This window comes from Shewanella denitrificans OS217 (assembly GCF_000013765.1).
GTDB lineage: Bacteria > Pseudomonadota > Gammaproteobacteria > Enterobacterales > Shewanellaceae > Shewanella > Shewanella denitrificans.
The window spans coordinates 4,323,678-4,380,670 of sequence record NC_007954.1 but is presented as its reverse complement, the minus strand read 5'-3'; the positions used below and the strand labels follow the sequence as shown (position 1 = coordinate 4,380,670).

Annotated in this window: 60 protein-coding genes (2 of these 60 cut by a window edge); 37 read left to right on the top strand and 23 right to left on the bottom strand. The window is 46.1% G+C overall.

Annotation, left to right across the window (positions count from 1 at the left end):
• The 3 genes in view from fliP to SDEN_RS19025 are tightly spaced (each overlapping or abutting the next) and all read right to left on the bottom strand, a layout consistent with a single transcriptional unit that may run on beyond the window.
• Window positions 1-140, bottom strand: partial view of a flagellar type III secretion system pore protein FliP gene (gene fliP / locus SDEN_RS19035; RefSeq protein ID WP_011498078.1) — the 5' portion only. It extends 592 nt beyond the left edge of the window; only the first 140 of its 732 coding nucleotides appear in the window; its start codon is at window positions 138-140; its stop codon lies off the left edge, out of view.
• The gene (locus SDEN_RS19030; RefSeq protein ID WP_041405909.1) at window positions 140-493 is read right to left on the bottom strand and encodes a FliM/FliN family flagellar motor switch protein; all 354 of its coding nucleotides are present in this window, start codon (window positions 491-493) and stop codon (window positions 140-142) included. The genes fliP and SDEN_RS19030 overlap by 1 nt, the downstream gene beginning before the upstream one ends.
• Window positions 486-1,367, bottom strand: coding sequence for a FliM/FliN family flagellar motor C-terminal domain-containing protein (locus SDEN_RS19025; RefSeq protein WP_011498076.1), 882 nt, complete (start codon window positions 1,365-1,367; stop codon window positions 486-488). Before SDEN_RS19025 ends, SDEN_RS19030 begins: the two co-directional genes overlap by 8 nt.
• 851 nt (window positions 1,368-2,218) lie before the next feature.
• On the opposite strand from SDEN_RS19025, the gene SDEN_RS19020 reads away from it, so the two are divergent.
• Genes SDEN_RS19020 through SDEN_RS18990 form a run of 7 tightly spaced genes read left to right on the top strand, consistent with a single transcriptional unit; the run spans window position 2,219 to window position 9,060 of the window.
• Window positions 2,219-3,523, top strand: coding sequence for a sigma-54 dependent transcriptional regulator (locus SDEN_RS19020; protein WP_011498075.1), 1,305 nt, complete (start codon window positions 2,219-2,221; stop codon window positions 3,521-3,523).
• A 48-nt stretch (window positions 3,524-3,571) separates the two neighbouring features.
• Window positions 3,572-3,910, top strand: a complete 339-nt coding sequence (gene fliE, locus SDEN_RS19015; RefSeq protein ID WP_011498074.1) for a flagellar hook-basal body complex protein FliE — start codon at window positions 3,572-3,574, stop codon at window positions 3,908-3,910.
• A gap of 12 nt (window positions 3,911-3,922) precedes the next feature.
• Entirely contained in the window at window positions 3,923-5,620 is a 1,698-nt protein-coding gene (gene fliF, locus SDEN_RS19010) for a flagellar basal-body MS-ring/collar protein FliF (RefSeq protein WP_011498073.1), read from the top strand.
• Between the two features lie 19 nt (window positions 5,621-5,639).
• Window positions 5,640-6,626, top strand: coding sequence for a flagellar motor switch protein FliG (locus SDEN_RS19005; RefSeq protein WP_041405908.1), 987 nt, complete (start codon window positions 5,640-5,642; stop codon window positions 6,624-6,626).
• On the top strand, window positions 6,626-7,333 hold the full coding sequence (fliH, locus tag SDEN_RS19000) for a flagellar assembly protein FliH (protein WP_011498071.1): 708 nt from the start codon (window positions 6,626-6,628) through the stop codon (window positions 7,331-7,333). The genes SDEN_RS19005 and fliH overlap by 1 nt, the downstream gene beginning before the upstream one ends.
• The gene (locus SDEN_RS18995; protein WP_011498070.1) at window positions 7,323-8,660 is read left to right on the top strand and encodes a FliI/YscN family ATPase; all 1,338 of its coding nucleotides are present in this window, start codon (window positions 7,323-7,325) and stop codon (window positions 8,658-8,660) included. The genes fliH and SDEN_RS18995 overlap by 11 nt, the downstream gene beginning before the upstream one ends.
• The gene (locus tag SDEN_RS18990) at window positions 8,638-9,060 is read left to right on the top strand and encodes a flagellar FliJ family protein (RefSeq protein ID WP_011498069.1); all 423 of its coding nucleotides are present in this window, start codon (window positions 8,638-8,640) and stop codon (window positions 9,058-9,060) included. Before SDEN_RS18995 ends, SDEN_RS18990 begins: the two co-directional genes overlap by 23 nt.
• A 164-nt stretch (window positions 9,061-9,224) precedes the next feature.
• Here SDEN_RS18990 and SDEN_RS18985 read toward each other — a convergent pair whose 3' ends face one another.
• The 3 genes from SDEN_RS18985 to flgA form a co-directional block, all read right to left on the bottom strand.
• Window positions 9,225-9,689 carry a flagellar protein FlgN gene (locus SDEN_RS18985; protein WP_011498068.1) on the bottom strand — a complete coding sequence of 155 codons (465 nt, stop codon included), beginning with the start codon at window positions 9,687-9,689 and terminating at the stop codon, window positions 9,225-9,227.
• Entirely contained in the window at window positions 9,682-9,963 is a 282-nt protein-coding gene (gene flgM / locus SDEN_RS18980) for a flagellar biosynthesis anti-sigma factor FlgM (protein WP_011498067.1), read from the bottom strand. Before flgM ends, SDEN_RS18985 begins: the two co-directional genes overlap by 8 nt.
• Window positions 9,964-10,078: 115 nt before the next feature.
• Complete coding sequence (flgA, locus tag SDEN_RS18975; protein ID WP_408640229.1) at window positions 10,079-10,849, bottom strand: flagellar basal body P-ring formation chaperone FlgA; 771 nt, start codon at window positions 10,847-10,849, stop codon at window positions 10,079-10,081.
• A gap of 102 nt (window positions 10,850-10,951) precedes the next feature.
• On the opposite strand from flgA, the gene flgB reads away from it, so the two are divergent.
• The 23 genes from flgB to SDEN_RS18860 all read left to right on the top strand — a co-directional run bounded on the left by flgB (window position 10,952) and on the right by SDEN_RS18860 (window position 29,547).
• The gene (gene flgB / locus SDEN_RS18970) at window positions 10,952-11,302 is read left to right on the top strand and encodes a flagellar basal body rod protein FlgB (RefSeq protein WP_011498065.1); all 351 of its coding nucleotides are present in this window, start codon (window positions 10,952-10,954) and stop codon (window positions 11,300-11,302) included.
• A gap of 8 nt (window positions 11,303-11,310) precedes the next feature.
• The gene (gene flgC / locus SDEN_RS18965) at window positions 11,311-11,730 is read left to right on the top strand and encodes a flagellar basal body rod protein FlgC (protein WP_011498064.1); all 420 of its coding nucleotides are present in this window, start codon (window positions 11,311-11,313) and stop codon (window positions 11,728-11,730) included.
• A gap of 2 nt (window positions 11,731-11,732) precedes the next feature.
• Window positions 11,733-12,395 carry a flagellar hook capping FlgD N-terminal domain-containing protein gene (locus SDEN_RS18960; RefSeq protein ID WP_011498063.1) on the top strand — a complete coding sequence of 221 codons (663 nt, stop codon included), beginning with the start codon at window positions 11,733-11,735 and terminating at the stop codon, window positions 12,393-12,395.
• 21 nt (window positions 12,396-12,416) lie between these two features.
• Window positions 12,417-13,625, top strand: coding sequence for a flagellar hook protein FlgE (gene flgE / locus SDEN_RS18955; protein ID WP_011498062.1), 1,209 nt, complete (start codon window positions 12,417-12,419; stop codon window positions 13,623-13,625).
• A gap of 11 nt (window positions 13,626-13,636) precedes the next feature.
• The gene (locus SDEN_RS18950; RefSeq protein ID WP_011498061.1) at window positions 13,637-14,371 is read left to right on the top strand and encodes a flagellar basal body rod protein FlgF; all 735 of its coding nucleotides are present in this window, start codon (window positions 13,637-13,639) and stop codon (window positions 14,369-14,371) included.
• 11 nt (window positions 14,372-14,382) lie between these two features.
• Window positions 14,383-15,168, top strand: a complete 786-nt coding sequence (flgG, locus tag SDEN_RS18945) for a flagellar basal-body rod protein FlgG (protein WP_011498060.1) — start codon at window positions 14,383-14,385, stop codon at window positions 15,166-15,168.
• Window positions 15,169-15,179: 11 nt separating this feature from the next.
• Window positions 15,180-15,839 carry a flagellar basal body L-ring protein FlgH gene (gene flgH / locus SDEN_RS18940; protein ID WP_011498059.1) on the top strand — a complete coding sequence of 220 codons (660 nt, stop codon included), beginning with the start codon at window positions 15,180-15,182 and terminating at the stop codon, window positions 15,837-15,839.
• A 14-nt stretch (window positions 15,840-15,853) separates the two neighbouring features.
• Window positions 15,854-16,969 carry a flagellar basal body P-ring protein FlgI gene (locus SDEN_RS18935; protein ID WP_011498058.1) on the top strand — a complete coding sequence of 372 codons (1,116 nt, stop codon included), beginning with the start codon at window positions 15,854-15,856 and terminating at the stop codon, window positions 16,967-16,969.
• On the top strand, window positions 16,969-17,388 hold the full coding sequence (locus SDEN_RS18930; protein WP_011498057.1) for a rod-binding protein: 420 nt from the start codon (window positions 16,969-16,971) through the stop codon (window positions 17,386-17,388). The genes SDEN_RS18935 and SDEN_RS18930 overlap by 1 nt, the downstream gene beginning before the upstream one ends.
• Window positions 17,385-18,758 carry a flagellar hook-associated protein FlgK gene (gene flgK / locus SDEN_RS18925; protein WP_011498056.1) on the top strand — a complete coding sequence of 458 codons (1,374 nt, stop codon included), beginning with the start codon at window positions 17,385-17,387 and terminating at the stop codon, window positions 18,756-18,758. Before SDEN_RS18930 ends, flgK begins: the two co-directional genes overlap by 4 nt.
• Window positions 18,759-18,785: 27 nt before the next feature.
• Window positions 18,786-19,703 carry a flagellar hook-associated protein FlgL gene (flgL, locus tag SDEN_RS18920; RefSeq protein WP_011498055.1) on the top strand — a complete coding sequence of 306 codons (918 nt, stop codon included), beginning with the start codon at window positions 18,786-18,788 and terminating at the stop codon, window positions 19,701-19,703.
• A gap of 44 nt (window positions 19,704-19,747) precedes the next feature.
• Window positions 19,748-20,767, top strand: coding sequence for a hypothetical protein (locus SDEN_RS18915; protein WP_011498054.1), 1,020 nt, complete (start codon window positions 19,748-19,750; stop codon window positions 20,765-20,767).
• Between the two features lie 233 nt (window positions 20,768-21,000).
• On the top strand, window positions 21,001-21,801 hold the full coding sequence (locus SDEN_RS18910; RefSeq protein WP_011498053.1) for a flagellin: 801 nt from the start codon (window positions 21,001-21,003) through the stop codon (window positions 21,799-21,801).
• Between the two features lie 467 nt (window positions 21,802-22,268).
• Window positions 22,269-23,615, top strand: coding sequence for a flagellar filament capping protein FliD (fliD, locus tag SDEN_RS18905; protein ID WP_011498052.1), 1,347 nt, complete (start codon window positions 22,269-22,271; stop codon window positions 23,613-23,615).
• Between the two features lie 22 nt (window positions 23,616-23,637).
• On the top strand, window positions 23,638-24,018 hold the full coding sequence (gene fliS / locus SDEN_RS18900) for a flagellar export chaperone FliS (RefSeq protein ID WP_011498051.1): 381 nt from the start codon (window positions 23,638-23,640) through the stop codon (window positions 24,016-24,018).
• Window positions 24,019-24,064: 46 nt separating this feature from the next.
• Complete coding sequence (locus SDEN_RS18895) at window positions 24,065-24,403, top strand: hypothetical protein (RefSeq protein WP_011498050.1); 339 nt, start codon at window positions 24,065-24,067, stop codon at window positions 24,401-24,403.
• Window positions 24,393-25,709 (top strand): flagellar hook-length control protein FliK, encoded by a 1,317-nt coding sequence (locus SDEN_RS19970; RefSeq protein WP_011498049.1) that lies wholly within the window; start codon window positions 24,393-24,395, stop codon window positions 25,707-25,709. Before SDEN_RS18895 ends, SDEN_RS19970 begins: the two co-directional genes overlap by 11 nt.
• Window positions 25,710-25,724: 15 nt before the next feature.
• Window positions 25,725-26,180, top strand: a complete 456-nt coding sequence (gene fliL / locus SDEN_RS18885) for a flagellar basal body-associated FliL family protein (protein ID WP_011498048.1) — start codon at window positions 25,725-25,727, stop codon at window positions 26,178-26,180.
• A 10-nt stretch (window positions 26,181-26,190) separates the two neighbouring features.
• Entirely contained in the window at window positions 26,191-26,901 is a 711-nt protein-coding gene (locus tag SDEN_RS18880) for an RNA polymerase sigma factor FliA (protein WP_011498047.1), read from the top strand.
• Window positions 26,902-26,934: 33 nt separating this feature from the next.
• Window positions 26,935-27,792 (top strand): flagellar motor stator protein MotA, encoded by an 858-nt coding sequence (motA, locus tag SDEN_RS18875; protein ID WP_011498046.1) that lies wholly within the window; start codon window positions 26,935-26,937, stop codon window positions 27,790-27,792.
• On the top strand, window positions 27,792-28,784 hold the full coding sequence (locus tag SDEN_RS18870; RefSeq protein WP_011498045.1) for a flagellar motor protein MotB: 993 nt from the start codon (window positions 27,792-27,794) through the stop codon (window positions 28,782-28,784). The genes motA and SDEN_RS18870 overlap by 1 nt, the downstream gene beginning before the upstream one ends.
• A gap of 17 nt (window positions 28,785-28,801) precedes the next feature.
• A complete protein-coding gene (locus SDEN_RS18865) occupies window positions 28,802-29,248 on the top strand; it encodes a PilZ domain-containing protein (protein ID WP_011498044.1) in 447 nt (148 codons plus the stop codon).
• An 11-nt stretch (window positions 29,249-29,259) separates the two neighbouring features.
• Window positions 29,260-29,547, top strand: coding sequence for a hypothetical protein (locus SDEN_RS18860; protein WP_011498043.1), 288 nt, complete (start codon window positions 29,260-29,262; stop codon window positions 29,545-29,547).
• On the opposite strand, the gene SDEN_RS18855 is transcribed toward SDEN_RS18860, so the two are convergent.
• Window positions 29,526-31,325: a DUF885 domain-containing protein gene (locus SDEN_RS18855; RefSeq protein ID WP_011498042.1), complete on the bottom strand. Its 1,800-nt coding sequence runs from the start codon at window positions 31,323-31,325 to the stop codon at window positions 29,526-29,528. The genes SDEN_RS18860 and SDEN_RS18855 overlap by 22 nt on opposite strands.
• Window positions 31,326-31,521: 196 nt before the next feature.
• Between SDEN_RS18855 and add the strand changes: the two genes are divergently transcribed.
• A complete protein-coding gene (gene add, locus SDEN_RS18850; RefSeq protein ID WP_011498041.1) occupies window positions 31,522-32,517 on the top strand; it encodes an adenosine deaminase in 996 nt (331 codons plus the stop codon).
• Window positions 32,518-32,604: 87 nt separating this feature from the next.
• On the opposite strand, the gene hemN is transcribed toward add, so the two are convergent.
• From hemN to SDEN_RS18825, 5 genes are all read right to left on the bottom strand, one after another.
• Window positions 32,605-33,978 carry an oxygen-independent coproporphyrinogen III oxidase gene (gene hemN / locus SDEN_RS18845; protein WP_083759670.1) on the bottom strand — a complete coding sequence of 458 codons (1,374 nt, stop codon included), beginning with the start codon at window positions 33,976-33,978 and terminating at the stop codon, window positions 32,605-32,607.
• 164 nt (window positions 33,979-34,142) lie between these two features.
• On the bottom strand, window positions 34,143-34,610 hold the full coding sequence (locus SDEN_RS18840; RefSeq protein WP_011498039.1) for a DUF2489 domain-containing protein: 468 nt from the start codon (window positions 34,608-34,610) through the stop codon (window positions 34,143-34,145).
• A 73-nt stretch (window positions 34,611-34,683) separates the two neighbouring features.
• Window positions 34,684-35,232, bottom strand: coding sequence for a Der GTPase-activating protein YihI (gene yihI, locus SDEN_RS18835; protein WP_011498038.1), 549 nt, complete (start codon window positions 35,230-35,232; stop codon window positions 34,684-34,686).
• 55 nt (window positions 35,233-35,287) lie between these two features.
• Entirely contained in the window at window positions 35,288-35,959 is a 672-nt protein-coding gene (locus SDEN_RS18830) for a methyltransferase domain-containing protein (RefSeq protein ID WP_011498037.1), read from the bottom strand.
• A gap of 786 nt (window positions 35,960-36,745) precedes the next feature.
• Entirely contained in the window at window positions 36,746-37,366 is a 621-nt protein-coding gene (locus tag SDEN_RS18825) for a c-type cytochrome (protein ID WP_011498036.1), read from the bottom strand.
• A gap of 254 nt (window positions 37,367-37,620) precedes the next feature.
• Here SDEN_RS18825 and yihA point away from each other — a divergent pair, with 254 nt between their 5' ends.
• On the top strand, window positions 37,621-38,280 hold the full coding sequence (gene yihA, locus SDEN_RS18820; protein ID WP_011498035.1) for a ribosome biogenesis GTP-binding protein YihA/YsxC: 660 nt from the start codon (window positions 37,621-37,623) through the stop codon (window positions 38,278-38,280).
• Between the two features lie 571 nt (window positions 38,281-38,851).
• Here yihA and polA read toward each other — a convergent pair.
• Window positions 38,852-41,617: a DNA polymerase I gene (gene polA / locus SDEN_RS18815; RefSeq protein WP_011498034.1), complete on the bottom strand. Its 2,766-nt coding sequence runs from the start codon at window positions 41,615-41,617 to the stop codon at window positions 38,852-38,854.
• A gap of 386 nt (window positions 41,618-42,003) precedes the next feature.
• Here polA and elbB point away from each other — a divergent pair, with 386 nt between their 5' ends.
• Complete coding sequence (gene elbB, locus SDEN_RS18810; protein WP_011498033.1) at window positions 42,004-42,669, top strand: isoprenoid biosynthesis glyoxalase ElbB; 666 nt, start codon at window positions 42,004-42,006, stop codon at window positions 42,667-42,669.
• Between the two features lie 27 nt (window positions 42,670-42,696).
• Here elbB and glpG read toward each other — a convergent pair whose 3' ends face one another.
• The 5 genes from glpG to SDEN_RS18785 all read right to left on the bottom strand — a co-directional run bounded on the left by glpG (window position 42,697) and on the right by SDEN_RS18785 (window position 47,007).
• Window positions 42,697-43,539 (bottom strand): rhomboid family intramembrane serine protease GlpG, encoded by an 843-nt coding sequence (gene glpG / locus SDEN_RS18805; RefSeq protein WP_011498032.1) that lies wholly within the window; start codon window positions 43,537-43,539, stop codon window positions 42,697-42,699.
• Entirely contained in the window at window positions 43,536-43,844 is a 309-nt protein-coding gene (gene glpE / locus SDEN_RS18800; RefSeq protein WP_011498031.1) for a thiosulfate sulfurtransferase GlpE, read from the bottom strand. Before glpE ends, glpG begins: the two co-directional genes overlap by 4 nt.
• Window positions 43,845-43,935: 91 nt before the next feature.
• A complete protein-coding gene (gene tdh, locus SDEN_RS18795) occupies window positions 43,936-44,961 on the bottom strand; it encodes an L-threonine 3-dehydrogenase (RefSeq protein WP_041405905.1) in 1,026 nt (341 codons plus the stop codon).
• A gap of 27 nt (window positions 44,962-44,988) precedes the next feature.
• On the bottom strand, window positions 44,989-46,182 hold the full coding sequence (locus SDEN_RS18790; RefSeq protein ID WP_011498029.1) for a glycine C-acetyltransferase: 1,194 nt from the start codon (window positions 46,180-46,182) through the stop codon (window positions 44,989-44,991).
• Window positions 46,183-46,359: 177 nt separating this feature from the next.
• Window positions 46,360-47,007, bottom strand: coding sequence for a TetR/AcrR family transcriptional regulator (locus SDEN_RS18785; RefSeq protein WP_011498028.1), 648 nt, complete (start codon window positions 47,005-47,007; stop codon window positions 46,360-46,362).
• Between the two features lie 327 nt (window positions 47,008-47,334).
• Between SDEN_RS18785 and waaA the strand changes: the two genes are divergently transcribed.
• Window positions 47,335-48,609 carry a lipid IV(A) 3-deoxy-D-manno-octulosonic acid transferase gene (waaA, locus tag SDEN_RS18780; protein WP_041405904.1) on the top strand — a complete coding sequence of 425 codons (1,275 nt, stop codon included), beginning with the start codon at window positions 47,335-47,337 and terminating at the stop codon, window positions 48,607-48,609.
• Window positions 48,610-48,627: 18 nt separating this feature from the next.
• Here the strand turns inward: waaA and SDEN_RS18775 are convergent, their stop codons facing one another.
• The gene (locus SDEN_RS18775; RefSeq protein WP_011498026.1) at window positions 48,628-49,377 is read right to left on the bottom strand and encodes a 3-deoxy-D-manno-octulosonic acid kinase; all 750 of its coding nucleotides are present in this window, start codon (window positions 49,375-49,377) and stop codon (window positions 48,628-48,630) included.
• Between the two features lie 108 nt (window positions 49,378-49,485).
• Between SDEN_RS18775 and SDEN_RS18770 the strand changes: the two genes are divergently transcribed.
• Window positions 49,486-50,532, top strand: coding sequence for a glycosyltransferase family 9 protein (locus SDEN_RS18770; protein ID WP_011498025.1), 1,047 nt, complete (start codon window positions 49,486-49,488; stop codon window positions 50,530-50,532).
• 301 nt (window positions 50,533-50,833) lie between these two features.
• Here the strand turns inward: SDEN_RS18770 and SDEN_RS18765 are convergent, their stop codons facing one another.
• Window positions 50,834-51,580, bottom strand: coding sequence for a class I SAM-dependent methyltransferase (locus SDEN_RS18765; RefSeq protein WP_011498024.1), 747 nt, complete (start codon window positions 51,578-51,580; stop codon window positions 50,834-50,836).
• 182 nt (window positions 51,581-51,762) lie between these two features.
• Here SDEN_RS18765 and SDEN_RS18760 point away from each other — a divergent pair, with 182 nt between their 5' ends.
• Entirely contained in the window at window positions 51,763-52,605 is an 843-nt protein-coding gene (locus tag SDEN_RS18760; protein WP_041405903.1) for a 23S rRNA (adenine(2030)-N(6))-methyltransferase RlmJ, read from the top strand.
• Window positions 52,606-52,696: 91 nt separating this feature from the next.
• On the opposite strand, the gene SDEN_RS18755 is transcribed toward SDEN_RS18760, so the two are convergent.
• The 3 genes from SDEN_RS18755 to SDEN_RS18745 form a co-directional block, all read right to left on the bottom strand.
• Window positions 52,697-54,082 (bottom strand): M28 family metallopeptidase, encoded by a 1,386-nt coding sequence (locus SDEN_RS18755; protein ID WP_049763109.1) that lies wholly within the window; start codon window positions 54,080-54,082, stop codon window positions 52,697-52,699.
• Between the two features lie 16 nt (window positions 54,083-54,098).
• A complete protein-coding gene (locus SDEN_RS18750; protein ID WP_408640241.1) occupies window positions 54,099-54,785 on the bottom strand; it encodes a lytic transglycosylase domain-containing protein in 687 nt (228 codons plus the stop codon).
• A 340-nt stretch (window positions 54,786-55,125) separates the two neighbouring features.
• Window positions 55,126-55,656, bottom strand: coding sequence for a LemA family protein (locus SDEN_RS18745; RefSeq protein WP_011498020.1), 531 nt, complete (start codon window positions 55,654-55,656; stop codon window positions 55,126-55,128).
• Window positions 55,657-56,119: 463 nt separating this feature from the next.
• Here SDEN_RS18745 and SDEN_RS19965 point away from each other — a divergent pair, with 463 nt between their 5' ends.
• On the top strand, window positions 56,120-56,993 hold the 5' end (the start) of the coding sequence (locus SDEN_RS19965; RefSeq protein ID WP_011498019.1) for an ATP-binding protein. It continues 1,748 nt past the right edge of the window; only the first 874 of its 2,622 coding nucleotides appear in the window; it begins with the start codon at window positions 56,120-56,122; its stop codon lies off the right edge, out of view.

The window sequence follows — 56,993 nt, the reverse complement described above, 5'->3', positions numbered from 1 at the left end:
ATCAAGGCTAAGATTTCTAGCTTAATATTCACAGCTTGGCTTTCTTGGCCAGAATCTAGCGTGAGTAGCGTGAAGCCATCAGCGCCTAAGGCTTGTGGCGATAGCAATAACCAACCAAGAATAAAGGCTCTTAACATCATTAGTTACTGGCTTCACCTAAATTAATATCTTCAACTTCCAACAAGCGCACACCGTAGCGGCCGCCGACCTCAACGACTTCGCCTTTTCCTAACAAGGCGCCGTTAACACGAATATCTAAGGCCTCACCCACCATTCTATCTAAGGCAATCACATCGCCTTCACCCATGCGAGTCAAATCACCTAATGGCAGTTCAACGCTGGCCAGTTCAAGGCTAACTTTGACCGGTAACTGCTGGAAGAAAGACAAGTGCTTCAGTGGCTTCCTTATGGCAGGGGGTTCAGAGAAAGCATCATCTCTGAATAAGTCATCATCGAGCAGGAAGTCATCTGCTAAGGTATGTTGTTCAGCCAATGTTATTGTCCTCATAGTGGTTGGTATCTTGGGTCAATTTGGCCAACATTTGGCCATCATGACTGTGAACTGTGGCACTGAATAATGCTTTCGTTCCAACGGCGAGCACGCTCTTGGGATAAAGATTAATCGGTAATATGTCGCCGGCTTTCATCTGGTCTATAGAGTCAACCGGAATATCTTGATGACCTAAAGTGAGTCGTAGCTTTACTGGCATCTGCGTGAGCCAATTGGCGAGCTTTGTTGGCAAATCAGTGCTGATTGGTTTTTGGTTTGGCATATCCTGAACAAGACCGAGTAGGGATGACGCCATATAAATGTGTAATGCAGGTGCTAGCGAGCCTTGAGTAAATTCTAAGGCCCACACCGCATCTGCTTCGATAGTTGCATGATTTTTTACCAGCTCTATCTCTAATTCCTCTAGATCTAGTTCTTCAAAGGGTAACACCTCAAAGACATTAATAAATAGCCGCTTGATTAGGCGAAATTCTGATTGACTCGGTTGCCTTAATGGCGAACTCAATGGGTTTTTTTGGCTGCCATAATAACCACTCGCCAGTTGTTCTAATGTGCATCTGTCTACGCGCCACCAGGCTAAGGTTTTTTGTTGATGACGACAGGCAAACCAACCAAGATGGGTTTCAGCCTGAACAGGGGAGTCGATTTCACTCAAGGTGATAGTGCTTAGGCTAGGGTATCCTTGACGAGTTATTGGCATAAATATTCGGTTAACTGCATCAATGACTGGGCGTTTAAAATGCGATAAACGTTTTACAATACGAGAGCGAGCAAGGGTTTCCTGTACTAAACGTACATTTTTTATTTTGTGATGAGTGTCTGACTTTAATAAAGTTGCTTTTGCTGTAACTCTCATTCCATCCCCGAATAAAAACAAATGTAAACACAATAAATAAAAGTAAGGTTAAATTGACGTTTTATAGTGAGCTTTTAAACTTACTAGCTAAGTGCTTTTTCTCTTGATCTTCTTAATATCAATTATAAACATCAATCCATTAGCAAATGGTCGCCAATAAATTGTCGAACTTGAATAATGTCAATATTTTGTCTGGCAATTAATAGTGTCATTTAAACGGCACCGTCAAAAATACTGATATAAAACCTTTATATTCAATGGTATTGGCTTGTGGTGCTAAACATACCAGCCTGATGATGATGTGACAACAAAATAAACTTAGAGAATAATTATATTTTTTAGTTATCTATTTTAAAAATAAGTTATCTGGCATATTATCCTCGGGTAGGCAGTTTTTATGATGGGTTTTGTTATTAAAATATAACTTTACACTTTCTCTTTTAGGTTGTTTTTTCAGCACGTAGTTATTTGAGTTTGTTTGTTTAAACAGCGGTCGATAACCTTTGTTGTTATAAGTTTACGCTTAAAGAATGAACTTGAGTTATAGCAGTGCTTATTATTAATGCGTAATAGAACACTGGGTGAAATGTTTTGCCGCTGTATTTTTGAGCATTAAGTTTTTAAAATTTGTTTTTTCACTTATATTCATATCGGTGAATGTTTATTCAGTTTTCATCATTGAGGTTGTAGGTGTGTGCTGAAGGGCCTAGCAAGATTGAAATTCGCAATTGGGTGAGACAGATAGTCAAAAATACTCATGTTTAGAGTTTGGGTAGGCATGAATACAAGCTATGGAACTCGTTTGGTTATGGAGACCTAAGTTTTATATTTCAATTGGTTAAGCAGGGATTATGGATAACCTTAAAATACGTTTGGTTGATTTTACGCTTTCAGTAGCAACCTTAGAACGACTAAAATCCCAAGGATTTACACTGTGGCAACAAGGAAATACGGTACCTTGGTTGACCATAATAAACCTTTCTCAATTTAAGCCGTCTCAATTGGCGGGGCATTTGAGTGGTTTCTCAAGTAAAAACTTCTTGGCATTACTCGCTCCCGAACAAGGGGAGTTGGCTGCGGCTGCCATGCAGTCAGGCGTACAAGACTATTTACTGCTTCCTGTTGAAGATGAGCAGCTCATTGCTTCAATTTCACGTCTACATCGCTTGGAGCAACCGGACCCTAAACTCATTGTTGCCGCTCCCGTTAGCCGACAGTTGCTTATGTTAGCTCATAGAGCAGCCACCACTGAGGCCACTGTACTACTCACGGGTGAAAGTGGTACAGGTAAAGAGCCGCTGGCCAATTATATTCATCGTCATTCAAGTCGCGCCCACAAGCCTTTTATCGCCATCAATTGCGCTGCTATTCCCGAAACCATGCTCGAATCTATTCTCTTTGGTCACACTAAGGGGGCGTTTACGGGGGCGAGTAGCGATAAAGCCGGTAAATTTGAGCAAGCCAACGGCGGCTCGCTGTTGCTGGATGAAATTGCTGAAATGCCGCTGGCTCTGCAAGCTAAATTACTGCGGGTGCTACAAGAGAGAGAAGTTGAACGTTTAGGTGGCAGTCAGGCTATTCCCCTCGATATTAGAGTGATAGCGGCAACCAATAAAGATTTACGTCAAGCGGTTGAAAACGGCACTTTTAGAGAGGACCTTTTCTATCGTTTGGATGTGCTGCCACTAAAAATCTTTCCCCTTAGGGACAGAAAAACCGACATTTTGCCCTTAGCCGAGCATTTTTTACATCGCTTTGATACCCAAGGTGTGGAGTGTTACTTCAGCCGTCAGGCGCGCGAAGCTTTACTGGCTTACGATTGGCCGGGGAATGTCCGTGAGCTGGAAAATTGCATTCAACGAGCCTTGGTTATGCGCCGTGGCCAAGCTATCCAAGCGGCCGAACTCGGTTTGTCAGTGGGCTGTGAAATTCAATTACCAGAATCTCATAGCCCTATTTCTGGGCTGAAAGAATCTAAACGCCAAGCCGAATTTCAATTCATTGTCGATATTTTAAGGCGTGTGCAAGGAAACCGCAGTCAGACTGCTGCGGAACTTGGCATGACCACAAGAGCGCTAAGATACAAGTTGGCTCAAATGCGAGATGCGGGGATTGATGTCGATCAGCTACTGCAGCGTGCGGGTAATGCAGCTTGAATCAATAGTTTGCTTAATAGAGAGAACAATCAATAACAAGGATTAACTATGGTAAATGGCCCAACGATAAGTTCAACGTCATTGATGGAAACCTTAAACCTGCAGCGTGAAATGGCTAAAGGGGCGATCAGTATCAAGCCCAATTTTGCCGATAACGAGATGGCCATAGGCTCATTTTCAGATTTAATGAAGCAGAAAGTGGCATCGGTGAATGAGGCTCAAAACCATTCATCAAATTTAATGAAAGCAGTGGATTCAGGTAAAAGTGATGATCTTGTTGGTGCCATGGTGGCGTCACAAAAGGCCAGTTTATCATTTTCTGCCATGATCCAAATTCGCAATCGCTTAGTACAAGCGTTTGATGATGTTATAAAAATGCCTGTGTAAGGAAGCGTTTGAATGTCGACTAATGTGATCCAGTCTGAGCAAGAAATTCAAGGTGAAATACAGTCACCGAGCCTGTTTTCCAGTGCCGCTCAAGGTTGGCGTAGGTTTACCCAAGGCGACAAGCAGGTCATGGTGTTGGCGCTGTTGGCAACCGTCGTCGCCAGTGTGATAGTGATCATGCTGTGGACGGCAAGCCAAGGATATCGCCCCCTCTATGGCAGCCAAGAAAACGTCGAAACATCTCAAGTTATTGAGGTGCTGGAAGCCGAAGGTATTTATTATCGAATTGAGTCGCATACTGGCCTAGTTTTAGTGGCTGACGATCAGTTGGGTAAGGCGCGTATGTTGCTCGCTGCTCGCGGCGTTAAGGCGAAAGTGCCATCAGGGATGGACGAACTCGACAGCTCAAGTTTAGGTACTAGCCAGTTTATGGAGCAGGCTAAATATCGCCACGGGTTAGAAGGTGAGCTTGCCAGAAGCATAATGTCACTTAAAAATGTGCGTTCAGCTCGGGTGCACTTGGCTATTCCTAAGCGCAGTTTGTTTATTCGTCAAACTCCTGAGTTACCTACCGCTTCTGTGATGTTGCAGCTAAGCCCTGGGGCAGAGTTAAGCCAATCTCAAGTGGAAGCAGTGGTCAATTTGGTCGCCGGTAGCGTCACTGGTATGGAGACGTCTGGGGTTAAGATTGTCGATCAAGAGGGGCGTTTTCTTAGCGCCAATATTAATGAAGATCAGGACATGACCCAGGCTAGGGATAGGCAAATAACCTATACCCGAGAGCTTGAGCAAAACCTGATGCATAACGCCAGTTCTATGTTAGAGGCTATTTTAGGGCCGAATAACTTTCAAGTGAAAATTGCCGCTAAGGTTAACTTTAATCAAATAGAAGAAACCAAGGAAGCCTTAGATCCTCAGTCTGTACTGGTACAAGAGCGTACCAGCTCAGATGATAAAAATGCCGCCTTAGCCCAAGGGATCCCCGGGGCTTTGAGTAACCAGCCTCCACAAGCGGCAGAAGGTGATAAAAAAGACAACACTCGCAATCTGCGTCAGGAAGCCAATCGCCAATTCGATGTCGGCCGTAGCGTGCGTCATATTCGCTATCAGCAGATGCAGCTAGAGAATATATCTGTATCGGTATTGGTCAATAATACCGTCGCGACTGGGTTAACAACCGATGATGCCGAGCTTACCAAGTTAGGCTCCATGGTGAAGGACGCCATAGGTTTTTCCAGCGAACGTGGTGACAGCTTCAGCATTAATGCTTTTGCCTTTAGCGTGCCAACGGTAGCGGAGTTTGAGCCGCTACCTTGGTGGCAAGTCGAAGATTATCAGGCGTATTTACGTTATCTCATCGGTGGCCTGCTGGGGCTTGGATTGATTCTGTTTGTGCTGCGTCCTTTAGTGTCACACCTTACCTTCACCGCTAAACATGTCGACAATGAAACCCGTGAGCCTGAAACCATTAACTTAGCCAAAAGTGCAGAGTCCACCACGGCAGAAAGTAATACCACGACGCGGGCTGCAATTAGCCAAGGGCATAGTGCAGAGAAGAGCACTGCCGAATGGCTGGGCGGCTTGAATCTACCGGAGCCTGGCTCGCCGCTGACAGTGCAAATGGAGCATTTAGGCATGCTTGCAAATCAAGAACCCGCACGAGTTGCTGAAGTACTCGCTCATTGGATTGGTGATAAAGATGCAGACTAAGAATACATTGGATATCAAGATGGATAACTACTCTCAAGCGGCCATGTTATTACTCAGCATGGGAGAAGAAGGTGCGGCCAGAGTCATGTCCTATTTAGATAAGAGCGATGTGCAGTTGCTCAGCCATAAAATGGCCCGTTTATCGAGCATCACTCAGCAAGAAGCCGAAGCCGTGTTGAGTCGTTTTTTCGAGCGTTACAAGGAGCAGTCGGGTATTGCTAGGGCTTCACGCTCTTACTTGCAAAAAACCTTAGATATAGCCTTAGGTGACAGGGTTGCCAAGAGTTTAATTGATAGCATCTATGGTGATGAAATCAAAATTCTAGTTAAGCGATTAGAATGGGTTGAACCGCAATTACTTGCACGTGAAATCGCCTTTGAACATTGTCAGTTACAAGCGGTTTTACTGGGGTTACTGCCAGCGGACAGCGCTGCGCAAATTCTTAAGATGCTGCCACAAGCCAGTCAAGATGATGTGCTAGTGCGTATTGCCCAGTTGGGCGATCTTGACCGTCATGTGGTTGAAGAGCTCAGGTTATTGGTTGAACGTTGCATGCTGATGGCGATGGAAAAAAGCCACACCCAAGTTGCCGGAGTGAAACAAGTTGCCGACATACTGAATCGCTTCGAAGGGGACCGTGAGCAGTTGATGGAGATGATTAAGCTCTATGACAATAAGCTTGCCGATGATGTCACAGATAATATGTTCGATTTCATTATCTTGGGCCGTCAGAAACAAGAAACTCTGCAAACCTTGATGGGTATGGTGCCGGCCGAAACTTTAGCCATAGCGCTGAAAGGGATAGATGCAGAGCTTAAGACAAGCTTACTTAAGGCACTGCCTAAGCGGATGTCATCGGCGATTGAAACTCAAATAGAAGCCTTAGGTGGGGTGCCCTTCAGCCGTGCTCAGGGGGCACGTAAAGACATCATGACCTTGGCCAAGCAGATGATGCAGGACGGGGATATTGAGCTGCAACTATTTGAAGAGCAGGTCGTAGTCTAATGAACAATAAACATAATCCTTGGCGTTTAGATCCAAAACTCGCCCGTCGTTACCGCTTTCCAGCCTTGATTGGTGAAGCTGTCAGTAGCAATGACAGTAGCGAGTGGCAAAATTATCAACAGGCTTTTGAGCAAGGTTACCAGGAAGGAAGCCGTCAAGGGCAAGAGCAAGGCTTAGCCGCAGGTACTGAAGAAGGCTTGCAACGGGGCCATGCACAAGGTGTTAAGCAGGGCTTGCTTGAAGGTCAGCAGCAAGGCAAGCAAAGTATTGATGAGCAATTCAATCAGCTTATCGTACCACTGGCAGCACTTAAGTCTTTGCTCGAAGAGGGTCATGCCGAACAAGTGCGCAATCAACAAGACTTGATCTTAGATTTAGTGCGCCGCGTCTCCCAGCAAGTGATCCGCTGTGAGCTTACGTTACAACCGCAGCAAATCCTCAAATTAGTAGAAGAAACCTTAAGTGCCTTACCTAACGATAAAGGTGAGATCAAAATTCACCTTGAGCCAAGTGCTGTCACTAAGCTCAAAGAACTGGGTGAAGATAAGTTGCGTGGTTGGCAGCTGGTGTCTGATGCCAGTATTTCTGCAGGGAGTTGCCGTATTGTCAGCGATAAGTCCGATGCAGATGCGTCTATTGAGACGCGTTTAGAGGCCTGCATGGAGCAAGTTGAAGCCAAACTGAATGAGGTAGAGATTGAGGGCTAAGCTATTACAGCCAGATTGGCCCACCGTACCCGTCGCTCGGGTCTATGGCAGATTGACTCGGGTCAATGGCTTAGTGCTTGAGGCGGTAGGTTGCCAGTTAGGCATGGGTGACCGTTGCCAGATTGAAGGCCGAGAAGGACGACTCATTGAGGCCGAAGTGGTGGGCTTTAATAAAGACGTGCTGTGCTTAATGCCCATAGAATCAACCCATGGGGTGATGCCAGGCGCCAGAGTTATTCCTATTACCGAGCCCCAGAAGCTGATGATAGGTGATGGTTTGTTAGGCCGAGTACTGGACGGCCTAGGCCAACCTTTGGATTTACTCGGTAAGCTGACAGGGGTTCAGCAACAGACACCCAGTAACAGCAGTTATAACCCTTTATTAAGACAACCCATTAGCCAAGCTTTGGATGTAGGCATTCGTGCCATTAATAGCTTATTACCTATAGGCAGAGGCCAAAGACTTGGCTTGTTTGCAGGCTCTGGGGTGGGTAAGAGTATGTTGCTTGGGATGATGACCCGTTTTACCGAAGCCGATGTGGTGGTGGTGGGTTTGATTGGTGAACGTGGCCGTGAAGTACGCGAATTTATCGAGCAAACCTTAGGGGAAGAAGGCCGCAAACGGGCAGTAGTGATAGCCGCACCGGCAGATACCACTCCCTTGATGCGCCTGCGGGCAATGGTATTGAGTCACGAGATAGCCTGTGGTTTTCGCGATCAAGGTAAACAAGTATTGCTGCTGGTGGACTCATTAACCCGTTATGCCCAGGCGCAGCGAGAAATTGCCCTCAGTTTAGGTGAGCCGCCTGCAACCAAAGGTTATCCACCTTCAGCATTTGCTAAATTACCACATTTGGTTGAAATGGCGGGTAACGGCCAGCATCCACAAGGGACGCTAACCGCATTTTATACCGTGTTAACCGAAGGCGATGACCAGCAAGATCCGGTTGCCGATGCCGCCAGAGCCATCTTAGATGGTCATGTGGTGCTCAGTCGTAAGCTTGCTGAACAAGGCCACTTTCCTGCCATAGATATTAATGCCTCTGTCAGTCGTCTAGCGACCCAGATAGCGAGCCAAGACAACTTAAGCCAGAGTCATGTGGTGCGTCATTTATTAAGTCGTTATAACGAAGTGCGTGAGCTACTGCCCTTAGGTGGCTATCAAGCGGGTCATGATCAAGAGATGGATCTTGCAGTGCGTCATTACCGTGATATTGCCGCATTCTTGCGCCAGCACATGAATGAAAACATTAGTCGTGAGGCCAGCTTGACTCAGTTAGCGCAATTGATGGAGGTGATGGGATATGAGCCACAAGCGGTTAACTAACCTGTGTGATATTGAGCAAAAAAAACTCCTAAGGCTGGGTGAGCAAAAGCAAACAGCCCATCAAAGACTAAATACCAATCAAGCTCAATGTCAGCAATTGACTCAGATGATAGCCCAATATCGCAGTTGCGATGCTCATGGGCAGCACCCACTGCTGTGGCAAAATGCCAACAATATGGCTCAGGTATTAGTGCCTATGACGGCTAAATTGCAACAAACTCAAAGCCTATTGCAACAAGAGCAGTTACGACTGGATCATCTTTGGCGTCGTCAACTCGGGCGGCAACAAGGGATGAAATGGCTTCAAGGGCAAAGACAGGCACAGGCCTTAACCGTGGCCGCACAGCGAGAACAAAAAAGTGCTGATGATCTCGCCAGTTTTTATACTGGTTCAAGATGAGTTATACAAGCTAACACTTTATTAATATATAAAAACAATCAATTAACTTGTGTATACATGGTTAATGGGGAGTGTGGACTAACCTATTGTTTAGGTTCTACTCACAGTGAAATCTTGTATGAACTGACACTTATAGGGTGAGAATGCCCTCATGAGAACAAGGCCTAAGCGGAATAACCTGCACTGATGCCGTAATCGATAGCTTCTTGGTTATCTTGTCCTAGTACGCGTTTAATACTGGTTTGCTGCATCACTAACAATTTGCCGTTAGCTTCATTTTGCTGCTGACTGTCTTGCACGCGAGTTTGTAGGTTTTGCCACAAGAGCTTGATTTGTGGCCTGATATGTTCAGGCAATATCGAGATAAGCTTAGTCATCCCCCCTGGACTATTATCAAACCCAAGTTGGCTTAAGTGCTGGCTGCGAACGCTGGCGCGCTGAGCAAGTTTATCGCAAAGTAAAGTTTGCTGAGTATTGTGAGCCAGCAAGGATTCATTATCTCTGCGCCGCATTAATTCCCGCTGCTGCTCAAGCATATCTTTGAGTTGCGCGTAATCGTCAAGATCGCTGCGTACATCTCGGATCAGCTGCTGTACCAGTTCACGCTTAAGGGCCAAAGAATTATCCATGTTGGTTCAGCATTTGCTCAGCTATTTTTTCAAGATCGAGTTCGAAACTGCCATTTTTCAATGACTCACGCAGGGCGCTTACTTTATCTGTATCGATATCATCGAGTGCGTGCAATGCATTTTGCGATTTTTCCAGTAGTTGCCAATCTTTGCTGATAGTTGCTTGTTTAGGTGCAGTTGTGACAACAGCGGCTCCAGCTTGAGTTGGAGCTTGCTGGCCTTTATTGGTACTAATTTCAGCGCTAAGCGCACTGGGTATCTTCTGAATTTCCATAATAAACCTGCCGGACTATTGGATTGATTAATATGCTAAGGCGGCAAGAAAAACGAAAACTTAAACAATGTTTTCACTTTTTTCCGCAATGGTAGCCAAAGTATTTCCGCTAGCGCTAAAACTGTGTTTGTACTCTTCCTTTAGATATCGGGTAGGCCGTAATAACCTTGCCTGAGCGGCTATTTTTCACCCTAATAGGCTCGCCCTGCTTGCCTGAATCCATAGCGACGCCTGTCATTTTTGCATGAAACCCTTGGCTATTAGCCTCGATAATCACCGGCTCACCGAGTTTCACCAGTACAGGAGCATCAAGATAACTGGCTTTTATTATACTGTTTTTTCTAAGTTTTCTAACCACTTGCTGACCAACGATGTCGACCTCTCGACTGAGAATATCCTTATCCGCCGGCTTCAATGTTAGTGTGCGCCAGTTTAAATCGGTTGCGCTGACGGTCTCGCTGCGCATCAAGGTGCGATTCACAACCGGCAAACGCGCGGTCACAGTCACTATAGCTCGGACATACAAACTCCAACTAGGATTGCTGCAGGTTAACTTTCGCTGCACCCGACCATAGGGCAGGCCTTTACTGGGCTCAATGCTAAGACCTTGCACACAGGGAGGCAGTGATTTAGCTGAGGACGGAATTCTTAATTCACTCTTGTGGTTAAGCTCATTGATATCTTGTTGTTTTTGCCATGTTTTAAGATCTGCTGCAATTTCAGCTGTTAGCTTATTGCTGATCTGTTGCTGAGTGCTCGCAGTGGTAAAGGACAGCGCCATCATACTGAGTTGCCCTGAAGGACTCGCCTGCAAGGTAAGCGGAAGTAAAATAAAGGCAAGGAGAATAACATGGGAAATGCGTGTTCCGACTGGCAATGGACTCACCTTGTAAGTTGTTGTTTATATTTGAGTTACCGTGTTGGCATGACTATTGAATAGTCAGGTTCCATTAAGGCGCCCGCTGGGCATACATTACTAGGAGTTGGCATGGCTATCAACCTTGATACCGCATTAGGTGTACATCCATTGGCTTTAGATTTTAGGGTGGAGCGCAGTAAGATTTTAGCGGGAAACTTGGTGAATGCTGAAACTCCAGGTTATCAGGCTAAAGATCTCGATTTTAGTGTCTTAATGGCGCAGCTCGATGCGGGTATCAAACCAGGCAATGGTTATGAGCCGTCTTATCGTATTCCTTATCAAAACACTGCCGATGGCAATACGGTTGAGATGGGTAAAGAGCAGGCAAGATATTCTGAAAATGCCATGGACTATCAAACCAGCTTAACTTTTTTAAACATGAAGATAGCCGGACTTAAGTCTGCTATCGAAGGTCGCTAGGAGCGCTTATGTCATTCGGTGAAATCTATCAAATTGCGGGTGCGGGCATGAATGCGCAAACCATTCGCCTCAATACTGTTGCCAGTAACATAGCTAACGCAGGTACCGCGGCAGAAACCCCTGAAGAGGCCTATCGTGCCCTTAAGCCTGTGTTCGCCACGGTATATGAGCAATTTCAACAAAATGCCACCTCAGGAGCCTCAGTTGAGGTAATGGATATAGTGCAGACCAGTGCGCCGCTGGATTTACGTTATGAGCCTAACCATCCCTACGCCGATGAGCAAGGTTATGTGGCTTACTCAAACGTCAACACAGTTGATGAAATGGCCGACATGATGGCCGCCAGTCGCTCCTTTGAAACCAGTGTAGAAATCATGAACCGTGCGCGCTCTATGCAGCAAGGTTTGTTGCAACTGGGGGGTAATTAATCATGCAAGTGACTAATGCGAAGGAAAGCCAAGGGAGTCACACTGCCAATGTATTGCAGTCCCCTGGCAATGATGCTGCTTCGTTAAAAAATGAATTTATGACCTTGATGATTGCCCAAATCAAGAATCAAGATCCCACCAAACCTATTGAAAGCGCTGAGTATGTGTCGCAGTTAGCTCAATTTTCTCAGGTAGAAAGTTTGGAGTACATGCGTAAAAACCAATCATCGCAAATGGTGATGATGGAAAACTTAGGCATAGTGCAGTCGGCTTCACTCATTGGTAAGAGCGCCACTGTGCCAGCGTCCAATCTACAGCTCGGTACTGAGCCTATAGAAGGTAAAGTCTTTTTAGACAATGCCGTAGAAGACTTAACCATTGAGGTGGTTAATCAGCAGGGGCAAGTGGTCCACAGTTTAAAAATGGGTGCTCAAGGTAAGGGAGATATTCAATTTGCTTTTGATCCGACCGCCGCTGGCTTGGCTGAGGGCAAATATGAGCTTAAGGCTAAGGCGACTGTCGGTGAATCCGTGCTAATCGCCCCGACGTATGTGAAAGCTGAGATAGAGAAAATCCATTTTTCTAGCGCTTCAGGAATGATGATGGCCGAAATGAGTAACGGCTTAGGCATAGTTCCTGTGCTAAACATTTCTGAAGTTTCTTAATCATTTTAATAGGATATAAAAATGTCGTTCAATATTGCTTTAAGTGGCCTGCAATCAACCACCCAAGACTTAAATACCATAAGTAACAACATTGCTAACTCATCCACCGTAGGTTTTCGCGGTGGTCGTAGTGAATTTGCCGCCATCTACAATGGTGGCCAAGCCGGTGGTGTGAGTGTGATGTCTACCACGCAAAACTTCACTAAAGGCGGCAGCTTAACCTACACAGGTCGTCAATTAGACATGGGCATTCAAGGTGATGGCTTTTTCGTGCTTAAAGGTACAGATGGCGCCAACATGTATGCCCGTGCAGGTATGTTTCATCAAGATTCTCAAGGTTTTGTGGTTGACCCTGTGGGTAACCGTTTGCAAGGTTATGGCGCCAGTGCCACTGGCCGTATTCAAACTGGTAACGCTATCGACTTGCAAATTCAAACCGCCTCTTTAGCGGCTAAAGCCACCACTGATGTGGCGCTAGTCTCTAACCTAGATGCTCGTGTTGCTGTGATAGACCCTTTAGTAACACCATTTGATGCCACTAAATCAGACACTTTTCATTCATCTAACACTGTAAGCGTGTATGACTCCTTAGGGACTGAACACGCGATGATCCAATATTATGTCAAAACTGGCCCTAATGACTGGAACGTACATTTTATGATGGACGGTAAGGATGTGACCCCTGCAGCGGGTCATAAAATGACGTTCGACAGCAATGGTGTGTTGCAAACGGGCAAGACACTTAACTTAGCCATTGCCGATCCGACCTTGCTTAAAGGTGCATCAGCATTGAGCTTTGATATCGCTTACGACAAGAGCACTCAGTACGCGGCTAACTATAACAACTCTAGTCTGCGCCAAGATGGCTTTACTTCAGGTGAATTAAAGGGCGTGCGTCTAGATGATAACGGCTTGGTTTATGGTACTTACACTAACGGCCAAGAGTTACTTCAAGGTCAAGTGGCGCTAGCTAACTTTAGCAACCCCAATGGTCTTAAGCCTGTGAGCAATAATGCTTGGATAGCGTCAAATGAAGCGGGTCAAGCGATCATGGGCGCACCTTCAACGGGCACCATGGGGACTGTCACTGGCGGTTATTTGGAAGGCTCAAACGTAGATACCACAGCTGAAATGGTGAACTTGATGTCGGCGCAACGCAATTATCAATCCAATGCCAAGGTATTAGATGTTAATTCGACCATGCAGCAAGCGCTACTGAACTCCATTTAAGGGATTAACTCATGGATAAGATGCTGTACACGGCGGCCAGCGGTGCGAGTCGCATTATGGAAGCGCAAAGCATAAGGGCTAACAACTTAGCCAATGCGGAAACCACAGGTTTTAAGGCTGACTTAGAACGAGTTAAATCCATGGCTTTACCTGGGGTGGAAGCTTCGCTGAGCACTCGCGTACTGGTGCAAACCCAGAGCAATGGCTTTAGCCAGCAAAGCGGTGAGATGAATCACACCGGCCGTAACCTTGATATGGCAATTCGTGATCGCGGCCTATTTACTGTGATGGTGGATGGCGGCGAAGCTTATACCCGCGCAGGGGCCATGATAGCAGACGCCGAAGGGCAGCTTACCGTTAATGGTCGTCCGGTTCTGGGTATCGATGGCCCTATGGTGCTGCCTGAGCATAAGGATTTATTCGTCGGTGAAGATGGCACCATCAGTGTGCTGCCGGCAGAAGGCGGGGTTATTCAAGAAGTGGGCCGCCTGAAAATGGTTAATCCTGAACTTAATGAGTTAACTAAAGGCGCCGATGGCCTGCTTTATCCTATCGCTGCAGGCGTGTTAGCCGCCGATGATGGCGTACAGGTGGATAGCGGTTATTTAGAGTCTAGTAATGTGCAGGCGGTGTCAGAGCTTATTGCATCCATGGATTTGAGCCGTCAATTTGAAATCCAAGTGAAACTGATGAAAAGCGCCGAAAAACTCGCAGAAGCGGGTAATCGCCTGATAAGAAATGCTTAAGGAATAGACTCATGCAATCAGCATTATGGGTAAGTAAAACCGGCCTAGCCGCGCAAGACACCAAAATGACCACCATAGCCAACAACTTGGCAAACGTGAATACCACTGGCTTTAAGCGTGACCGGGTTGCCTTTAATGACTTGTTCTATCAAGTCCAGCGTCAGCCTGGCGGCCAAGTCGATGAGCTAAACCAGTTACCTTCAGGGTTACAGTTAGGTACGGGAACTCGAGTTGCCGGTACGCAAAAAGTATTTACCACAGGTGATGTGCACAACACTAGCCAGCAACTTGATCTTGCCATTGAAGGCAATGGTTTTTTCCAAGTGGAAGAGCCAAATGGTGATTTAGCTTACACTCGCGATGGTCAGTTTTATCGCAGCAGTGAAGGCATGATGGTGACCTCCCAAGGCTTGCCGTTAGTGCCCAATATCGTTATTCCAGAAGACTCGACCAATATCACCATAGCCACAGACGGCATAGTGATGGCAACCATTGCAGGCGACGCCGAGCCACAAGAGTTAGGTCAAATTACCCTGATTAACTTTACTAACCCTGCCGGTTTAGAAGCTCGTGGCAATAACTTGTACCGTGAAACCGCCGCATCAGGTGTTGCGGTGGAAGGGGTGGCTGGCGATCAAGCGTTAGGCGGCCTGCGCCAAGGTTCATTGGAAGGCTCAAACGTCAATGTGGTGGAAGAAATGGTGGAGATGATTTCGACCCAGCGAGCTTATGAAATGAATGCTAAGGTCGTTTCAGCTTCCGATGACATGCTTAAGTTTCTTAATCAGTCAGTATAAGGGGTTATTTGATGCGTTGGTTATTGCTGTTAGCTTTCTTATTGTCAGGTTGTGCAGCACATCTTCCTGAAGCTGAAACTAAGCCTGATACTAAAGATTGGGCACCACCAGAAGTGGATTACAGTCTACCGGACGCTAAAGATGGCAGCTTATATCGCCCAGGGTATATGTTAACCCTGTTTAAAGATAAGCGTGCTTATCGTGAGGGCGACATACTCACGGTAGCCTTGGATGAAAAAACTTATTCAAGTAAAAAAGCCGATACCAAGACCAACAAACAGCAAGGCATGTCATTAGGTTTAAGTGGCTCAGCGGGCAGTGAAGATGTCAAAACCAATGGCAATGCTTCGCTTAATCGCGGCTTTTCAGGCATGGGCTCAAGCACCCAGCAAAACCAGTTGTCAGGTTCAATTACCGTGACGGTTTCCAAAGTGTTGCCGAACGGCACCTTGCTTATTCGCGGCGAAAAATGGTTAAGGCTCAATCAAGGGGATGAATACCTGCGTTTGTTAGGGCTTATTCGCGCCGACGATATTGACAACACTAATACTATTTCTTCCCAACGTATCGCCGATGCACGGATTATCTATGGTGGCCAAGGCGCCATCGCCGACAGCAATGCTATGGGTTGGGCTTCTCGTTATTTTAATAGCCCTTGGTTCCCGCTTTAATGAAGGATTTTACTATGTTGCGCCTGCTTCTTATTCTGCCTTTGCTGGTGGCTTTGCCCTTAAAAGCGGCGGAGCAAACCCGTGTGTTAATGGATATTGTCGATATACAAGGCTTACGTGAAAACCAGTTGGTGGGTTACGGTTTAGTGGTGGGCTTAAGTGGCTCTGGAGATCGCTCTCAAGTGCGCTTTACCAGCCAATCTGTGGTGAATATGTTGAAACAGTTTGGGGTACAGGTGGATGATAATACCGATCCTAAACTTAAAAACGTCGCCGCCGTTGCCGTTCATGCCACAGTGCCTTCACTGGCCAGTCCGGGGCAGAGTATCGACGTTACCGTCTCATCAATAGGTGATGCCAAAAGCTTACAGGGCGGCACGCTATTGATGACGCCACTAAGGGCCATCGATGGCGAAGTTTATGCCATAGCCCAGGGTAACTTGGTGGTGGGCGGCGTATCAGCTTCCGGTCGTAACGGCTCTTCAATTACAGTGAACGTGCCAACCGTTGGCACTATTCCTAATGGCGCTTTATTGGAGGCGTCGATTAGCAGCAATTTTAATGACAATCCTGACATCATTTTAAATTTGCGCAGCCCAAGCTTTAAGACTGCGCGCAATATCGAGCGCAGCATCAATGACATGTTTGGCCCAGGAGTTGCCCGCGCCGATAGTCATGCCAAAGTGCTGGTTCATGCACCCAAAACCCCCAGTGAGCGAGTGACGTTTGTATCCATGCTTGAAGAGCTAGATATAGTGCAGGGCCGCAAGGTGCCGCGCATTGTGTTCAATAGCCGTACAGGCACAGTGGTGATGGGCGGTGATGTGGTGGTGCGTAAAGCTGCCGTGAGTCATGGCAATCTGACTGTTACCATAGTCGAGAGCGAAAATGTCAGCCAGCCCAATGGGGCTTATTTCGGCAATGCCGCCGGTGAAACTGTGGTGACCAAGGACAGTCAAGTCACGGTCGAGCAAGCGAACAAGCGCATGTTTGTCTGGGAAGAAGGCGTAGCATTGGAAGAAATTGTAAAAGCGGTTAATAGCCTTGGCGCAGCGCCTATGGATTTAATGGCGATACTCGAAGCCTTAAACGAAGCGGGTGCTTTAGAAGCTGAATTGGTGGTGATCTAATGAAACTTGAGAATGCAGGCGGTTACCTAGCAGGCCTTAATGCCAGCGACTTGATTAAAACTAATGGTGAGCAAGGCGCATTAAGGGTGGTAAGCCAACAGTTTGAAGCGCAATTTTTGCAAACCGTGCTCAAACAGATGCGCTCAGCTTCAGATGCTATGGCGGATGAAGACAGTCCGTTCTCATCTAAAAATGATGGGCTATATCGTGACCTTCACGACGCCGAGTTGGCGATGCAGTTGAGTAAATTGCAGACCATGGGCTTGTCTGAGGTGATGACTAAACAATTATCCGGTGCACTTAAGTCAAACCATGAAGTGGTCGCCTTGCAGATAGATAAGCCACACCAAGCAATGACCACTACCGCGATGCAACCTGCGTTAATCATGCCTAAGCTCGCCAAGGATACTCCAGAATGAATATGCTCAACATTGGTAAATCTGGGCTGCTTGCCAGCGCAGCGTCACTGAATGCCACCTCGAACAACGTCGCCAATGCTATGGTGGCGGGTTATTCTCGCCAACAAGTGATGACAAGCTCAGTGGGCGGCGGGGCTTATGGCGGCGGTGCTGGCGTCTATGTGGATGGCGTGCGCCGAATTTCTGACCAATACGAAGTGGCGCAGCTGTGGAAAACCAATAGTGATGTGGGCTTCTCTAAAATTCAAACCAGTTATTTAGGCCAAGCCGAACAAGTGTTTGGTGCCGATGGTAATGATATTTCTAAAGGCTTAGGTCTGGTCTTCGCGGCGATGAATTCCGCCATGGAGCAACCAAACCTGATTGCTCATCGTCAAGGTATCATCAATGAAACCAAAGCCTTGGTGCAAAGGGTTCATTCAATTAACGAAAGCCTAAGCTCACAACGTGAACAAATTAATGGTCAGTTAGGCTCATCGGTCAAGCTGGTGAACACTCAGCTGGATATCATCAGCAAGTTCAATAAAGACATACGGGCGGCGAGTGCGATTGGCACAGTACCAGCAGCACTGCAAGATGGCCGTGATGCCGCCATTAATGAGCTGGCATCATTAATTGATATTCGAGTGGTCGAAGATGCCCAAGGATTAGTGAATATTTCCTTGGAAAAAGGCGAACCCCTGATTGCGGGCAATACCAAAGCCACATTAAGCACAGTGCCTGATCCATTAAATCCAGCTAACAGTAATATCAGCATCCAATTTGGCAAAAGCCAGTTTGTGTTTGAAAACTCAGTGGGCGGTAGCATGGGGTCGTTAATGACCTACAGAGACACTCAGCTGGCCAATTCTCAGACCTATATTGATGAATTAGCCCAGCATCTGGCCAATGAATTTAATAATACCTTAGCCTTAGGTACGGATTTATCCGGCGCGGCGCCAGTTAAGAATTTTTTAAGCGTTAATAGCGTGAATCCAGCAGGGAGTTTAGCCATCAGCAGTGGCTTTACTCCAGAAGATCTCGCCCTCGGCTTAGATGGTACTCAAGGCGACAACAGTAACTTGAAGGCGTTAGCGGCATTAGCGAGTAAATCGTTGGGGTTTACCAGCCTTGGCGGGGCGGTGAGCTTAGGTGAATCCTTCTCCAGCATAGTCGGCGCCCTAGGCTCAGCCTCTAGGCAGGCCAAAGCCGATGCTAAGACCAATACTGATTTACACACGGAAGCAAAATCTCAGTGGGCCAGCACTAGTGGCGTCAACCCCGATGAAGAAGGGGTTAACCTTATTGTTTATCAACAGGCTTATCAGGCTAATGCCAAGGTGATCACCACGGCAGAGCGTCTATTTCAGACGGTACTCAACAGCTTTTAAGGCTAAATAGCCGCTAAGGAATCACTCATGCGCGTAACCATGCAAAATTTGTATACCAATAACTTAACGAGTCTGCAAAACACCACCGCCGATGTGGCACGGTTAAACCAGATGATGTCTCAAGGCCTGTCTATTCTTGCGCCTTCTGATGATCCCATTGGCGCCGTGCGTGTGATGGCGAGTGAGCGTGACTTAGCCGCCGTTGGGCAATACATTAAGAATATCGATGCCGTAAGCACCAGCTTAGGCCGCGCTGAAACACATTTAAGTAGCATGGTTGAAGTGCAATTACGGATGCGTGAAATTGGCGTATTGGCCAGTAATGGCACGCTTTCGGTGAGCGATCGCAGCGCTTATGCGGCAGAAATTGATGAGTTGCTTAAGTCTTTGGTCAGCAGTATTAACGCCAAAGATGATGGCGGCAATTCGGTTTTTGCGGGTAATCTGGTCGATAAGGCGACGGTAGTATTAGATGCTAGCGGCAAGTATGTTTATCAGGGTGATAATAATACACGCCAAGTGCAAACATCGCCCTCGTCTTGGATTGAGTCTAATGCCACGGCCCAGGAGGTATTATTCGGTAATGGCAGTCAAGACATACTCAATGCCGCCGTCGATTTTGTTACTGCCTTAAAAGATCCCAGCTTAAGTCCAGGCTTACCTGCATTTACTGCTGCCACCTTAAGCTTTCAAAGCTCATTAGATGATACCTTGAACAGCATCAATGCCGTGATCACAGACTTTGGTGGTAAGCAGAATAGCTTGTCTTTGATGAAAGCATCCCACGAGGAGATGACCTTGTTTAATCGACAAGTCATTGGTGAAACCCAAGAATTAGATTATGCCGCCGCCACTGCTGAATTTAATGTGAAGTTAACTGCACTTAAGGTCACTCAACAAACGTTTGTGCAGGTGAGCCGCTTAAGTTTGTTTGATCACATGTAATGATGAACAACAGAATCGTTAATGAGTATTAAGGGTTGGGTGAGATGATCAAAGGTGTTGGGGAATCGCTGAATGTGATGCGGCAAAGCCAAAGCTTGGCTCCCGCTGCAGCAGCGACAGGGGGGGTGAGCTCACAATTTGATACTCCAGCGCAGCATGCTATTCCTAAGCACAGGCTCGACAGTTATCAACGCTGGGCTAAAGCTACCGCAGAGCAGCACAGTATTAGCGCATCACAGGTGACCTTGCAGGCGTTAACCCAAGCAAAACAGCTACTGCAACAGCTGGCTAAATTATTGCAAAGTGCGGTGCAAGATGAGCTGCAAGCCCGCCAAAATGAAAAGCTTTGGGATACCGCTGAAACCTTACGGCAGCAATTGCTAGGGCTAAAGCCGCAGTATCAAGGCATTCAATTATTAGATCATCACTTTAATCTACTCTCAACTCCTGCCAATGCTGCCATGCATGCCTTCGTGTTTAAGTCGGTAGACTTGTGTGCGCCTAAGGATCGTGATGAGAAAATCACCATACAACTGGGCAAAAAGACAGTGGTGCTGACCTTAGCCGCCGGCTTAAGCCGCCAGCAATTATTGCAACAGATGGCCCCCATATTCGAGCGTCTTGGGATAAGCCTAGAATTAGTGGCTGACGAGCTAGTGTGTAAGACCCATTCAGCGGTATGGCAGTTGGTGTGTGAGGGCGTGTTGATGATGGGCGAAGGCCAAAGATTACCTGCAGGTGAATTAAGGCAAATCCGCATAGAAGCCAGATATCACTGGCAAGACCCAAGAGAGTGGGGCTTAAGCGCTATAGAGCAAGCAAGACCAACCTTAGCCAAAATTGCCAAAACACAGCAAAAAATAGCCCAACAAGCCAATGAAATAAACACCATTCATCAAGTGCTATTGGCAAGAATTAACGCCAATAGTCAAGCTAAAGACACTCAAGTGGCCCTTAACTACCTCGATAAATACATGCGACCACAACCCTTCAGCTATCAAGTCACCTCCCTGATGGCCCAGAGCAATACCAACAGAGATCAAGTTGGTGCGCTACTGGGTTAAAATTTTAATTGTGAATAAGCAATATTCATGGGTTCATAAATTCAGATATAAAAACCGCCTTTTGGCGGTTTTTTTATATCTGAATCATTCAGGAAATTGATGTTATTGGTATCAGGGAAAGTGTGGTTTTTATCCATGAATGAAATTTTTTACAGATTTTTTCAGTTTCTCTTATCTGTGTCGTTTTATTAGTTTGGATAACAACAACAGCTTATTTTCTTGGAGTAACAATTATGCTTTCAGTTCACACTAACTATGCGTCGCTAGTTTCACAGGGTGCAGTTTCTAAAAGTAACAGCTTATTAACTAACGCTATGGAGCGTTTATCTACCGGTCTTCGTATCAACAGTTCAGCTGATGATGCCGCAGGTTTACAGATTGCTAACCGCATGAATGCCAACATCAAGGGCATGCAAGCCGCTAGCCGTAATATCTCTGATGCGACTTCTATGCTACAAACTGGTGATGGCGCGTTAGAAGAATTAACTACGATAGCTAACCGTCAAAAAGAATTGGCCACACAAGCGGCTAACGGTGTGAATTCACAAGACGATTTAGATGCGTTGGATGCAGAGTTCCAAGCACTTATTCTTGAGTCTGCACGTATTACAGACAAAACCACTTATGCGGGTAATAACTTATTCACTAAATTAACCGGTAGTGTGACCTTTCAAATTGGTGCTGATAAAACTGAAACTTTGGACGTTGCCATTACCGCACCGACAGCTGTAGCTGGAGATTTGAAAAGCGCAGCTAATGCTCGTACTGCTATGGATGCTGTTGATACCAATATCAAAGAAGTGGGCACAGCTCGTTCAGTATTGGGTGCTAGCCTTAACCGTCTTGGCCACACAGCCTCAAACCTTGCCAGCGTACTTGAAAACACTCAAACTGCAGCTGGTCGCATCATGGATGCCGATTTCGCAGTGGAATCAGCCAACATGACCAGAAACCAGATGCTAGTTCAAGCGGGTACTACAGTATTGTCTTCTGCTAACCAGAACACAGGTCTAGTAATGGGTCTATTGCGTTAATAAACAAGCTTAACTAGCACGTTAATCAACAAACTTAATTAACGTGCTAGATAACAAAAGGACCTTAGGGTCCTTTTTTATTGGCCGTTATTTAGGTTTTTTAAGTCAGCCTGAACCTGTCTTTATCCATTCAGTAGATTTATTTCAGTTGTCGGCCTCATGGGTCGACTTTAGTCTTTGCTAGAACCTAGAACCTAGAACCTAGAACCTAGAACCTAGAACCTAGAACCTAGAACCTAGAACCTAGAACCTAGAACCTAGAACCTAGAACCTAGAACCTAGAACCTAGAACGGAAGCAAATTTTCCTACAGTATTGCAGAAACGGAAGTGAGTTTTTCGTTTTATCCTAAGCTTTTAAATTAAGTTTATAAAAAACAATTAGATAAATCTTGGTACAACACTTGCTCTAGCATTATCAATGCGGCTTAGGGCGCTTGAGTGGCTAAGCCGAATTAAAGGAGTTTCCATGATAGGTAATATGAGTGCGGCGCAATTTTCACAGCAGTTAATTTCTGCCGACCGTGCAGGTAAAGATAACCTGTATAAGGGCAAGTTATCGACCCAGAAGACTCAGCTAGATGCCTATAAGTTGTTGGAAACCAGCATGAAGCTGCTGTCCACCAAGCTTAAAAGTATCGACACCGAGGCCTTTAGCAATAAGAAGGCCGATATCAATAACGATTTTGCCAAGGTAACGGTAAAAGCGGGTGCCCCTAAGGGTAATTATGACTTAAATGTGACTCAGTTAGCTCAGTCGCACCAGTTGACCAAGACCTATGCCAGTGAAGACACGCTACTGCCTGCAAGCGGACTGTTTACTGTGCAGTTGGGCAGTGACCCTACCAAAAAGCTCAGCATAGATTTAGCCACAGTCAATGGTGGCGCTGGCATTACAGTCACTCAGCTTAGGGATTTAATTAATAAAGATGCGGCTAACCCTGGCATGCAGGCATCACTGGTGCGCACTGGCGGCCAGGTCGAATTGATGTTGTCTGCTAATAATGGTGGTGCTAGCAATAACCTGACGGTCAATCTAGATGGGGCAGACTGGGGCATGACGCAGAGGCGCGCCGCTCAAGATGCGCAGTTAACCTTAAACGGTATTAGCATCACCAGTAGCAATAATTACTTAGAAAATGTGATTGATGGCGTCAATTTGGATTTAATTAAAGTTCATGGTGTGGGTGAGTCTAGCCAAATCAAGGTTGAAGATGACAGCGAAGCTACCACTCAGGCGGTGAAGGACTTTGTTAGCAACTTTAATACCTTGCTTAGCCAAATTAATCAATTAAGCCGTTCCATGGGTAGCACAGTGACCGATGCCGCTAAGAGCGACGACAAAGATGTGGTTAAGGTGTCGAGTGGTCAAATAGGTGTGCTTAAGGGAGACTCGTCGGTGAGGTTAGTACAGTCTCGTCTTCGAGATGCTGTGTTCAATGATGCCCCTAATGGCATGCGTTTATCGGACATCGGCATTGAGATCGGCAGAGATGGCCTGCTTAAAATGGATGATAAAAAATTTGAAGCTGCGCTTAAAGCTGATGGTAGCAAGGTGCAAGCTATGTTCAGTGATAATGGCAGTTATATCGACAAAATTGAGGCTGTGCTGAAGCCTTACACCGAATTTGATGGGCTATTGTCGATGAAGAAAAAAACCATCGACAGCCAAATCGATCGTATTGAAGACAGTGTTGAGCGCCACAACTACCAGATGACGCAAAAATACAATATTTACTTGGCTCAATTTACCGCCATGGAAGCCACAATTAACCAGTTAAGTGCCGCTAGCAGCTTATTTTCACCTAGAGGCTAGTAAACACAGGAATTTGATCAATATGTTAAATGAGTATGACCCTTTTAGTGCTTACCAACAGACATCACTGGATGCCAAATTGGCATCGGCCACTTCTCATGACATGGTGCGCATGCTGTTAGATGGCCTACTGGAAGAGTTAGACAGGGTTACAGGGCATATGGAACGTAAGCAGTATGAGGCCAAGGGCGTTAGCATTAATAAGTGCCTTAATATCGTTTACGGTTTGGACTCTATGCTGGATTTAGACAATGGCGCCGAAGTGGCGACTAATCTACACAATCTGTATGACTACTGTAGTCGTCAGTTGGTGACAGCAAGCGTTGAGAACGATCCTTTGGCTCTTACTCCTGTAGTGAAAGTGATTCAAGATATTCGCGCCGGTTGGGTGAACCTCAATTGAGCCACTCTGAGCTTAACTTAGCTAGTTTAGCGGCCATGTGTTGCTGATGAAGGCCAATCATAGTGTGCAAATTACCATTGAGCAGTGGCAGCAATTTTCTCTTGGGCTGCGCCATTACGGCGATGCTCAAGACTGGACTAATTTGGTGAAGCTGAATCAACTGCTGATTAAGGCCTTGCATCAAGTTGCAAGGGCTGATTTTACTGAAACCCCGCAACAGGCATTTGCTCGTGTTGAAGTGGAGAAAGTACACACACAAGTGCTTAGGGATCTTAAATTAGCCCGTGATCAGCTGTCCAAAGAGCTAGCTGGTTTTAACTCATCGCAAGTTGGGCTGTTAGCCTATCAATTTACGTGTATTAGTGGGGAAGTCGATGATATCTGATGTGTTAGGGAGTCGTTCATTAACGACAGAGCTGGGCCTACAGTCAAATAATAAGCCCCAAGGCAAGCCATCAGCAGAGCAAGGCGCTTTTGCAAGCTTTGCTAATGATAGGGCTAATGAGGCTAAGCGTGCTTCTGTATCAAAGCCGCAGACCGGCAACGTAGAAGCACAAGAGCCACAGTCAATGGAACTTGAGTCATCAACGCAGGCTCCTTTAGCTGCTGCACCACAGACTGCAGCGCAATTGAGCACGACTCAGATGCCAGTTTGGACTCAAGCCGCAATGGCATCAGCCACAAGTCTAGATGGTCAAACGCTAGCGACAGTCACTGGCTTTGGCACTAAAACTGCAGCAGATTTTAATACCCAAGTTCAAACGGTGGCTCAAAGTACAACTCAAGCCATGGCTCAAACTGTGGCTCAAAGCAGCACTCAAAACAGTATCCAAGCCAGCGTACTCGCTATGCCGATTAACGCTGACATGCTGACTCGTATGCCATCTAAAAAGAGCAGCTCAATGCAGGCTCTTCATCCTCAATCGGGATTGGCTGCTGTGATGGGGCATTCTGTTTCTGCTGGGGCGCAGACCGAGCGCAGTGGAATAACCTTCAGTGATGCTCTTATGCCCAGCCCAGCCGTTAGCACAGGAGCCACTTCAATAACGAGTTTGGCAGCAGACAAGCGATTTGCTGAGCAGCGATGGAGCAATGGCATTGGAGCGACAGCGAAAGAGTCCAGCATACTAACCACTGTGGCACAAGGCTTAGCCCCACAAACTATTGGCAGCACAGTCTTAGCAGACAGCAGCGACAATCAAACACAGCTTTTTACTCAGATGCTAGCAAGAGGGGGGACAGCGCCTAGCGTAAGCCAGTGGGGCCCAGTGCCAGTGAATATGGCGGGCAGTTTAAGCCAACAAGCGCAAGATATGTTAACCCCACTGCGTGAACAGTTAAGGTTTCAAATCGATCAACAGATTAAGCATGCCGAAATCCGTCTCGATCCTCCTGAGCTTGGCAAGCTTGAACTCAATATTCGACTCGACGGCGATAAATTACAAGTGCAAATGCATGCTGCAAACCCAGCGGTTAGAGAAGCACTACTGAGCGGTTTAGATAGACTCAGGGCCGATTTAGCACAGGAATATGGCGGCAGTTTAGATGTGGATGTGGGCCACAATGGCGCGTCGGATAAACAAAATCCGCAACAGCACGAGGGGCGCATGTTAGCTAGTCAGGTGGAGAATTTTGAGCTGCCACAGGCACGACAAACCAGCTCAGATAATCAATTAAACTTATTGGCTTAAGCCAGGAGTAAGGCAATGGCATCAGCAAAGTCAAAATTTTTCAAAGTGTTAGGTTTTCTTTTTTTGATAAGTGCATGGACAGGCGGAGTACTTTGGGCTGATTGGCAAAGTCCCAAATGGGTTGAAGAGTTTTTAGCCGAAGAACCAGTGGTACCCGTGGCAAAATTTTATCCTTTAGATAAGTTTATTATTTCCATTCCCGGAGACAAATATCCCCATTATTTACTGCTTGAACTGGCATTGAAGAGTAATAACCCGAAATTAAAATCGGTATTAGATGAGGCTGATCCTTTGATCCGTAACTCGCTAATGAAGATGTTTTCGCGCAAAAGTTTTGAGCAGCTCAACAGTACTGAACAATTAGATAGCCTACAGAACGAAGCCTTAATGCATATCGTCAAGGTACTGGTTGAGCATAAATTTCCATCGGATATAGATGAAGTGCTCTTTACGCGTATGGTCATACAGTAAGGATGCAGTTATGAATCTCGATGGTCAATTAGCTTACCAAACCGTCAGTGAAGAACCTGCGTTACAGCGTTTATCCGAAGATCAGTTAATCGTACAGTATTTGCCGTTGGTGAAACGTGCAGTGCTGCAACTGCGCAGTCATTGCGGTGCCATGCTGTCACTTGAGGATATGGAGCAAATCGGCATGATGGCACTTATTGAATCCTCAAGGCGATATCCTGGTGAGTTTGATAATGGATTTATTTCTTTTGCGGGGCAGCGAATACGTGGAGCTATTCTGGATGAATTACGCCGTCAGGATTGGCGTCCAAGGCCTGTGCGTCAGCAGGCGCACATTTTGAATGACAAAGTCCGAGAATTGAGCCGAACTTTAGGACGAGAGCCGACCGATACTGAGGTTGCGACTGGGCTTGGACTCTCTCCAGAGGCCTATCGCGAGAGCTTGTACGCCACTCAGGCGGAGTCAATGAAAAGCTTGGATGAGATGCTGACTATTGGCGAGCAACCCGCAGATAAACACAATGAAGTTGAGCGTTTCATGCTCAAAAAAACCTTGATTAAAGCCATGACGAAATTAAATGAAAGAGAACAGTTAATTCTGTCGCTTTACTATCATCATGAACTTAATTTAAAAGAGATTGCATTAACACTGGGATTGACTGAGACCCGCATTTGCCAGCTTCACAAGCAGGCTGTGGCGAAATTGCAAAGCCTTATATAAACGTCGACAGTGACAAGCAACGGATAATAAATAATGAGTAAATTGATTGGCTTAATCATCATTTTAGCGTCAGTTTTTGGCGGCTATATTTGGGCTGGCGGTACCTTGATGTCCCTATGGCAGCCTGCTGAAATTTTAATTATTTTTGGTGCGGGTTTGGGAGCATTAATTATAGCTAACCCTCGCTCAGTGCTTGAAGAGATGTTAGTGCAGACTAAAGAGCTTATTGTTAAAGAAAAAGAAGATCCCGAGCTCTATCCTCAGCTTTTTGCTTTGATGAGCTTGCTCATGAGTCAAATTCAATCCCAAGGCCTTAAAGTGTTGGATGAGCACATTGAAAACCCAAGAGAAAGCTCACTATTTCTTATGTATCCCAGCGTGCTCGAACATCCAGATGTATTGCAGTTTTTGATTGATAATTTGCGCATCCAATCCATAGGTAAGATGTCGCCTCATGATTTAGAGCACTTATTTGAAGAAGAAATTCACCGCATTGAAGAAGACAGATTAAGGCCATCGGAGGCGTTAAATAAAGTGGGTGAAGCTATGCCTGGGTTTGGTATTTTGGCGGCCGTGATGGGGATTATTATCACCATGTCTAACATCGATGGCCCCATTACCATGATCGGCGTAAAAGTGGCTGCAGCCTTGGTGGGCACCTTCATCGGTATTTTTGCCTGTTACTGTTTCTTTGATCCCTTGTCTAAAGCGTTAGAACATCTGGTGGACAGAAAATCGGCTCAGCTTAGGTGTGTCGCTGCTGTGCTGGCCGCTTTTGCTAAAGGTAAGCCGCCAACCATGGCAATAGATGCCGGTCGCAAGCAAATTCAGAGTGAAAACCGTCCTTCGTTCGTGGAATTAGAGCGCTGGATGGAGGAGCAAAAAAGCTAATGCTCCATAAAAATGAACCTATCATCATTAAGCGTGGCAGGCGAAGCAAGCGTTCAGCGAGTCATGGTGGGGCGTGGAAAGTCGCCTTTGCCGATTTCACCTTAGCCATGATGGCGCTATTTATGGTGTTGTGGATCATGCAAATAGCCGATCAAGATGAGCGCAGCCAAATCGTGCAATATTTGCGTGGTGAGATGTATGCTTCGGGGGCGATGAACCCTTTCGATGTGGCGCAATCTTCATCAATTATTGATTTTGAAGGCAGCCCGGCGATTCAGCAGGCGATAATTACATCCGCAGGCAGTGGTCCAGAACGTGCCGGCCCTGCGATGCATAATAATATTCCTGCCGGAGAAGAGGAGCCTAATGCTGGGCAAGGGCCAGAATTTAATGCCATGGTGCCAGGTCAATATGATACTCAAGCTCAGCTTGTGATGTTAGCGCGGCAATTAAATCATGTGGTACAACAATCGAGTATGGCTGACAATATCGCCGTTACCTTGGTGCCTCAAGGGATCCGTATTCTTATTCATGACAATATAGACAGATTTATGTTCACCCGTGGCAGTGCGCAAATGCAGGTCTATTTCGAAGACTTACTTTTGGCTTTAGGACCCGTACTTGGGCAAGTAACCAATGCCATGGTGATTTCTGGACACACGGATTCAACGCCCTATGTGGGTACCGAGTTCACCAATTGGGAGTTATCGAGTAAGCGGGCATTGTTGGCAAGGCGAGTATTGGAGTTTGGTGGGGTTAAGCGCAATCAAGTGATCCAAGTGACAGGCATGGCTGATCAAGTGGCTTATATTCCACAAGAGCCTGCGGCTGCGGCTAATCGCCGCATTGAAGTTTTGATTTTAACCTCTACCACAGAACAGCTTATTCGTGACATGGTTGGTGTACCTGCAGAGCATTTAGATGCAGGAATAGAGTTGCAGGATGCAAAATTACAAGCCGAGTTAGCCTTACCTAGAGTCAGGTATCAATAGTGAAAAAGGATGACACTATGATCGTATATGAGGAGTTTTGGCATCGGGACGGTAGCCCTATCTCTGAGGGGGCTTTTGAGGAAATCAATCTTAATGATCATGATAGTCGGCGGCAGTCACAACGGATAAACTTAAGGAAAAACAATGAAATTCCGCTTAATCTTGCCTGTGACGGGGTCAGCATAAGTTTGCTGAGAATGGGCTGGCTTACACTGCAGCCTTTAGGCAGCGCCAATGTTAAAGATATTAGTCTGACTGGAATAGGCTTCTTATCGAGTCAGGCTCTGGCCATAAATGATGAAGTCATAGTTCAATTTCAGGGTATTAAATTAAGCTGTCAAATCTGTCGCCATCAAAAGGTGCAGGGTAAGTTGGCTTTTTATGGTGCCAATTGGCTCGAGCAGGGCCAAGAAAATCTGCGTATCGCATTTATTAATCATATTAGGCTGCATGTAAAACGATAAAGGGAGCAAGCATGGTTGCAACATTTCACCGTCGAGGCCCAGATCGTTTGCAAAAATTCTTCCTCTATTTGATCTTAGTTGATTGGTTATTACTGCTAGTTACCACATTAAAAATGCAGTCATTGAGTTTTTTTTATGGTTCGGTTATTGCTTTTATGTTGTTTATTTATAATCTATTTTTGGCCAATCTATGCCGTATTCGCGCAAGAAGGGCAAAAGACACCTACTTGATTTACCCTGTGGTGTTGGGTGCCTTTATCTCATTCTTATTAGTGAGTTATTTTTTCATCTTGGCTTGAGTGTCTTTAATGAGTTCATCTATTTGCTGCTCAAGCACAGACATGGGCACTGAGCCTTGTTCTAGCACCGCATCATGAAACTGCCTGATATCAAATTTCTCACCTAATGCTAGTTCAGCCTTCGCTCTTAGCCGCTTAATGATAAGCTCGCCTATCTTGTAAGATAAGGCTTGTCCTGGCCAAGAAATATACCTGTCAATCTCAGTGGTGACATTATGAAGTGATAAGGCTGTATTACTGGCCATAAAATCTATCGCTTGTTGCCGACTCCAACCTTTGACGTGCATACCTGTGTCGACCACTAAACGGGCGGCGCGCCACATCTCATAGGTTAATCGACCAAATTGGCTATAAGGGTCTTGGTAGTAACCGGCTTCTATGCCTAAATATTCGCTGTAAAGCCCCCAACCTTCGCCAAAGGCTGAGATATAACTGTAGCGTCTGAAGTTAGGCAGGTCGGCAATTTCTTTATTCAATGAAATCTGCAGATGATGCCCTGGCACGGCTTCATGCAAGGTTAGCGCTGGCAATTCATACAGGGGGCGCGTCTCTAAGGCGTAGGTGTTGACCCAATAATAACCTGGCTCATAGTCACTGTTGGCACCAGAATAACGCCCTGTGGTGTATTTGGGCGCTATCTCGGCGGGTACAGCCTCTACGCCATAGGGGCTTCTTGGCAGTTTACCAAAATATTTAGGTAAAATAGCATCGGCCTGCTTGGCTAAATAAGCCGCCTCTTTTAATAGCGCTTTGGGGGTCTTGGCATAAAATTGCGGGTCAGTGCGTAAAAAATGCAAGAAGTCGGCAAAAGTGCCTTTAAACTTGAGTTCTGTGACAATTTGTTGCATTTGCGCCCGAATGCGCTTCACTTCACTTAAGCCTAAGTCATGAACCTCATCGGCGCTCATGTCCACTGTGGTGTAGTGTTTGAGACGATTAGTGTAAAAGGCGCTACCAAAGGGTAAGGATGAAGCAGCTATATCACGCCTTGCTTGAGGGATGTAGCTCTCGGTCATAAAGCGGTAAAAGTCTTGGTAGGGAGGCAATACCTTAGTTTCGATGGTGTGATTAGCCTCGGCTATAAGGGCGCGTTTTTCGGCTTCGGTGAAATGGGCTGGGAAGTCGTTGAAGGGCTGGTAATAAACGCTTTCTTCTACGGGGACGATAAAGGCGCTAATGCTGTTTTCAAATCCTTTCAGTACCGCTCTTGGCTGGGTTATCCCAGATTTTATGCCTTTTTTAAGCCAATAGGTTTGCTGAGAAAAATACTTAGGCAGGGCACTTAAGCGCGATAAATAATCGCGATAATCTTGCATACTAGTGAAGCGGCCTCGGGTAATGGCACTGATATCGGCGTGAAAGCCGCTTTCTGCTGTAAGCGGTAGGTAGTGATCATGATAGCGATATAAATCAATATCATTATCTAGCTGATACTTGAGTATTAATGCATTGGTTTTATTGATTTTTGATAATAGGCTAGTATCAATTTGTGCTAGCTCTAGAGCTAAGGCTTGGGCGCGCTGATTATGGCTTAGCAAGGTTGCGGGTGAGAGGTCGGCTAACTTGCCTGATTGGCTGTTATCACCGAATGCGGCGGCCAGTTGTGGATCTTTTTCTAATTGCAACTGCCAAGCTTTAGCGATAATGTCTTGTAATTTATTGTCTTGGTTAAATTTTGTAATGTTATCTACTTGGGCTTTGTCGGTGACCACGGGGGTTGAGCCCCCTTGGCAGCCCCAGAGAATGATGAGTAATAGCGGCGTGAGTCGTTTTAACATGCTGAGTCTGATCCTATGACAAGATAATACCAATCCGCATTCTAACTGGTTTGGCGATGGCCGTCCTGTTTCAAACAGTTAAGACAATAAGTTGAATGACATCGGCAAATAATTATAACAATACGTGTTAGACTTATTGGGCTGACCTTGAAGACAAAATATAAGTATTGGCAAGGCGATTTTATAGGGGTTCATTATGATTGATAAGTCTATTCCGTTGGTTGATTTGCACAGGCATTTAGACGGAAACGTAAGAGTGCAGACAATTTGGGAGCTTGGCCACCAACATGGCATAGCATTACCGGCACAGTCACTGGCTGAACTTGCACCTTTCGTGCAAATTCAGGGTAAGGAAAATAGCTTAGTTGCATTCTTGAAGAAGCTAGACTGGATGGTCGCAGTGCTTGCAGATCTTGATGCGGTTAAGCGGGTGGCCTATGAAAATGTTGCCGATGCGGCATTGTCTGGCTTAGATTACGCCGAATTACGTTTTAGCCCTTATTACATGGCGATGAACCATAATTTACCTATCGAAGGTGTGGTCGAAGCTGTGATAGATGGTGTTAATGCGGGGCTTAAAGATCATGCGGTTAAAATTAACCTGATTGGTATTATGTCGCGCTCATTCGGCCAAGAAAAATGTCTTTTAGAATTAGAAGGCTTGCTGGCCCACAAAGACAAATTAGTGGCGATGGACTTAGCTGGCGATGAGCTAGGTTTCCCAGGTGATTTATTTAATGACCATTTTAAGCGGGTGCGCGATGCCGGCCTTGCCATTACCGCTCACGCGGGAGAAGCAGCAGGCTCAGAAAGTATGTGGCAGGCGATCCAGACTTTAGGCGCGACGCGTATCGGTCATGGTGTTAATGCGATTCACGATCCTAAGTTGATGGAATATTTAGTGAAGCACAAGATAGGTATCGAATCTTGCCCAACCAGTAACCTGCACACCTCGACCGTGGACAATTATGATGTTCATCCACTGCGCACTTTCTTGGATGCGGGAGTGTTAATTGGTTTGAATACTGATGATCCCGGCGTGAGTAACATCGATATTGCTCACGAGTATCGCGTGGTTAAGTCAGAGATGGGCTTTAGTGATGCGCAGTTGGCTCAATTGCAGCGTAATGGTGTTGAGATGGCATTTATGTCAGACAGTGACCGTAAGGCGTTGTACGCCGCTAAAGCCTAAAGCCTAAAGCCTAAAGCCATATAGCAGCATTAGCATAATAACGCCGACGAAAGTCGGCGTTATTGTTTGTGTGGAAAATGGTTAGGTTTAAATCACTCGCGAAAACTGCTGTTGGCGGGCTTTTTGGCGGAAGTAAATATCAAAGCACATGCAAATATTACGAATAAGTAGCCTTCCTGTGGCGCTAATGGTGATGCGTCTATCTTGCATGCTTACCAGCTTGTCATCGATAAAAGTCTTTAATAGATTCATATCTTCACTAAAGTAAGCATCAAAATCTATTCCAAGCTCGGCTTCAATACTGGCAATATCTAATTCAAAATGACAAATCAGCTGCTTTATCACGATACGGCGAATTTCATCATCACGAGTTAGGCTACAGCCCTTCCATAACGCATGCGCTTTGGTATCGATAGATTGGTAGTAAAGCTGTAACTCTTTTTGGTTTTGCGCATAACAATCGCCGATCTGGCTGATGGAGGAGACGCCGAGCCCAAGCAAGTCACATTCTTCTTGAGTGGTATAGCCTTGAAAGTTGCGGTGTAGCTTACCCTCTCTTTGTAACCTTGCCAGTTCATCATCAGGCTTAGCAAAATGATCCATGCCAATAAACTGATAACCCGCAGCAGTTAGTGACTCGATAGTCTGGTGTAAAATGTCCAAGCGCTGCTGAGCTGTGGGTAATTGTTCATCTTTGATCTTACGCTGGGCGGCGAAACGTGAAGGTAAATGAGCATAATTAAACACAGACAGACGATCGGGAGACAGCTCAATAATGCGTTTTATGGTCTTAGCAAAGCTTGCCGGTGTTTGCAGCGGCAGACCGTAAATCAAATCCACATTGGTGGACACAAAGCCTAAGTCTTTAGCCCGAGCGATAAGATCGAAAATGAACTGCTCGTCTTGCTCACGGTTGACCGCTATCTGCACTTCTTTATTAAAATCTTGTACCCCCACTGAAATGCGATTAAAACCCGCTTCTTTGAGGGTATCGAGCATGCTGAGCTCGATTTCTCTTGGATCAATCTCAATGGAGAACTCGCCTTGGGAGGCAAAATTGAAGTGCTGCTTTAATAATGCCGTTAAGGATAATATTTGCGCCGGAGTTAAGAAGGTCGGCGTGCCGCCGCCCCAATGCATCTGGGTTACTTGATAATGCTTGAATAATGGTGCTCGTTTGATGATTTCGCTGGCAAGGTATTCTAGGTACTGATCTGCCTTGTGTGCATGGCGAGTGATCACCTTGTTACAGCCGCAGTAATAACATAATTTGGCACAGAAAGGGATATGTATATACAAGGATAAAGTTTTGCTTTTGCTGGTTTTTATGGCCTCAAGCAGATTATCTTCTGTGAATGAGTCATCAAACTCCAACGCCGTGGGGTAAGAAGTATATCTTGGGCCGCTGTAATTGTATTTTTCGATCATCGACTGATCCCAAGCAATATGAGTGGGCTGCATCAAGTAACTTCTCCAGTAAATTAGCAATAGGCGAAGTATGCAGGCTTAATCAGTAAATAAACTTGATCTAGGTTGTAAAATGAAGATTTATTGTGAGAAAGAAGCGAGGGAATTGAGACTAGGGTGGAATTATCTCCGTTTGCATCACTTCACAGCCTTACAATCTAGTGGGATGCAGGCCAGCTGAGATCTTTAAGTTTGTCGGCTTCGGCTAAAATAGCGTCTTCGAGTTCGACTTCTGATTTCATTCTTAGTAAGTCGAGTTTCATTCTTTCTTGTTTGGCTAGGGCTTTACGAGCATCCATGATGGGATGGGAGCCGATGCGCTGGTAATGCAAAAATAGTGCGGGATAGTCGCCGCTTACCCGTTCGGACAAAGATAAAATGTCCAATAGTTTACCTATGCGGACTACCCCTTCCGATAGTTCACATCTGTCTTCCAGCATGGCGGCTGCAATATAACGAATATCGTCGATAATTTGTTGGCGCTTGGTTTGAGCTTCTGCTTGGCGTGCTAGCTCTGCTGCTAATTTAGCTTGCGTCTGTCGTTTGAGCTTAAGCAACAAAAACAGGGCATAGGCAGCAAGGGGAACAAGGATGACTAAAGCAAGAATAAGCAGATACACAGGCACAGTGAGTCCTTTTCGTTACTAAAGGGAATAGTAGGGCATTACGGATAATGCCCTAACATAGAACAGGCAGAGACTAGTCTTTGGTTAGGTAGTCTTTTAATAGGCTTTCACCAGATTCGAAACGAGACAATAAATCTTCATCAGAAGAAGATTTATGCTGCTTTGCCGGCATGTCATCGGCATCTGTAATGCCTAGATTTTTCATTAATTGTTCAATCTTAGTTAATTGGCCATCTAACCACTTCTGATCGGCATCCGAGAGGTCACGGCCTTCTTCTAGCATGTCTAGCAGGCTGTTTAGTCTAGGATCTTCTTCAAGTTTAAGTAGCTTTTGCTCATCGCTGAGCTTTGGCTGAGGCGTCTTGGCCTTTATGGGCTCGGCTATGCTCGTGGGTAAGTCTAAGGCCACTGGCTTTTTACTGCCGTGACGTGGATCTTTTTTCTTAGCCTGAGTACCGTTAGGAGACTGTTGCATCAACAAGGTCTCATTGTGGCGGCCGCCAGATTTACGGCCTGTTTCTGCCCGTTTGCCATCAACCACTTTACGGTCTTGCTTCTTGACTCTAGGGGCTAGTTTGGGGGCGTTTTCGCCGCCCTTGCGTGTTTTCTTGCTGCGAGCCATGTGATTCTCGATTAATAACTAAAATGGTCACAATAGACATTGTATCTACTGGACACTAAATAAGGATGGGCTTTATACCAGAGTTTGCTGCTTTTTGCATCAAAACTAATTCTTTCGCGGCAAATAATAGCTTAAATTGCCCCTGAGTGGCTAGGTATTCGAAGGTTTTGTGCTGATAGAAGCTGACATGGGCCGGATTATTCTTATGATGCCATTTAGCAAAATGGGATTTATCCGTCAGCAGTGCGGTGCCGATTGCCAGCCAACCTTGAGGTTTAACTAGGCTGGACAATAAGGCCCATTGGTTTAATGGCCGCTTAAAACTCTCAAATACTTTATAGCTACACACGAAGTCATATTGCTGTTGCAGCACGGCCTGTTCGGTTGCCTTGAATGGGTCGTACTGCAGCAATTGGTGGCCACTGGCTTGAATTTTGTCTATGCAATGCTGGTCTAAACTATGGCCGAAGTTCAACCCCAAGAGATTATCGCCGGTTAAGTCACTGAGTTGAGATAGCAAAGGCAGCACAAATTGCGTTGCTTGGCGCTGCTGGGCTGCTTTTTGTTGGCGTCCATAGCTTTGAATTGGCGTTGATGAGTTGGATGGCATTCTGTGGTCGCTGGGGTCGACAAACACAAATGCACATTGTGGGCAGTCGAAGAAAGCCCTTTTCTTATCTTGAAGAAATAGCGTGGCAGCGTGCTTACACAGTGGGCATCGGGTCATATAGGGATCGGCTTTGGAAGGGTAAGAGTGATTCTACTGATTTTTCGACATAAAAAAAGGTGGCAGTAAACTGCCACCTCGTAAACAGTGCTTAACGCACTCTATTCTGATTCCAAGTATCCATACTTGCTATGCGACTTTCCCGGTCAGTATCCTTCTTTTTTTTGGTGCTTTCCTTGCATATTGTTTTTATTGGTCTTCATGACACTTTATGGCTATTTAGTTGTCTTCCTGACAACCTTTGGTTCCGTAGATGGTCTCAAGGACGCATCGAGTCTTTCTGTTGTCATCAATGACAATAATCAACCATCCATGTTGCTATGTGCTTTCAATGAAAACTGTAGTGGACAGTACATTAAAAAAAATGGTTTTTTCAATGTAGATTAACTAAATTTTCAGTTAATCATGTCTAAAAGTTTACATTGTGGTGTAAGGCAGTGCTAAACAGCAAAGTGACCAAATTGGGTCGAGTCCTTACAATCAGTTTGACTAGGATTTCAAGTTGAAATCACGGCTCTATTATTTTATTAGCGAGCTGTCAGTAACTATTATTGTTATGCGATTATTTTATTCTTATATCTTAAATTTTATTGTGACCAAGACCTGTAAGTTGTTATTGATATTCTTATACAAACAGCTGGGTTTACCTTGGTACGGGAGCTATTTAACCCTAAAAGGGTGAACACTGTCAAGCAAAACGTCAGTAAGTTGACGTAAACGTCAACAAAATAGCGTAAAAAATGAGCGGAGCCGCTCATTTTTCATACTACCCAAGTCAATTAAGGCTTACTTAATGCTTGAAATATATTTAGATAATGCTTCTATGTCGCTATCAGTTAATTTTTTAGCGATATCTTGCATCATGCCGTTCAAATCATTGTTACGGCTGCCGTCACGGAACTTATTGAGTTGGATCTTGATGTAATTGGTGTGCTGCCCCGCTAATGTTGGAAAACCTGCTGCGGCAGCGCCCTTACCATCTGGGCCGTGACAAGCGATACAACCGGTAATACCACGGTCGGTATCACCACCTTTGTATAGGCTTTCACCTAATGCAGGCACATCGGTAATGGCAACCGCTTGAATGGGGTTGCTCGCAAAAAATGCTGCCAAATCAGCAATATCTTGATCGCTTAACGCCATAGTCATACCGCCCATGATAGGGTCCATACGACCTTCTTTGCCACCAGACATTGCGGCAGAACGAAAATCATGTATTTGTTTTTCTAGGTATGACGCGTGTTGACCTGAAATCTTAGGGTACATGTCTATCATGCTGTTTCCGTCAACACCGTGACAGGCTGAACAGATAAGGGCTTTGGTTTTGCCCGCTTCAGCATTACCTTCGGCGTTTGCAGGCGATGACATAGCGGCAACTACAGACAGCGCAAGAGCTAACTTTTTCATGGCGTTCCAACTTATTGTTAAATTATTGTCCTGAGCTTACTAGGAGGACCTGCAAGCGTGGTAAAATACATATATTATGCTCGAAATAATATTTTACACGAAAACGTGTAAAAGTAAGCAATTGTTCAATAATTATGGTATTGCATCATCAGAGTTGTGACACCATAAGTGTTCTTATACCTATTATTATGAAGCGGTCATTGTTGCAATCAAGACCTCTCTTGATGGGGATTTTTATTTAATCGGAGTTAACAGTGTCAGAATCTATTATGGATTTCCGCAGGGCCAAGTTTTTAATCAGTGCGCCAGATATTGCTCACCTTAATCAATATTTACCGGGTGACGTTGGCGTAGAAATCGCCTTTGCAGGTCGCTCTAATGCCGGTAAGTCCAGTGCTCTCAACGCACTGACAGAACAGAAAAGTCTTGCCAGAACCAGTAAGACACCGGGTCGTACCCAGCTAATCAACGTGTTTGCCTTAGATGATGATCGCCGTTTAGTGGATTTGCCTGGTTATGGTTTTGCCCAAGTTCCCTTGGCTTTGAAGAATAAATGGCAGCAAGCTTTAGGTGAATACCTGCAAAAAAGAGCCTGCTTAAGCGGCGTTGTGGTATTGATGGACATTCGTCATCCATTAAAAGATCTCGACATGCAGATGATCGAGTGGGCAGTTGCCAGTGAAATCCCGGTATTGGCGTTACTGACTAAGTCGGACAAGCTGGCTCAAAGTGCAAAAATGAAAACAGTTAACGAAGTGCGTAGTGCGTTAGCGGACTTTGGTGATTGGGTGAAGGTTGAGCCATTTTCATCGCTTAAGGGAACGGGCAAGCCTAAGGTGTTGAGCATTCTTAATGAATGGTGCCACCCACAATGGTTGATGGATGCCATGGCACAAGAATCACCAGAAGATTAATCAGCGCTTTCGAATTCGATTAGTACAATCGGCATAGGCCAGCATAGTTGCTGGCTTTTTTTATGGCTGCAGACATAAAAAAAGCAAAAAAAAACCGACGACCTAAGGTCATCGGCAAAAAATATAGCTCTTTTGGGGAAAGCTAAATTCAACAAGACTCAAGTGCTATCAATTCATTCGACAACCCTCAATGACCAGAGAATAACCTGTTTCTCACTAAAATAAAACACTTTTTAAAGTAAATGCTCTAAATTTTATTCTGGGCAAAAAAAAGCCCCAGTAATCGCTTACTGAGGCGCCATATTTGGCTGTCACTATTGCTAGTGATTTAAAAAAGGTTTGAAAGATTGAACATCTTAACCTCTGTACCCTACGCCGAGAATAATACTGTATTTGCCGTGAAATGAAAAACAGTTTTTCAAATAAAGCGCTAATACTGTGGCAGACTTCAAGTTTTATTTGGACCTTGGCGAGTGGTTATATTAAAAAGCCTGCCGTCCTCATTATGAGGGCGGCAGGCTTTAAATAACTATTTATTCATTTTAAAACAGTTGCTTAACCACTCTGCAATCTAGTGGGCTTCATCCCAATTATTACCAATGCCCGCTTCTGCCAATAGGGTGACATCCAAATCGGCGGCTTGTGCCATGAGTAAGCAAATTTTGGCTTTTAATGTTTCAGCTTGAGCTTCATCCACTTCAAACACCAGTTCATCGTGTACTTGCATGATCATGGTTATTTCACCTTGGGTCTCGGTCTTGATCCAGTTCGCTATGTTGATCATGGCTTTCTTGATGATGTCAGCGGCCGTGCCTTGCATTGGGGCATTAATGGCAGCCCTTTCTGCAGCTTGGCGGCGCATGGCGTTACGATCGCGAATTTCTGGTAGATACAGGCGGCGGCCAAACAGGGTCGATACGTAGCCTAATTCGGCTGCGCTAGCACGGGTCTCTTCCATATACTGTAATACCCCAGGATAGCGGGCGAAATAAGTGTCGATATAGGTTTGTGCTTCGTTGCGAGGAATATCCAGCTGCTTAGCCAAGCCAAAGGCCGACATGCCATAAATCAAACCGAAGTTGACGGCTTTTGCACGGCGCCTTTGCTCTGTGGTGACTTCTTCAAAATGTGCGCCAAAGACTTCCGCTGCGGTGGCTCTATGAATATCTTTACCTTCGGCAAAGGCGGTGAGTAGGCCTTTATCTTGGGATAAATGTGCCATGATCCTTAATTCAATTTGTGAATAATCCGCCGCTAAAATTTTACGCCCAGCCGGCGCGATAAAGGCTTGTCTGATGCGGCGACCTTCTTCAGTGCGGATTGGAATGTTTTGAAGGTTTGGATCGCTCGATGATAAGCGCCCCGTCGCGGCATTCGCTTGATGGTAGCTGGTATGCACTCGCCCCGTGGTGCCATTGACCATTAACGGCAGTTTGTCCGTGTAGGTACTCTTAAGTTTGGCTAAGCTGCGATGAGCTAAGATAATCTTGGGCAAGGGGTAGTCTAAGGCGAGTTCGACTAACACCTCTTCAGCCGTCGATGGCGCACCTTTGGGGGTCTTCTTGATGATAGGGTATGCCAATTTTTCAAAGAATAAGACTTGCAACTGTTTTGGCGACCCTAGGTTAAATTTCTCACCGGCTATCTCATAGGCCTCAAGTTCTAACTTATCAATCTTCTGCGCTAGTTCATCACTTTGCTGACTTAATAGCATAGGGTCTATAAGTACCCCTTGGCGCTCGATATCAGATAAAACTTGAATAAGTGGTAATTCTAATTCGGTGAACACTTGGGCCAGTTCTGGCTCTTTCTCAAGCCTTGGCCATAAATGTTGATGCAGACGTAAGGTAATATCGGCATCTTCTGCGGCATAGGGCGCGGCGGTGTCTAAATCGATTTGATTAAAGGTCAGCTGTTTCGCGCCTTTACCGGCAACGTCCTCGAAGCTAATGTTCTTATGGCCTAAGTACTTTAAGGCAAGCCCATCCATATCATGGCGGGAGGCGACCGAATTAAACACATAGGACTCCAGCATGGTATCGAAGTGCACGCCTTTAAGCTTGATGCCCACATTAGCGAAAATGCTGATATCGTACTTTAAGTTTTGGCCTACTTTAGCTGGGTTGTCACTTTCCAGTAGCGGCCGCAGCTTCTCAAGGGCGGTTGCCATGTCTATTTGGCTCGGAGCATCTAAATAATCATGGGCTAACGGCAAATATGCGGCTTCGCCTGCTTCGATGGCGAATGAAATCCCCACGAGCTTAGCATCCATGTAATTTAAGCTGGTGGTCTCAGTGTCTATGGCAATGAGTTTGGCTTGGCTTAACTTTGCAATCCAAGTATCTAAGTCATCGAGGGTTAAGATGGTGTGATACTTGGCGCTAATGGCCTCAACGGGAGCCATCACTTCGTCAGACTCAGCATTGGATGATGTTTTAACTTGGGTTGGCGCTTTATTATCTAATACTTCAGCTAGCCAGCGTTTAAACTCCATTTCACCATAACAGGCGATAAGCTCATCTTTATTATGCGGCTTCACCGCAAGAAGATCCCAGTCGGGATCCAACTCCACATCGGTTTTGATGGTGGCCAGTTGGTAGGAGAGTTTAAGCATGTCAGCATTGTCGATAATTTTTGCTGGCATGGTTTTAGCGCCCCTAAAGCCCACTTCAAGGACGCTTTGGGGATCGGCTAATAGTTTTTCTACACTGCCAACTCCGTTTAACATGGCCAGTGCGGTTTTTTCACCAACACCCGGTAGACCTGGAATGTTATCGGATTTATCGCCCATCAGGGCTAAGAAATCTATGATAAGCTCGGGGCCCACACCAAATTTAGTGGCCACTTCTTCAGGCCCCATTATGGTGTCTGTCATGGTATTTATCAGGGTGACATGTTCATTAACCAGCTGCGCCATGTCTTTATCACCTGTGCTTATCAAGGTGGCACGGCCTTCGGCGCTGGCACGCTTGGCTATGGTGCCTATGACGTCATCGGCTTCAACCCCTTCGATACTGATAAGCGGTAGGCCTAATGCGTGGATTATTCTATGCAAAGGGGCGATTTGACTGCGTAAGTCATCAGGCATGGGTGGGCGCTGCGCCTTGTACTCGCTGTACATATCATTTCTAAATGTTTTACCTTTGGCATCAAATACCACGGCAATGTGACTCGGATGATAACGGCTCATTAAGCTGCGAAGCATGTTGACTACACCGTATACCGCTCCCGTGGCTTCACCCTTAGAATTGGTTAGATGTGGTGGTGCGTAGTAAGCGCGATAAAGATAGGAAGAACCATCCACAAGGACGAGGGGGTTTTCTGGGATTATTGGCATAATTTGAGTTCATTATCAGTCAGCTGAGATAGCGTTAGCATGCCACAGACAGAGCTTTTCGGCCACGGCAAATTAAACCGCAGCCTGTGGATAAGTCTGTGAGTGGAATAATCAACATGCTGGAGTAGTTTTAAATGCGACTGGAAATTAAAATTATAAGGTGTTGAATTTAATGGGTAAAAATAATTTTTGTGAGTGTTATTATAATTTTGATAAAACATCCTTATTTGTGGATTTTTTTATTCTCGAGCTTAAAAATGTAAACTTCTTGGCTTTATTTTGAAGTCTTGATAAATTCGAGCAACTAAATTAGCACGATTTTTAATCAGATCAAGTAATTTGTTGTCTTACTGTTAAAATAACTTGATATAACGAGGGACGTTTTAATGAAAAATGTTGCTGTTTTGCTCAGTGGTGCCGGTGTCTTCGATGGTACTGAGATCCATGAGTCGGTGTTAACCTTACTCGCCTTGTCTCGTGCTGGGGCGCATTATCAATGTTTCGCACCGGATATTGAGCAGATGCACGTGGTCAATCATCTTACCGGAGAGGTGGCGACTAATGAACGTCGTAATGTGTTAGTGGAGTCGGCTCGCATCGCTCGCGGTGAGGTGCTTAATGCTAAGTCTTTAGACGTGAGTGAATACGATGCCTTGATTATCCCTGGCGGTTTTGGTGCGGCTAAAAATCTGTCTAACTACGCCATTACTGGCAGTGATTGCACTGTGAATCCCATAGTTGCGGTATTTATCCGCGAGTTTGCCCTAGCGGCAAAGCCGGTTGGCTTTATTTGTATCTCCCCTATGATAATCCCAAAAATCTACGGACATGGCGCTAAGGCGACCATAGGTACAGACAGCGCTAGCGCGCAGGCGTTTTCTGAAATGGGCGGTAAGCACATAGATGCCAAGGTTGATGAAATCGTGGTTGATGAAATCAATAAGATAGTTAGCACGCCCGCTTATATGTTGGCCGGTTCCATCGCAGAAGCCCATACTGGTATCGAAAAGCTGGTGGCGCGGGTATTAGAAATGAGTGAGCCTCACGTTTAGATCCGAGTTAACTTTGCTTAATCAAGGTTAGCTGGCTTTGAGCTTGCGGCTGTCAAAGGCCGCTTGTGTCAGCCCAATAAGCAAACCACCAAGATGAGCGCCATTGGCTATGGGCATGCCGAGCAGATCGGTAAAGCCAAGCACTAACCACAACATCATAAAACCCATGTAGGAATCGGGAAGTTGTAGCCCAGATTGTGGTCGCCTCTTGCCCATTAACCAAGTGTAACCCACTAGGGCATAGACGACTCCAGAAAGCCCGCCAAAATTGGGGCCACTAATAAAATACTGCAATATATTCGGCAGAGTGCCGGCAACCAGCAATAACACCAGCAGCTTTGGTGCACCGAGTCTTAACTCAATTTTCCCGCCCAAGTACCACCACCAGAGTAAGTTGAACATAATATGTAGAAGGGAAAAGTGCAGTAGACTGGGGGTAAATACCCGCCACACCTGAGTTAAATCAATCGCTTGAGTGGCGCCAAAAAACGATAAGCTTGTATATACCAGTTCGAGTAAGCCGAAGTTCATCAGGGCAAATAGCAGCAGGCTTATTGCAAATACCCCTAAGGTCAGCGGCCCAGACTGAGTGATAAAGTGTTGTACTAATCCTAGCCCAGCGGCGCCGTAATCCAACTGTGCTTTAGTATCACCCGAGTCCCATGAGGCTTTCAAATAACGATCGGCATAGGGTTCAGCCAAAAAGCGTTCGAACTCGGCTTTTGCTTGAGCTTGTTGCTCGGCGTTGTGAATAACCAGCATGACACCTTGCTCATTGGACACAGGCTCACAATCAATCCCAATACCTCTGAGATAATCGATAAATGCCTGCGCCGCACGGGCATTGTCAAGCTGGCCAATGGCTATCATGAATTAGCAAGGCTCCAGGCGCTGTAGCCGCCATCTAGGCTATAGACAGCATCGAAGCCCTGCTCATGCAAATAACTGGCGGCGCCTTGGCTGCTCATGCCGTGGTAACACACCACCACTAGAGGTTTATCCATATCGGCATCGGCAATAAAATGGCTGATATTTTCATTGTTCAAATTGATTGAATTCGCTATGTGTCCCGCTTGGAAGCTGGCGGCATCACGGATATCGACAATTTGTACGTCACTTGACTCTTGGGTCATGTGGATCAGTTGATTGATGGATAAATGCGTAAAAGCTGACATGTGAACCCTAAAAAGCAATAAAGATGATGTTAAGTATGAAATAAGGGCTTGTATAAATACAAGCCCTTATTGTTAAGCCTTGGCTTAACGGTTAATCCCAGTTAAGGATAACCTTGCCCGACTGACCCGACCCCATGGCTTCAAAGCCTAGCTGGAAGTCATCGATAGCAAAATGGTGAGTGATGATAGGCGATAGATCTAAACCCGATTGAATAAGGCTCGCCATCTTGTACCAGGTCTCAAACATTTCTCGGCCATAGATGCCTTTGATGATGAGGCCTTTGAAGATTACCTTGCTCCAGTCGATAGCCATTTCGCCGCCAGGAATACCTAACATGGCTATTTTACCGCCGTGATTCATGGTATCTAACATGCCATGAAACGCTGATGGAACCCCTGACATTTCAAGGCCGACATCGAAGCCTTCTGTCATGCCAAGCTCTGTCATCACATCGGTTAAGTTTTCTTTAGAGACGTTTACTGCGCGAGTCGCGCCCATTTTACGGGCAAGCTCTAGGCGGTATTCGTTTACATCTGTGATCACCACATGGCGAGCACCGACGTGCTTACACACAGCCGCAGCCATAATACCTATGGGGCCAGCGCCTGTGATCAACACGTCTTCACCGACTAAATCGAACGATAGCGCCGTGTGCACGGCATTGCCGAAAGGATCGAAAATAGCGGCAAGATCGTCAGAGATATCTGCTGGGATTTTAAAGGCGTTAAATGCCGGAATAACCAAGTATTCTGCAAATGAGCCTTCTCGGTTTACGCCAACACCCGTGGTGTTACGGCATAGGTGAGTACGACCACCACGGCAGTTACGGCAATGACCACAAGTAATATGGCCTTCACCAGAGACGCGGTCACCCACAGTAAAACCACGGACTTCAACGCCCATGTCGACAACTTCACCGACATATTCATGGCCAACAACCATAGGCACAGGTATGGTTTTCTGTGCCCATTCGTCCCAGTTGTAAATGTGCATATCGGTGCCGCAGATTGCGGTTTTACGAATTTTAATTAATAGGTCGTTGTGACCCATTACAGGCTTTGGTGCGTCAACCATCCAAATGCCTTTTTCGGCTTTTAATTTACTTAATGCTTTCATCATAATGTCCTAAATAATCGTGGCCGATTAAATAATGCCCATGTCTTTACCAATACGAGTAAATGCATCAATGGCTTTGTCTAGTTGCTCACGGCTGTGAGCGGCAGACATTTGAGTACGAATACGGGCTTGACCCTTAGGCACAACAGGGAAAGAGAAGCCAACCACGTAAATTTGTTCTGCCAGTAGACGATTGGCAAAGTCACTAGCCAGTTTAGCATCACCTATCATTACAGGAATGATGGCGTGATCGGCGCCGCCCAAGGTAAAGCCTGCGGCTGTCATTTGCTCGCGGAAATAACGGCTGTTTTCCCACACGGCTTCACGTAGGTCATGGCCGGTCTTTAGCATTTCAAGTACATGAATCGAGGCGCTGACAATAGAGGGGGCTAAAGAGTTTGAGAATAAATACGGGCGCGAGCGTTGACGTAACCATTCAACCACTTCTTTTTTCGCCGCAGTAAAACCACCCGATGCGCCGCCTAATGCCTTGCCTAAGGTGCCTGTGATGATGTCCACTCTGTCCATGACGTCACAATATTCGTGGGTGCCACGGCCATTTTGACCAATAAAACCAACGGCATGGGAGTCATCGACCATAACCAGTGCGCCGTATTTATCGGCTAAATCGCAGACGCCTTTTAGGTTAGCAATAACGCCATCCATAGAGAATACGCCATCGGTGGCGATCAGAATGTTGCGGGCACCCGCAGCTTGAGCGGCTTTAAGCTGCACTTCAAGATCGTTCATGTCATTGTTGGCGTAACGGAAGCGCTTGGCTTTACATAAACGAACACCATCGATAATTGAGGCATGGTTTAGGGCGTCTGACACTATGGCATCTTCGGCATCTAACAAGGTTTCAAACAAACCGGCGTTGGCATCGAAACAAGAAGAATAAAGAATGGTGTCTTCCATGCCTAAGAATTCACTCAAGCTTTGCTCAAGCTGTTTATGAATATCTTGAGTACCACAGATAAAACGCACCGATGCCATGCCAAAACCATGGCTCTGCAGACCGTTTTTGGCTGCGTTAATGAGTTCAGGGTGGTTGGCTAATCCTAAATAATTGTTAGCACAGAAGTTAATAACTTCATTGTGATTAACTTGGATTGCCGTTTGCTGGGCCGAAGCGATAACGCGCTCGCTTTTATATAAACCTTCGGCTTTAACGTCGGTGATTTGTTGCTTGATACGAGCGTAGAATGAGGTAGATGCCACCAGATTTCTCCTAGGTATTTTTATAGGGAATTGTTGGCATTCTAACCTGTATTGGAACTGTCCCACAGTATTTTTTAAACAGGACAGAGCAGCGAAGGAGTTAAGGGGGAAAGGAAGCGTTACAGATTAGAAATTCTAATCTGTAACTGGGGGTAGAGTCGTAGGCTCATTTTTATGCTATTGGTCATCTTCCAAGGCTAGGGTGCGGTAATGCTGCTCTAAGTGCTTGAACGTCTCGAAAGAATCGCTGGTGGAATAGGCTTTAAACAACATTAATACTCTAAGCAGACCTTCATAGAGAGAGGATTTGGTAATGTTAGCAGCCCCTGAGTAGGTCAGTTGGTTGCTAATCCAAAAACCGGCAATCATACGGATAGTGTCCGCCAACGGGGTGATTTCATCGTCGGCAATATCCAGTACCTTGTCTTTCTTAAGCTGCTGTAAAATATTACTGCTGCGGGCCAGCACTTGCTGCTGAATACCGAGATACTTTTGTTTTAATTCTTCATCGCGACCTAAAATAATCACTAAATTGGCGTACATAAAGCGAAATTGCCACAAGGTATAAAAAAGCGCATCGAAGTAGCCCATCAGCAGCGCCATATCCACTTGTTTGTTTTCATAAGGCTGAAAGCCTTTTTCCAGATGCTGCTGATATAAGTCAAAAATAGAGCGGATAATGTCTTCTTTATTGCGGAAATGGTAATACAGGTTACCTGGGCTCATGCCCAAATGGGCGGCAATATGGTTAGTGGTGATACCGGGTTCACCATTTAAGTTAAACAGCTCTAAGCTGGCATGTACTATGCGATCACGGGTTTTCATCTCATTCCTATTTATTATTAAGTTATTCTCATTCCATTGAGATTGAGGCGCGCTATATCCAATCAGGGCAAGCAAGGCAGGGCAAAATTAAAGTATTTACACTTATTCAAGTGTATGGCGTCAAAAGAATTTTGACCATAGTAGAAATAGGGTATTTGGACTTAGTATTTCAAGGTCAGACCACTGCGGTGGCTATGACATAGGCACAGAGGCGGTATTTTAGGGGGACTTCCCGAGACCTTGAACGCCTAAGCCCCGCTGTCTTGGTGACTGTGGCAGCCCGTGTTAGCATTGGCAGACAAATTCTATCCTGTCGTAAAACATCTGATGAATCGTCATTTATATTCAGCGCTATTGTATCTTCTTTCTCCATTACTCTTGGTCTATTTGAGCCTGCGAGCCTTCAAGAGCCCAGATTATCGTGGCCGCTGGGGCGAGCGTTTCGGTTTGAGCAAGTTAAACTCAAGCCAGGTATTGATCCATAGCGTTTCCATGGGCGAGACCCTAGCGGCGATACCTTTGATTAAAGCGTTAATGAAGGCGCATCCCGAGTGGCACTTTACTGTTACCACCACCAGCCCAACGGGTTCGGTCCAGGTACGCAAAGCCTTTGGCGATACAGTGCAGCATTGCTATCTACCCTTCGATCTCCCTTTTAGTGTAAAGCGCTTCTTAAAGCAGCTTAAACCTGAGCTGTGCATCATTATGGAAACCGAATTGTGGCCTAATTTAGTCCATCAAGCACATAAGCGCGGCTGTAAGTTAGTGTTAGCCAATGGCCGCTTGTCACAAAAATCTGCGGATAAATATGCCAATTACCCTAAGTTAAATCGGCCCATGTTGCAGTCCTTAGATGTTATTGCGGTGCAGACGCAGGCAGAGGCAGAGCGCTTTATTGCCCTTGGGGTTGACGCTAGGCGGGTACAAGTGTGTGGCAGTTTAAAGTTTGATTTGCAGATAGATGATGCTAAACGCCAGCAGGCAAGAGTATTGCGCCAGCAGTGGCAACGAACGGTTGAACCTGTGTGGGTGGCGGGTAGCGTGCATCCGGGAGAGTTTGGCGCCATATTAACCGCACATAAGCACATTTTGGCACGCTTCCCTAAGGCCTTGCTTATCATGGCGCCGCGCCATCCTGAGCAATTTGAGTTGGCGGCGAGCACTGTCAGTCAAGCAGGGCTGCAGCTTGCAAGACGTAGCACTGAGCAAAAGATGAGTGCCGATACTCAGGTATTACTTGGGGATACCATGGGAGAGCTATTGATGCTCTATGGCTGTGGCGATCAAGCGTTTGTGGGCGGCACCTTGATTGAAAATGGCGGCCATAATCCTTTGGAGCCAGCGGCCATGGGGCTCTCTGTCTGTGTTGGTCCTCATCATTGGGACTTTACGCAGATTACTCAGTTGCTGGTCGAGGCCGGTGGCTTAACTGTGGTGGACTCGGCAGAGACATTGGCCGCGCATTTACTTAGCCTATTTGAACAAGCCGATTTAGCCCAGCAAGCCTCAAAGGCGGCAATCGCCGTGGTTGAAGAAAATCGCGGCGCCTTAGTTAAGCAGTTAGCCGTTATTGAGCGTTATGGCTCATCCGTAGCGAATTAAGCCAGTGACGCTGTGTGATTAAGTGGGTTTTGATAGCATGGCTTCCTGGTAACCCATCATTAACAAGTGCCAATTATCGAGGGTAAAACCTAGGTTGGCTTGCTTGGATTGCTCTTTGTTGAATGAACGCAGCAATCTTGCCAAGTTAGCCTGTTGCCAGTTTTTTTGTGGCGTTCTAAATTCGCCACGATCGAAATCGATAAGGTAAAACTTGTTATCGGCAATGAGAATATTCTTGGCATTTAAGTCGGCGTGATACACGCCGCGCAGGTGAAACTGGGCTAGGGTCTGGCCTAATGCGTGCCATTGAATTGGAGTCAGGCTGTCGTTAGCAAGATGAGCCACTAAGTCTTTCGCTAAGGGGACACGCTCTATGATGATATCGGCGCGATACCAGATCCCAAAACGTTCGACATTAGCGGCAATGGGGCGCGGAACGGCAAAGCCTTCTCGATAGAGCTGTTCCAATAAGGCGAGTTCAGCAACGGCGCGGGTGCGTTTAAGGCCCGTATAGACATAGGCATCTTTACTGAGCTTTTCGATTAATCCACCGCGCCAATAATGCCTAAGCACCCAATGTTGCTCTGCACTGCAACTGGGGAAATACGCATTAGCTTGCACAAACCAAGTGGTATAGCGCCCCTTGGATTGACCGACTATGGCATCTTTGGCTTGCCAATAATCCATAGTAAAGCCTGCTACAGGCAGAGCCTGAGCTTCATCTTGGCACCAAGCGATATGGCCTTTTTGCGTTGTTTTTATTTGCATGCTTTAATCACAAAAGCTGAAGGAACTAAGTGGATCGAAAGGGTATTCTACATTAAGATCGCTACTTTGCGCTAACCTTCTCACCGACCATCAAACAAACGGCTGCCCATGAAACCTGATTTTAGTTCAATGACTTCCCTGTGTTTATTACGCCTATCTGCCATCGGTGATGTGTGCCATGCAGTGGCCATGGTGCAGGCCATTCAACGTCAATACCCTAAGCTTGCCATCACTTGGGTGATAGGTAAGGTTGAATATCAATTACTCAAACATTTACCCGATGTTGAGTTTGTTATTTTTGATAAATCCCAAGGTTGGCGCAGCTATGGTAATTTACGTAAAGCCTTAGCGGGACAGAAGTTTGATGTCTTGCTGCACATGCAAGTCGCCTTGAGGGCCAGCATTGCTTCGTTAATGATTAAAGCAAAAGTCCGCATAGGTTTTGATAAAGCTAGAGCCAAAGAAGGGCAGTGGTTGGTGACTAACCATACTATCGAGCCACAAACCTCTCCCCATGTGTTGGAAGGTTTTATGGGCTTTGCTAAGGCCATAGGAGTCAGTGATTTAAGGCCAGCTTGGAATATTCCCGTGCCAGTTGAAGACGAGCAATTTGCTCAGCAGCTGGTGGAAGGCATAGAGCCTGTGATGATCATTTGCGCCGCAGCCAGTAAGCCTGAGCGTAATTGGTTGGCAAAACGCTACGCGGCGGCTGCGGATCACATGATTAACCGAGGTTATCGAGTGATACTGTGCGGTGGGCCAACGCAGCAGGAGCGTCAATTAGCCACAGACATTGAGCTTGCGAGCAACCAACTGTTGGAAAACTTAGTTGGCAAGACTTCATTAACCCAATTATTGGCACTGTTAAAACAGGCGGATCTAGTCTTGTCTCCCGATACTGGGCCTGCGCATATGGCGGTGACTCAAGGCACGCCTGTCATTGGACTCTATGCTCATTCAAATCCGGGACGTACCGGCCCCTATTTATCTCAGCACAGGGTGGTGAGCGTGTATGAACAGGCTATCACAGGTCAGTTTGATGGCGAGGTGCCTTGGGGTACGCGAGCTAAAGGCAGTGAATTAATGCAGCTTATTAGTGTAGAACAAGTCATTAATAGCCTAGATGAGTTCATCGTTAGCGGTGCACCTAGCTAAACTTGCCCTAGATTGCCTTGCTGAAGCTTGTAAGCTGTATCACAGCGGGAAGTCTATGAGTATTTATCTGATAGGGCTAAATGGCTCGAGTGCATGTGCAGCAGGGATGCTGCGCTTGAGCCCACAGGGATCTTCTTACCGGTAAGAATATGGCGTCACCCGTGACGTTAGCTCAATGGCCGAGTTCTGCTATTGAGCTTTTTACTCGAAAAGAGTCCGCGTTATTCTGGATATTAGCGCTGCCCCCGAACCCACCCTGTTATTTTCCACGATATTTCACACTTATTCTGAGGCCAAAACGCTATTTCATTGCCGCTTTTATGTATACGTCGAATCTGTTTTTCTTAGTGGCGATGACCATGGATGGTTTGATGCCATCTAAGTCTTCGGCGTAATCGGGGCGTTTGACGACCACACGTTTGGTGGCCAAGGTCATGGCGGGGGTGAGTAGGCCATCGGCATCGAGATCGGCGCCAACTAAGGACTGAAACACCCGCATTTCTTTTTTCACTAATGCCGACTTGTCCCTGTGGGGATACATGGGGTCTAAGTAGACCACATCCACGGCGTCGGTGATTTTTGCTAAGGCTTCCAAGCTTGAGCCAGGAAACAAACTCATGCGCTCCGTCATCCAAGCGCCAATTTCAGCGTCGTCATAGGCGCGGCGTAGGCCATCTTCTAATAGCGCGGCGACCACGGGGTGACGCTCAACCATGATGACTTTGCAACCTAGGCTTGCGAGCACGAAGGCATCCCGCCCAAGGCCTGCGGTGCCATCAACAACAGTGGGAGTAACGCCTTGCTTTAAACCGACGGCTTTGGCAATGGATTGACCGCGTCCACCACCAAATTTACGTCTGTGGGCGACGGCGCCACTGATAAAATCCACCACTATACCATCAAGCTTAGGCTCGTCTCGCTTATGCAAACTCAGCTGGTTTTGCTCGAATTTCAGTTCGAACTCAGCCTCTTTATCGAACTCGAGTTGCCAGCGCTGACTGATGTCGACGAGCGTAGGGTATTGCTGATTGAAAAATATGCGCGTCACGATCTTCTGCTATGTCAATAATGATTGTGGCTATTATGCCAAAAGCCCTTTGCTGTGAACACCTATACCTGATGGGCGTTAAAATTCATACCCAAACAAGCTCAAGATGTTGAAACTCGTATCTTGAGGCTGCTTGGGTTTATAATATGGCCATTATCCTTTTATTCTCTGGAATCTCCCCGATGCTAAGTTACCGCCACGGTTATCATGCTGGCAATTATGCCGATGTGCTCAAACACGCCATCTTGTTACAAGTGCTTAAAGCCATGCACAAAAAAGATAAAGCCTTTGTGTATGTGGATACCCATGCTGGCGCGGGCGCGTATTCATTAGAGGATGAGTTTGCCCAGAAAACCGGTGAATATTTAGATGGCGTGGCTAAGCTTTGGGATAAAACAGATTTACCCTTAGCGTTAAAGGACTATGTGGCGGCGGTTAAAACCTTTAATGCCGAGCAGGATGAGTTAAGTCTGTATCCGGGTTCCCCCGCGTTTGTTGATAGCGAGCTTAGGCCACAAGATCGCATGGTGCTGCACGAGTTGCACGGCACAGATCATGAGTTACTCAGTGATTACTTTGCCAAAGACAGGCAAGTGAAAGTCATCAAGGGTGATGGTTTAGCGGGACTGATTGCCGCCGTGCCGCCACTTGAGCGCCGCGGTGTGGTGTTGATTGACCCCAGTTTTGAAATTAAGACCGACTATCAAGACGTGGCCGATGCCATCATCAAGGCCCATAAGCGCTTCTCTACCGGTGTATTTATGCTGTGGTACCCAGTGGTCGATAGAGAGCAGACAGAAGCTATGCTGAGTAAGCTTAAAAATAGCGGTATCACTAAGCAGTTACGCCTTGAGCAAGGCATTAAGACTGACTCCAATGAGTTTGGTATGACGGCAGCGGGTCTTTGGATCATTAACCCGCCATGGCAACTGGATGAGCTGGCCAAAGATAGCCTAGACTATTTAGCTAAGACACTGGGGGGCATAGACGGCCATGTCACAGTGAAGTGGGAAGTGGGCGAATAGCCGATAGGGGGGAGCTAACCTGCGTTAGTCGCCCCAACACTTATGCTAACTAGCGCAGTGAGACCTCTAATCCCCTATTCTACAAAGGGGGTTAAAACGCGCCGATTGCCCCTGGGAATACCACTGGGCTGGTGTTGCCGTCAGCGCTGACACTGGCAACGCCGAACAGGTAATTGTCGATAACCAAATTCTTTAAGGTGAATTGACCTAACTTGCCCACATAACGGCTATGGGTCCACTCGGATGCTGTGGTGTTACGCCAATAAACCCGATAACCTACTAAGGCCTTATCCTTGTTATTGACTGTCCACTTGAGCACAGTATCGGCGCTGACTTCACCGCTTATTTTTACCTCTTTTGGCGGTGCGGGTGCCCACGCCATGGCGGCTAAGCTGATGGCATTAAGCGCCGTGAGTTTAGCGTTAAAGTCAAAATCGACCCCTTCAATCACATCCCCGTAAGCAATGCCATTTTCGGTGCGGATATCTTGATGCTGCCTGTGGTAATGCTCGTTGGTTTCCATCACACGCACCGCGGCAAAACCTGCTTTATTAAAGGGCAGGTGATGACCACCACGGCCGAATCTATCTAATCGATTGATCAATTGCACATCGAGGTTGGTCATGTACTGGTCGGCTAATGATTTGATTTTTCTTGCTAAGTTTCTGGATGCAGAATCATTCTCGCCACCGCTGAAATAGCGCTCTTTTGCTTCTTCTGAGGTTTCTGCTATACGTACCCCCTCGGAAAATACCCGCACGCTGTGGTTATCGATTACCCCGTTGATGCCAGCGATATTGCCTATCATGTCATTATTGAGTACGGCTTGGATCTGTAAACCTTGGGCTTTGGCATGATTAATTAAGATATCGCCGCCATAAAGTCCTTGCTCTTCCCCTGAGAGCGCAGCATAGATGATGGTGCCTGCGAATTGATATTGAGACAAGACTCTTGCCGCCTCTAACGTACCTGCCACCCCTGAGGCATTGTCGTTAGCGCCGGGGGATATGGCACTTGAGTTCATCACATCTGTGACTCTTGAGTCTATGTCGCCGGTCATGACGACGGCTCTATTGGGGTCCGTTAGGCCTCGCTGTATGGCAATCACGTTAACTACTTCAGTGGGGTTAGGGATGCGCTTACCTGATACAGTTTCAGAAAGCGTTACCACTTCTAAACAGCCATTACATTTGGCCGAAATACGTTGGAATTCAGTTTCAATCCAGCGCCTAGCAGCCCCTATGCCTTGGGCGTTGGAGTCAGTTTGTGACAAGGTATGACGGGTGCCAAAACCCACTAAGGTCTTGATATCTTGTTCGATACGCCCGGCACTTGGGGCGCTTGCTATCGTGTATAGCCGCATATCTTCTTGGGAGGGAGCAGGTTCTGCTGCCACTGAAGCTGACGTTAAGGCAATAGCTAAAAGTGTCATGGTTTGGCTTGCTAGCATCATGTTCGTTATTTTTTTTGTTTTCATAAGGCTCTCTTCATCGCTAACTGGCTGAGACATTGCGGTAACGCTGCAATAAAATTTTGACCCGTTTTACATAGGCCTGAGTTTCTGGATAAGGTGGTATACCGCGATATTGAGTCACTGTGGTGGGCCCCGCATTATAGGCGGCGCAGGCAAGCTCGATATCACCGTTAAATTGTTTGAGCATTTGCGCCAAATAACGGCTGCCACCTAAGATATTTTGCTGGGCATTGAAAGCATTGGTCACCCCCATGTCAGCGGCTGTCGTTGGCATCAGTTGCATTAATCCCATGGCGCCAGCTTTTGAGCGCGCATGCACATCGAAGGCCGATTCTGCGTGAATAACGGCGCGAATAAGCGCGGGTTCTAAGCGGTAAATCTTAGCGGCTTCTGCCACTGAGTGGCTGTAATCTAAGGCAAATAATGGAATTTTATGCCAGTCTAGATTGGAATCAAGCCGGCAAGCGAAGCATTCAAACAATAAAACTTGATACTCCCCGCCCTCTGGGGCTCTATCACTAAATACGGCGCCACCATCATGCTTGGTATAGTGGTACACCTTATCCTTGTCTGATGCCAATTGCTTGGAAGTCCCCTGAGTCGAATAACGGGCAATAATCTTTGGCTTGGCACTGTGGGGGTTAATCGACTGCTGACGTTGAGGTTTAAGGGTGATGTTGTACTTAGTCTTAGCTTCCAGCGTCAAGCTTGGCTTGGTACTGGTATCACTCTCTAGACGCGCAGGGGCTATTGGCTCTAGAGGATAAAAAATGATGTCTGAGGTGGATTTAGTGGTAACTGCCGGGGTGACAACGGCTGAAATAGGAAGGGCTGAAAATCTTGCCCAGCTGAGCCTGTCTACAGGCAATGAGGTTAACCATTTTGCTTGATAATCCTTGGCTTGGCTGGGATCGGTTTGCGCCTGCAAGCCTGTGCTCATGCCGATAAAAAGCAGCAAGATCAATGGAGACAAGCCAAACAGTTTTGGTGGCAGCACCATGAACTTGCCCTCCATAAGTGGGATTGCGAATATTGTATTTGAAAGCTTAGCCTTCGCTGTGGCTCGCAAGATCTTGTTTAAAGCATGGCATCACTTTTATCTGCATGATATTGGCCACGATAGATCCTGGCAATGAAGTGACTCCAAGGTTAAGCTCATCGACGGCATGGTTATAAAAACGTTGGGCGGTGAGGCAGTTTTCTTTCAGCTCATTATAGCTCTCTAGCCAGCTATCATTGGGGTCTAAATGGTTAAAGGAGTCGACTAATTCAGTGAGTAGTAAATCCACTCGTATCCAGCTTTCGAGAAAAGATGCAATATTGTCGGCATCGGCTTGCCATTGGTAGCTGGCTTGCAGGGCATCAAGTTTTGCCAGTAGCGCTTCTTGTTCCTGCAAGTGATCTCGCTGGCTCTTGAGGCTATCGGCATATTCATGGACTAATGCCGTTCTTTGAGCCAGTTTATCGTCGATAGCGCCCAGTGCCTCTAAAGCCAATTGTCGCTTCCTAACTAACCCTGCATACCAGAGGTAACTTAAGATGATGATAAGACTGGAACCGAGTACTAACCCTAGCATGTGAACTTCCTTTATTATTATTTCGCCTATCATACTCATAATTACGGTTAAATTTCATCTTATATCCGCTTAACGCACGAGTTTCAGCAAGATAAAAGTGCTGATTTAGTGGAAGGGTGTCAATAATCAGAGGAAAGGGTTGCTTGGCTTAGGGAACTTGTGACGGCTTGTTAGTATAATATTCCTTATGTGCAGACAAGATGTATTCATCTTCATTGTCTGTTATTTCGGCTCCATGTTTTTAAGCTACTCATACTTTAGTTGTGTTTTGAATATCTATTCAATTAAAGCCTGTTGTAGGTGTAGCAATTTTTCATCTTTCTGCTTGAATTAACCTATTACCAACTGATTTCACTATGTTAATACGACCTTAGTTATATTAAATAATTAATCGATGCACAGGGATTGTGGCCAGAACCGCCTCTGGTATCAAGCGATAAGAATCAAGGAGATCGATTAATCTATGTCTCATTTTGCGGGGTCAATTCTTAACAGAAACAGAGCAAGCTCCCTCATAGCAAGTGCCTTACTTGCCATATGCATCTTATGTCTGGGACTTACCGTCATCACGGGTTGGTACCTGCAAAATATCACCTTATTGCAAATTCACGAATCATTTCCTCCTATGCAATACAATACGGCGTTGGGTTTTGTATTATCTGGTAGTTGCTTGCTGTTGTCTTTATATGGCTATGCCAGAATGGCGATGCTAGTTGGCGCTATAGTGAGCCTAATTGGTGGTCTTACCCTTATCGAGATATATTTTCAATTGGATTTAGGGATAGATCAGCTGCTTATGGAGCCCTACGTTACCATATCAACGGCTTCGCCCGGTAGAATGGCACCTAACAGCGCGCTATGCTTTCTCCTAAGTGGCATAGTGCTAGTACTGGTCAATGCCAATGCTAGATTCAATGAGATGACCTTATTAGGCACAGTGATCATAGCCTTAGGCACTATTGCCTTACTGGGTTATGCCATGGGGTTAGAAACGGCGTATGGCTGGGGTTATTTAACTAAGATGGCTATTCATACTTCAGTAGGGTTTATCTTATTAGGTTTAGGGCTGCTCTCTTGGGGCTATAACATCTCCAGATTATCAGTCCACCATTTGCATATGAGAAACCTGCTGACAGCGGGATTAACCCTTCTTGCCTTTACACTGTTACTCTGGCAAGCATTGAATACTCAAAAAGACAATCAGATAGCCTCTAAACTTCAGCAGCAATTAGAAAACCATCAAGCGGCTTTATCTCTGGCCTTGGACAAGCACTTACAGTCATTAGAACGAATGGCTGTGCGTTGGGAGTCCAATGGTGGTACTTCTCAACACGTCT

Bases quoted from the DNA above. Each gene is read 5' to 3' on its own strand.
- flgB (WP_011498065.1), top strand. From the start codon at position 10,952: ATGGCTATCAACCTTGATACCGCATTAGGTGTACATCCATTGGCTTTA.
- SDEN_RS18785 (WP_011498028.1), bottom strand. From the start codon at position 47,007: ATGAAAACCCGTGATCGCATAGTACATGCCAGCTTAGAGCTGTTTAAC.
- SDEN_RS18870 (WP_011498045.1), top strand. From the start codon at position 27,792: ATGCTCCATAAAAATGAACCTATCATCATTAAGCGTGGCAGGCGAAGC.
- fliD (WP_011498052.1), top strand. From the start codon at position 22,269: ATGATAGGTAATATGAGTGCGGCGCAATTTTCACAGCAGTTAATTTCT.
- SDEN_RS18755 (WP_049763109.1), bottom strand. From the start codon at position 54,082: ATGAAAACAAAAAAAATAACGAACATGATGCTAGCAAGCCAAACCATG.
- yihI (WP_011498038.1), bottom strand. From the start codon at position 35,232: ATGGCTCGCAGCAAGAAAACACGCAAGGGCGGCGAAAACGCCCCCAAA.
- SDEN_RS18930 (WP_011498057.1), top strand. From the start codon at position 16,969: ATGAAACTTGAGAATGCAGGCGGTTACCTAGCAGGCCTTAATGCCAGC.
- SDEN_RS19020 (WP_011498075.1), top strand. From the start codon at position 2,219: ATGGATAACCTTAAAATACGTTTGGTTGATTTTACGCTTTCAGTAGCA.
- SDEN_RS18880 (WP_011498047.1), top strand. From the start codon at position 26,191: ATGAATCTCGATGGTCAATTAGCTTACCAAACCGTCAGTGAAGAACCT.
- SDEN_RS18985 (WP_011498068.1), bottom strand. From the start codon at position 9,689: ATGGATAATTCTTTGGCCCTTAAGCGTGAACTGGTACAGCAGCTGATC.
- flgE (WP_011498062.1), top strand. From the start codon at position 12,417: ATGTCGTTCAATATTGCTTTAAGTGGCCTGCAATCAACCACCCAAGAC.
- flgL (WP_011498055.1), top strand. From the start codon at position 18,786: ATGCGCGTAACCATGCAAAATTTGTATACCAATAACTTAACGAGTCTG.
- flgM (WP_011498067.1), bottom strand. From the start codon at position 9,963: ATGGAAATTCAGAAGATACCCAGTGCGCTTAGCGCTGAAATTAGTACC.
- fliF (WP_011498073.1), top strand. From the start codon at position 3,923: ATGTCGACTAATGTGATCCAGTCTGAGCAAGAAATTCAAGGTGAAATA.
- flgC (WP_011498064.1), top strand. From the start codon at position 11,311: ATGTCATTCGGTGAAATCTATCAAATTGCGGGTGCGGGCATGAATGCG.
- SDEN_RS18830 (WP_011498037.1), bottom strand. From the start codon at position 35,959: ATGACCCGATGCCCACTGTGTAAGCACGCTGCCACGCTATTTCTTCAA.
- SDEN_RS19005 (WP_041405908.1), top strand. From the start codon at position 5,640: ATGGATAACTACTCTCAAGCGGCCATGTTATTACTCAGCATGGGAGAA.
- fliH (WP_011498071.1), top strand. From the start codon at position 6,626: ATGAACAATAAACATAATCCTTGGCGTTTAGATCCAAAACTCGCCCGT.
- motA (WP_011498046.1), top strand. From the start codon at position 26,935: ATGAGTAAATTGATTGGCTTAATCATCATTTTAGCGTCAGTTTTTGGC.
- tdh (WP_041405905.1), bottom strand. From the start codon at position 44,961: ATGAAAGCATTAAGTAAATTAAAAGCCGAAAAAGGCATTTGGATGGTT.
- SDEN_RS18910 (WP_011498053.1), top strand. From the start codon at position 21,001: ATGCTTTCAGTTCACACTAACTATGCGTCGCTAGTTTCACAGGGTGCA.
- flgG (WP_011498060.1), top strand. From the start codon at position 14,383: ATGCAATCAGCATTATGGGTAAGTAAAACCGGCCTAGCCGCGCAAGAC.
- flgK (WP_011498056.1), top strand. From the start codon at position 17,385: ATGAATATGCTCAACATTGGTAAATCTGGGCTGCTTGCCAGCGCAGCG.
- add (WP_011498041.1), top strand. From the start codon at position 31,522: ATGATTGATAAGTCTATTCCGTTGGTTGATTTGCACAGGCATTTAGAC.
- SDEN_RS19970 (WP_011498049.1), top strand. From the start codon at position 24,393: ATGATATCTGATGTGTTAGGGAGTCGTTCATTAACGACAGAGCTGGGC.
- glpE (WP_011498031.1), bottom strand. From the start codon at position 43,844: ATGTCAGCTTTTACGCATTTATCCATCAATCAACTGATCCACATGACC.
- SDEN_RS18960 (WP_011498063.1), top strand. From the start codon at position 11,733: ATGCAAGTGACTAATGCGAAGGAAAGCCAAGGGAGTCACACTGCCAAT.
- waaA (WP_041405904.1), top strand. From the start codon at position 47,335: ATGAATCGTCATTTATATTCAGCGCTATTGTATCTTCTTTCTCCATTA.
- SDEN_RS18895 (WP_011498050.1), top strand. From the start codon at position 24,065: ATGAAGGCCAATCATAGTGTGCAAATTACCATTGAGCAGTGGCAGCAA.
- polA (WP_011498034.1), bottom strand. From the start codon at position 41,617: ATGCCAATAATCCCAGAAAACCCCCTCGTCCTTGTGGATGGTTCTTCC.
- SDEN_RS18915 (WP_011498054.1), top strand. From the start codon at position 19,748: ATGATCAAAGGTGTTGGGGAATCGCTGAATGTGATGCGGCAAAGCCAA.
- SDEN_RS18855 (WP_011498042.1), bottom strand. From the start codon at position 31,325: ATGTTAAAACGACTCACGCCGCTATTACTCATCATTCTCTGGGGCTGC.
- SDEN_RS18950 (WP_011498061.1), top strand. From the start codon at position 13,637: ATGGATAAGATGCTGTACACGGCGGCCAGCGGTGCGAGTCGCATTATG.
- SDEN_RS18775 (WP_011498026.1), bottom strand. From the start codon at position 49,377: ATGCAAATAAAAACAACGCAAAAAGGCCATATCGCTTGGTGCCAAGAT.
- glpG (WP_011498032.1), bottom strand. From the start codon at position 43,539: ATGATAGCCATTGGCCAGCTTGACAATGCCCGTGCGGCGCAGGCATTT.
- fliL (WP_011498048.1), top strand. From the start codon at position 25,725: ATGGCATCAGCAAAGTCAAAATTTTTCAAAGTGTTAGGTTTTCTTTTT.
- SDEN_RS18865 (WP_011498044.1), top strand. From the start codon at position 28,802: ATGATCGTATATGAGGAGTTTTGGCATCGGGACGGTAGCCCTATCTCT.
- SDEN_RS18825 (WP_011498036.1), bottom strand. From the start codon at position 37,366: ATGAAAAAGTTAGCTCTTGCGCTGTCTGTAGTTGCCGCTATGTCATCG.
- SDEN_RS18745 (WP_011498020.1), bottom strand. From the start codon at position 55,656: ATGCTAGGGTTAGTACTCGGTTCCAGTCTTATCATCATCTTAAGTTAC.
- SDEN_RS18760 (WP_041405903.1), top strand. From the start codon at position 51,763: ATGCTAAGTTACCGCCACGGTTATCATGCTGGCAATTATGCCGATGTG.
- SDEN_RS18770 (WP_011498025.1), top strand. From the start codon at position 49,486: ATGAAACCTGATTTTAGTTCAATGACTTCCCTGTGTTTATTACGCCTA.
- hemN (WP_083759670.1), bottom strand. From the start codon at position 33,978: ATGCAGCCCACTCATATTGCTTGGGATCAGTCGATGATCGAAAAATAC.
- SDEN_RS18990 (WP_011498069.1), top strand. From the start codon at position 8,638: ATGAGCCACAAGCGGTTAACTAACCTGTGTGATATTGAGCAAAAAAAA.
- SDEN_RS19025 (WP_011498076.1), bottom strand. From the start codon at position 1,367: ATGAGAGTTACAGCAAAAGCAACTTTATTAAAGTCAGACACTCATCAC.
- SDEN_RS18935 (WP_011498058.1), top strand. From the start codon at position 15,854: ATGTTGCGCCTGCTTCTTATTCTGCCTTTGCTGGTGGCTTTGCCCTTA.
- fliS (WP_011498051.1), top strand. From the start codon at position 23,638: ATGTTAAATGAGTATGACCCTTTTAGTGCTTACCAACAGACATCACTG.
- elbB (WP_011498033.1), top strand. From the start codon at position 42,004: ATGAAAAATGTTGCTGTTTTGCTCAGTGGTGCCGGTGTCTTCGATGGT.
- fliE (WP_011498074.1), top strand. From the start codon at position 3,572: ATGGTAAATGGCCCAACGATAAGTTCAACGTCATTGATGGAAACCTTA.
- SDEN_RS18860 (WP_011498043.1), top strand. From the start codon at position 29,260: ATGGTTGCAACATTTCACCGTCGAGGCCCAGATCGTTTGCAAAAATTC.
- flgH (WP_011498059.1), top strand. From the start codon at position 15,180: ATGCGTTGGTTATTGCTGTTAGCTTTCTTATTGTCAGGTTGTGCAGCA.